Consider the following 57,671-nt stretch of genomic DNA (forward strand, 5'->3'; position numbering starts at 1 on the left):
ATCCGTCGGCTGCTGGTCAGGGTTCGGGGCTGATCTGGTCTGATGCTGGTGCCGTGTCCTCTGGTGGGTGTGGCACCTCCTTTGGGTGTTCTTTGCAGACGCCGGTGGTGGCGTCGGGCAAGTTGAAGGATGGGTGGCTGATCCGCTGGCGGGTACGAGTGTCCACCGCTGGCGGGGTGGCGGGTTCGTGGTCGGAGTGGCAGGCCGGTCGGGTGGACACCTCCAAGCCGGTGGTGTCGGGGCTGTCGGCGTATCCGGGTCAGCAGGTGTCGGGGTTGTGGACGTTACCGTCGACACAGCCGATGTTCACGGGTCAGGGGGCGGATCCGGAGTCGCGGGCGTTGCGGTTGGAGGCGCAGGTCGAGCATGATCCGTCGGCTGCTGGTCAGGGTTCGGGGCTGATCTGGTCTGATGCTGGTGCCGTGTCCTCTGGTGGGTGTGGCACCTCCTTTGGGTGTTCTTTGCAGACGCCGGTGGTGGCGTCGGGCAAGTTGAAGGACGGCTGGCTGATCCGCTGGCGGGTACGAGTGTCCACCGCTGGCGGGGTGGCGGGGTCGTGGTCGGAGTGGCAGGCGGCCACGGTTGCGGTGAGCGGAACGGCGGGCAATGGCCTGGGCGCGGTACCGGCCACGCGTGGCACCGACGCGTGGACGTTGGCCTCGACCACGCCATGGCTGTATGCGAAGGTGACCGACGCCGGCGGATCGAAGCTGGTGCTGGGCGCGGAGATCGAGCACGATCCGGCCGCGACAGTGCAGGGCTCGGGGCTGATCTGGTCCGGCAAGGGCACCACCGCGTACGCCTCCGGTGGCAACGCCTGGGTGCAGGTGCCGACCGGGAAGCTGACCGACGGGATGAAGGTCCGCTGGCGAGTGCGCGGCGTCACCACCGCGGGCGCGGAAGGCGAATGGTCACCCTGGCAAAACGCCACCGTAGACCTCCGCAAGCCCAGCATTGACGGCTTGGCGATGAGTCCCGCGATTCGGGGCACGACGTCGTGGACCGCAGAGTCGTTGACGCCGTGGATGTACGCCAAGGTGACCGACCCGGAAAACCGGCCCAGCAAGCTCAATGTCGAGATGGAGCACGACCCGGCCACCGGTGACGAGGGCACAGGCCTGATCTGGTCGGGCACCTCTGACAAGGAATACGCGTCCGGGACCAACGCGTGGGCGGTCATACCGGCCGACAAGCTGACCGACGGCTGGCACATCCGCTGGCGGGCACGGGCCACGACCACCTCCGGCGTGTCGGGGCCGTGGTCGGACTGGGTGTACGCGACCGTGGCGGCGCTGCCGTTCGAGTCGTTCTCCCCGGCGCACAACAGCCAGGTCGGCACCCTGGCGCCAGTGCTGTCGGCGAACGCGCGGCCCTACAACAAGGGCGAGGTCAAGTACTGGTTCCAGATCTGCGCGGGCAGCGCACCGAACTGGCGCTGGTGCAAGGACTCCGCGGCGGAGACCAAGGATTGGACCACGCAAGGCGCTTGGCAGGTTGTCGACGAGCGGTTGAAGTGGGGCGAGACGTACTCGTGGATGGCCAAGGCGGCCACGACCTACACCACGGTGACCTCCTCGTGGCGGACCTTCACCCCGGTGCCGGAGCAGGGCAACATCAACGGGTTGCTGGCCGCCGGCACGCAGGGCCGCGAGTTCAACCACACCTCGGGTAACTTCGCGCACACCGCGACCGACGCCGCAGTGGCGGCGGTAGGGCCGCCGCTGTCGGTGAGCCGTACCTATAACAGCCTGGACCCGCGCACCGACGGGATCTTCGGCGCCGGATGGACGACCCGTTATGACATGCGGATCGAGGTGGAGCCGACTGGCAGCCTGCTGGTGACCTACCCGGGCGGCGAGCAGTTGCGGTTCGCGTCCCTAGGTAATGGCACCTACGCTCCGCCGCAGGGGACATTCGCGACGCTGGCCGCCGAGCAAGCGGGCGGCTGGCGATTGATGGACAAGTCGGCCACCTCCTACTGGTTCAACGCGTCCGGCCTCCTCACCAAGATCACTGATCATCGGGGACGGGCGCAGGAGCTGACCCGCGGCACCGATGGCAAGCTGACCAAGGTGACCGCGACGGGCGGGAGGTCGCTGACGTTCACCTGGGCGGGGAACCACGTTGCGAGCGTGTCCACCGACCCAGTGGACGGCAACCCGCTGACCTGGACTTACACCTACGAGGGTGATCAGTTGGTCAAGGTGTGCCCGCCGACCTCGGCGACCGCCTGCAACAGCTACACCTACGGAGAGGGCTCGCGGTACAAGAGCGTGATCACCGACTCGCGGCCGGAGTACTACTACCGGCTGAACGAGGCCGAGAGCCGCACCGGCACCACCATCGCGAGCGCGGCAGGCTGGAACGCCACCGAGGAGCAGGCCAAGCTGAACGGGCAGACGCCGGCCGACCTCGGCACCCAGGTACCGGGTGCGCTGGCCGGTTCGCCGGACACCGCGATGCGCTTCAAGGGGGCGGCGACTTCGACCTTCGTGCAGCTGCCGCGGAACACCGTAAGCGGCCAGGGCGGGGAACTGGCAGTCGAAGCGTGGTTCAAGACCACCGCCTCCGGCACGATCATCGGCATGCAGAACACCGCGGACAACACGCCGTCGGCGTCCATGCCGGTGGTGTATGTAGGCACCGACGGTAAGTTGCGCGGCCAGTTCTTCACCGGTCTCTCCACCATCGCGCACACCCCGATCACCTCCTCCAGAGTGGTGAACGACGCATCCTGGCACCATGTGGTGCTGTCGGCGACGGAGACCAAGTCGGCCACGAGCTCGACACCGGCGGAGCACACACAGACCCTTTACCTGGATGGCGTGGCCGTGGGCACGCTGGCTGGGGAAATCCAGCACGGCGACATGTGGGAGACCCGGATCGGGTCCGGTCATGCCTCTTCGGCCTGGCCGTTCACGGTCAGTACGGCCGCGGTCTTCCCGTTCAACGGCGACATCGATGAGGTGGCGGTGTACGGCAAGCCGCTCGGCATCGCAGCGGTGGCCCGGCACTTCGCGGCCGGGAAGCCGCAGCCGCAGTTGACGCAGGTGACGTTGCCGTCCGGCCGAGCCTGGGTGGTCAACACCTACAACCCCGACGGGGGCCGATTGGTCACGCAGATCGATGCCAACGGCGGCCAGTGGACCCTTGCGGAGCCGGTGTATCAGAAGCAGACGACGCTGTCGACGTTCATGACGGTAAAGGTGACCGACCCGAACAGCGGCGTGGTCACCTATGTGGCGGACGCGCAGCGCGGGTACCGGCCGGTGTTAGAGACCGATCAGGTCGGCGCGACCACCAGGTGGGCGTATGACGTGGGAGGGTTCCCGGCCAAGGTGATCGACGCCAACGGCAACGCGGTGGAGGTTGCGTTCAACGAGCGCGGGAACCTGCTGTCGAAGAAGACGTGCCGGACCACGGACAAGTGCCACACGGAGTACTACGACTATTTCGTGAACGTGGACAAGCCGTTCGACCCGCGTAACGACGCGAAGGTCGGCCAGCGCGACGCCCGGTCGGGCTCGGCCACGGACGAGACATACAAGACCTCGTGGACGTACAGCGCCTTCGGTGAGGAGAACAAGGCCACCACTCCGGCGACGGATGGCTTCCCGGCCGGCCGTAGCATGAGCAAGACCTACACCGACGGCACCGAGTCGGCGGTCGGCGGTGGTATGACGCCGGCGGGCCTGGTGAAGTCGGCCAAGGATTTCAAGGGCAACGAGACCACATACGCCCACTCCGCCGCCGGTGACCTGGTCAGCGAGACGTTGCCGTCCGGGCTGGTGAAGAAGTACAGGTATGACGCACTGGGCCGGGTGACCGCCACGACGGAGATCTCCAAGGCATTTCCCGAGGGAGTCACGACCACGGTCACCTACGACGGGCTGGGACGGGTGCTGACCAAGACCGGGCCTGGCGTCAAGAACGGCATCGACGGCAAAACGCACACGTTGCGTTTGTCGACTGCCTACAACGAGGACGGGCTACCGGTCACGGAGACCAGCGAGGACATGACCGGCGGGGATGCGCCGCGCAAGACGGTCTACACCTACGACGCGTACGGCAGACAGGCGACGATCACCGGGCCCGAGGGTGGCGTGGAGAAGTACACCTACGACCAAAGGGGGCAGAAGACCTCCTCCACCGATGCACGGGGCACCACGCTGGCCTACACCTACACCCCGCGTGGCGAGTCAGCCACGACGGTGCTGAAGGGGTGGACCAGCAGCCCGCTGGATCCGAAGCCGGCCACGGACGTGGTGTTGGAGTCCATCGCCTACGACCCGGCGGGGCGGATGGCCTCCAAGACGGATGCGATGGGCCGCACCACGACCTACACCTATTACGCGGACAGCCTGCCGCTGGAGCAGATTGCCAAGGGTGCGAAGCTGAACGGCTCTCCCACAGGCCGGGACGTCGTGCTGGACTCGAGGGTGTACGACGCGGCAGGGCAGCTGGTACGGCAGACCACCGGGGGCGGCACTCTTCGCATCGACGCGACGTTTGACGAGGCCGGGCGGAACACCTCGCAGGTGGTAGACCCGGAGAAGCTGGCGCGCAAGACTGTTTTCACCTACGACGCGAACAACAACGTGGTGAAGGTGACGCGGACTGCGGCGGGCACTGACCGGGCGGAGACGACAGAGTACGCCTACGACGTGCTCAACCAGCCGGTCCGGCAGACAGTTCGCAACGAGGGCGCTGATCTCGTCACCACGCTGACCGTGGACGACCGCGGCCTGGTAACCGAAACGACCGACCCGCGGGGTAACGCCTCGGGCGCCACGGCAGCGGACTTCACCTCGACGTTGACCTACAACGAGCTCGGCCTGGCGACGCTGCTGCAGATGCCCGCCGTCCAGGTGGAGCGGAACGGCGGGGCTGCGGCCAGCCAGCGGCCCACCTCGAAGCTGGGCTACAACACCTTCGGTGAGCGAACCCACCAGCTGGACGCGGAGGGCCGCGCCATGACGACGGCCTATGACCGGGCCGGGCGGGTGATCACGCAGACCGCCCCCACATACACGCCGCCGGGTGGGCAGCCGATCACACCTACCACGACGAGCGAGTACGACGCCGCCGGGCAGTTGGTCAAGGCAACGGACCCGCGTGGACAGGTCACCACCGCTGTCTATGACGGGCTGGGCCGCAAGGTTCAGATGAACCAGTCCCAGGCGGGCACCTCCTGGAGCTACGGCTTCGACCTGCTCGGCGAGGCGTTGTGGACGACCGACCCGACGGGGGCGCGGTCGGAGTCGACATACGACGATCTGGGGCGGCAGATCACGCTGACCACGATCGAGCGCAAGCCGGCACCGGGTATCTATGTCACCAAGCAGGAGTACGACGACGCGGGACGCTTGGTGAAGACCACCCGGCCCACCGGGGATGTGTCGACTCGTGCTTACGACGCAACCGATGCGATGGTCAAGCACACTGACGCGCTCGGGAACACGACCACGTTCGGTTTCGACTTGGCCGGCAGGCCCGTGTCGACGACCAACCCGCTCGGGCTGACGTCACAGGTCGTCTATGACCTGGCCGGGCGGAAGACCGAGACACGGGAACTGGACGCGGGTGAAACTCTGTTACGTACTCGGAAGATCGGCTACGACCTGGCCGGAAACCCGGTCACCTCGACCTCCGCGTCCGGGCACACGGTGACCAGGACCTTCGACGCGGCCAACCGTGTCACGTCGCTGGTGGAGCCGGTCTCGGAAACTGGGACGATCACCAGTTCGTTCGGCTATGACGCCGCAGGAGCGCAGACCCGCGCAACCAACGGCCGCGGCCACTCCACCTACACCAGCTACAACAGCCTGGGCCTGGTGGAATCGATGATCGAACCGCCCACTGCCCAGTACCCGGACGCCAAGGACCGCACCTGGACCACGACCTACGACGCGAGCGGAAACCCCGTCGCCACCCTCGCGCCCGGCGGGGTGAAGGCGGAGCGGACCTTTGACGAGCTGAACAGGCTCATCAAACAGACCGGATCCGGTGCGGAGGCGGAGACCGAGACCAAGACGTTCGGGTATGACCTGGCCGGACGCGTGATCGCCGCCAACGACCTGACCTTCACGTTGAACGACCGCGGTTTACTGCTGAAGACCAGCAGTGCGGTCAGCGGCGACCTGAGCACCTACGCCTACGACGCCAACAAGCGGCTGGTCGAGCGCGTCGATGCCACTGGCACTTCCGCCTTCACCTGGGATGACGCTGACCGGCTCACTCAGTCGGTGGACCCGGTGTCGGCCGTGACCATCGGCTACAGCTACGACAAGGCGAGCCGCCTGGTCGGGATGTCATACGGAGCCAATGGTGCTCGCCGTACGTATGACTATGACGGGTTGAACCGGCTCACCAAGGACACGCTCACCACCTCGGCCGCGACGCCGATTGCGTCCATCGAGTACGGCTACGACGTGGACGACAACATGACATCCAAGACCACCACAGGTACGGCAGGCGCGGGCAAGAACACCTACGCCTACGACTGGGCCAACCGGCTCACCTCCTGGACCGGCCCGGACGGGACGAAGACCGACTACGGCTGGGACGCTGCCGGCAACCGCGTCAAGGTCGGCGACAAGACCTACACCTACGACGAACGCAACCGCCTCACCTCCGGTGACGGGCGGACCTACACCTACACCGCCCGCGGCACTCTGGCCGAAGAAGGCGGCGGCATGGTGCGCATCACCAAGTTCGACGCCTTCGACCGCATGGTCAGCGATGACGGCGTGCAGTATGACTACGACGCCCTCGACCGGGTCGAAACTCGCACCTACAGCGGCAAGACCCAGCGCATGGCCTACGACGGCGTCGGCAACAACCTCGTCACCGTCACCGACACCGCCACGGGCAACAAGACCGCGATGTTCGGCCGGGACGCTCTTGGCCGCACCCTCGGCCTGTCGGATGGTGCCGGCGCCCAGCTCGCGTTCTGTGACCTGCGCGGCGACCTCATCGGGGCCTTTTCCGCCACCGGAACCTCACTGATCGACTCGGTCGCCTACAACCCGTTCGGGGAGGTCACAACTCGCACCGGAGCCGCCCACACCCTCGGCTATCAGGGCGGCTACACCGACCCCAGCACCGGCAAGATCAACATGGCTGCCCGCTGGTACCAGCCCACCACAGGCAGCTTCATCAGCCGCGACACCCTCACCCAGAACCCCGACCCCAGCGTCCAGCTCAACCGCTACACCTACACCAACGACAACCCCCTCACCAACACCGACCCGACTGGTCTCGCGAAGAAGCCCCAGAATAAGAAGACCAGCGCGAAGAAGACGAGCAGCAAGAAGGATCTGACGCCTAAGCAGGAATACGCCGCCTGCAAGAAGCAGAAATTCGCGAACAAGAACGGAATCAACTGCGAGGACGAGGCGGATCTCGCTACTTTCAATAGGGATTGCAAAAATGGGTATTCGGGATACGGTGATGCAGTTGATGCCTGTAAATCAGCGTCCGACCAGCTCAGCAGTTGCTATTTCAAGAGCGGGAAATATAAGGCGTGTGAGAACAAGGCGGTTGAGACGGCCTGCGGCGAACGCCCGCTCAAGGGGGAAAGAGCCTGTCATGAAGCCATGCCCGGCTATAAAGCATGCCGGAACACGGACATAGATCGGACGATCTGCATAGAAGGCACGCATGAGTATGGAGTCTGCAGAGGGACAACTGATGACACCGGCCCCAACAAGGGAGTCTGTGCTGAGGCGACCCGCGAGTACCAGGATTGCCGGCAGCAAGGAGAGGACGCCGAACCCATCTGCCACAAACTTCGGGACACCTATGTGCGCTGCAGATCGACGGGCGGAATCGGAAACGCGAAGAAGAAGGAGAAGAGGTTCGGGCAAACCGCCGATGAGTGCGGAAGCGTCGCCGACCAGTACATGGACTGTGTAAAAGATGGCCACGCGGCACCTGACTGCGCGTATATCGGCCTGATCCAGTCCGAGTGCCTCGCAAAAGAAAAGGGGACCGAGAAGCAATGCAACGGCCTCGCCGAAAAGTTCGCCTGGTGTCTGGCGAATCCAGCGCACAAGTACTGTGATGGCAAGCCGGACAGCAAGTGTGAGTCGCAGAAGCTGACTGGCATAATGAGCTGCAAGGATTACTACTATGCGCCCGAAATGTGGCTGATGCAGAACAAGCTGAATGACTGGGAGGGAGGATTGGGTTCTCCTTGTGAATTCAGTAGCATTGTCACTCAGAATGAGAAGGCAGAATCCATCTGTGCCATCGTCGGACTGGTTGGAGACGCTATCGTTCAGAAGGGCATAGAATGGTACAATAATAAATGGACCGATTTCCGTGAAAAATTCCCGGGCTGTGGCGGCTGGGTTCACTACACGTTTGTTCCTCGGCAAGAGGATACGGGGTTGGTGAATCCGATCTTCAAGCCGGATTGTCATTGATTCCGGTGCGATCAACAAGTGAACCCAGGAATGGTATGCGACCGCTCTTGGCCGCGCTGAGTGTCGCCATCCTGTTGATGGCGGCGCTGGCCGGATCTGAGGCGGCCAAGCGGCCAGTGTTCGAGAGGTGTGGAGGCGTGCAGGCTGCATCCCTCGAATGCAGGCAAGCAAGCGCGACAGTTTCCGAATGCCGGCAGGGATCTGAATATTGGGGAGATGTCGTCTGTGAAGGCGCTCTCCGCGTCGTCGACCGGTGTGTGCGCCTGGATGTCAAGGGTGCGGGAGCGTCAACCTGTGCGGCCCTCAGCTCTGATTACCTGAGCTGCGTCGAGCGAGACTTGTCCCCCGTGTCGTGTCAAGAGGTGGGCATAGTTTTTCTTGAATGCATGCGGCAACTTGGGCAGACGGAAAGAAGTTGTCGGGAGGAGTGGGGCGAACTGGTCAAATGCAAAATACAGGGCCTCGACCCTGAACTCTGTCCGGTAACCGGAAATCCCAGACCGTGGCGTGTTCGCCCAGCGTTATGAGCTCGGCGTCCTGAGCGCGCCCAGGTAAGAGCTGCGCCTGCCGAAGAAGATCAAGCTGACCGATGTCCGAGGCAAGGGCCGCGGACATCGCCCGTGCGTTGTCCCGGCCGCCCATGCTCGCTTGCCGGCGCGGCAGGGTATCGGCAGGTGTTACAGCAGGGATCCGGCGAGTGGGATGTTCTGTGTCCGCAGGGCGCCGGTGACCAGCCGGGCGATCCGACGGGCGCCGTACGCCTCGAAATGGGTGTGGTCGTTGCAGAAGAACTGTCCGACCGGCCCGGAGGTGTAGTCGCCGTTGTTGGGGCACAGGCCCAGCGAGTTGTAGTAGTCGACGCTGAGGGTCTGCAGGTCGATGATCGGTGAGCCGGTGGCGGCGCCGGCGGCGGTGGTCTGGGAGACGAAGCCGCGGTTCTTGACCGCGGTGCTGCCCGAGCAGGTGATGGCCGCGACGGCGGTGAGCAGGATCGGGTGGGCGCCGCGGTCCTTCGCCGCCTGCGCCATCATCGTCATCAGCGCCTGGTACCGCGCGGTGCCGACGTGGCGCGGGCAGGTCGTCGAGCTGTCGTTGATGCCGAACTGGATGAACAGGTAGTCGCCGGCCTTCATGCCGGTGAGCATCTGCTGCCACCGGGAGGAGTAGGTGGTGGAGCTGAGGACGCACTCGCCGTTCGAGCCGATCGTGGAGGTCACGTTCCCCTCGTAGAGCCAGGTCTGGATGCTGCGCCCGGCGACGGCGAGGTTGTCGACCACGATGTTGGTGTGGAACAGCGAGTCGAATTCGGTGGCCCAGCCCACGGGGCAGGTGGAGCTGGGGTTGGCCATGGTCGAGTCGCCGGCCATCCAGACGGTGGTCGTCGCCGCGGCGGCGGTCGCGGCCGCGTTGGCGACCCGGGCGTCGCACCCGGTCGCGCTGGTCACCGTGGCCGAGGCGGGGCTCGGGGCGGCCAGCGACAGGGAAGCAACCAGGGCAGAGGCGATGGATAAGAGGACCTTACGCATGGTTTCTCCTGTCACCCAAATGGCGAAAGGACCGCGTCAGCTATTGTGAGCGCTAACATTCAACTTCGTGCGCGCCATTGAGGGATAGCGGTGATGGCACAGAGCAAATATGACGCCGCCGAGGCATGTCAATGGCGGTGTCAGCTCTCCGGCCACTGTCGAGCGCGAAGGTCTTCTTACCGGGCATTGCCTCGCCCACGCGGGGCGTACCCGATGAAAATTTCAGTGGTCGTGGCAGCAGGCGACTCGGGCTCCCTCGAGCTCGGCGGGGTCGTTCCACCAGTGGCTCGCCGCGCTCTGGTGGACGGGGACGCGGTCCTTGACCTTGCCGGAAGGCGCCGAGGCCGCGGGTGTCGCCTGGTCGGTGGTGGAGGAGGACGGGTAAGGCGCGAGGAGCTGCTCGACGGTGTGGTGTCTCCCGCCGACGACGACGGCGGTGACGTTGGCGGCGTCCTCGATGCGGGACAGCGGATCGCCGTCGATGATGGCCAGGTCGGCGTACATGCCCTTGGCGATCCTGCCCAGCGGGAGGCCGAGGTAGGCCCCGGACGTGCTGGTCGCGGAGGTGAGCGTTTCCCGCGGGGTCAGGCCGTACTTGACCATGGCGCGCAGGTTCATGTGCAGGCTGATCCCGAGGTGATCGATCGGCGCGTCGGTGCCTGCGGTGACCACGCCGCCGCCGCGGATCATCGCCGTGAGCTGCGCGACCTGGTTGGCGAGGTTCGTCCGGATCACCTGGACCGCCGTCGGGTCGGCGGTCTGGGCCGTGGTGACCGTCGCCCGCAGCGCGGCCATCCGCCAGTTCGGGTAGAGCCGGCGGACTCGTTCGTCGGTGACCAGCGAGGTGTCGTCCCGGTAGAGGGTCGAGGAGTTGAACAGGGTGGGGGTTCTGGCCATCTTCGAGGCGTTGAACATGGAGATGACGTCCGAGTAGGCGGAGCCGACGTTCGTGACGGTGCGTGAGTAGCCGAACCGGTTGGTGGCGCCGACGTGCTCGGTCTGGTCGCCGCCCATGGCGATCGCCGGATAGTGGTAGTGCGAGCTGACCGGCTTGCCCTGGCGGTGGGCCCAGTCGATGACCTCCCTGTGCCAGACGACGGGTAGCCGTACGTAGCACTTCATCATGTCGTAGTCGAGGGCGGCGGCCCGCCGCAGTTCGAGCAGCAGTTGGTCGTGGGAGTACGTCGGGCGCATGAAGTTGTAGTAGATGCGCGGCCCGTCGATGGCCTCGCCCGTGCCCAGGTAGCGCGGTGCCAGCCGGGCGCCGGACTGCACCGACTCGCGCTCCTCGACCATGTGGTACGCCGGTGAGCCAGGTGAGCGTGTCGTGGTGACGCCCAGGGCGAGCCACAGCGGACCCTGGCGCGATCCGTACGCGTAGCCCTGCATCTCGCGGTGATGGTGGATGTCGATCAGGCCGGGCATGACGAACCTGTCGCGGGCGTCGATCCGGGTGCCGGGCCTGCCGTCCCGGTGCGGCTCGATCGCGGCGATGCGCTGGCCTCGTACGATGATGTCGACGTCGCGGACGACGCTCTTGGAGACGCCGTCCCACATGCGCCCGGCGTGAATGACGACCTGATCGGGGCCGGTGTCGTTGCGCCAGGTCAGCTTCATCGGAATCGACCGGGCGGGCTTGCCGTCGAGGCGCACGCTCTTGAGACGTCCCTCGTTCAGGTAGAGGAGGGTGGCCGAGCCGCCTGCCCAGACAGGGGCGTCGGAGACCTCCCGGGTGACCTGACGGGCGCTGCCGGTGGGCCGTCCGGTCTTGTCGACGGGCAGGACCCACAGGAGCGATTCCATGGCGAAGGCGAGCATGGTGCCGTCAGGTGACCAGACGGGTCCGTCGTCGCCACGGGTCTGCAAGGACCGGTGTGGCGCGGGGTCGATGTACGTGCCGGCACCCGTGGCCCGGTCGACGAGCAGGATCTTGGACAGTCCCTCACGGTAGCGTCGTGAGTACGGCACCACCGCGGCCAGCGCGAGAGTCTTGCCATCGGGTGACCAGGTCGGGCGGCCTGGTTCGAAGGTGGCGTCGAAGATCTTCTGGATGTCGCCGGTGGAGACGTCCACCACCCACAGGGCGCCGTCCTGGTCCAGGTAGGCGATCTCCCTCCCGCCGGGTGACCACCGGACCGACAGGGCGGCCGAGTCGGTCAGATGGGTGATCTGCCGGTCGGCGCCGGTGCTCAGGTCGCGGACCCAGATGTTGAGGGTGCCGGTGCGGTCGGTGACGAATGCCAGTTGCCGCCCGTCCGGGGAGAAATCCGGGTCGGCTTTCCACCAGTGGTCGCGGAAAAGCGGTTCCGGCGTGCCACCGCCGCGCATCAGATAGATGTCGTTGAGCGCGCGGAAGGCGATGGCGGACCCGTCCGGGGACACGGCCGGGCTGCCGATTCCGACGACGGGGAATGACCCGGGCTCGTCGAATACGCGGACCTTCTTCTTGTACTTCGGAGTCGTCGTCGTCAGCGCGGCGGTGAAGCCGATGGTGCCGACGGACGCGGAGTTGAGGCGGCGGACCTTGATGGTGCCCGCTGAGGTGTAGTAATAGCGTCCGTCCGGGGCGAACCGGGCACGGAACGGGAAGACCTCCTCGCCGGTGACGAGGGTGCCCGCGGTGCCGGCCAGATCATTGGCGCCCGAGTGGAAGAGGTGGTAGGCGAGGTCGGTGCCGTTCGGCAGCCAGGACGGCTGGTGAATGACCTGACCGGCCGGGACCGTGACCGCGGTGCTGCGCGTGCCGGTGGCGACCTCGATGACGTCGATCCTGGTGTCGGCGACGACGAACGCGACCTTGCTGCCGTCGGGTGACCAGGCCGGCTCGTACTCCTCGGCGGAGGTGTCGGTCAGGACGCGGGTCGCTCCGGTGGCGACGTCGAGCAGGTGGATCCCGTAGCTGCCCCCGGCGTCGGAGGAGTAGGCGACGGTGCGCCCGTCCGGGCTGTAGCGGGGCTCGCGGTGATCGTACGGGCCGGTGGTCAACTGCGTGATCGCGGACCCGTCGGGCCGAATCGTCCACAGGTTGAAGACGCCGTCGCGGTACGACTGGAACACGATGGTGCCGCCGTCCGGGGACCAGTCGGGCTGGGCGATGTCGTACAGATCGCTGGTGAGCCTGCGGGCGGTGCCCCCGGAGACGGAGCAGACCCACAGGACGCCGAGCAGGTCGAGAGCGAGCAGGCGGCCGTCGGGGGAGGGCGCGACGGCGTAGTCGGTGCCGGAGACGACGGCTGTCTTACCGGCGTTCGCCGCTACGCCTGCCCTCGCCGGTGCGGCCGGGGTGAGGACGGTGGCGAGGGCGGCACCGGCGCCCGCCAAGACGGCCCGGCGGGACGGGCGTGACATCGATCCGGAGGCGGAGGTGAACGCGTCGGGAGAAACCGGCGAGTGAGACATGGGGGGATTTCCACTCCACTATTCACGCATGGTCAGGTGGCCGTCGAGCAGAGGCGGGCTGACGCGTTCAGTGAGGGCAGTGGGACCTGGTTGACCAGAGTGCGTGCATAGGAATGTACATACGTCGGTCAACAGAATTGGTCAAGAGGAGCCGGTGAGACGGGATCGCGCGCCGGCGAGTTCCCACAAGCGGCGCGCCGGGTCCGGGGTGTCGCCGAGCGCGCGGCGCAGCGCGGCCACGGCCTGTGGCGCGCCCGGCTGGTTGTAGGCGAGAACGTGGGGGAGGACGACCGAGTGCGTGGGGGCGTGGGGAAGGTCCAGCGTCCCGCCGAGGCTGTGGCACAGCTTGTGATGCAGCGACATCGTGGTGGCGCCGAGGCAGGCGCCGCTCAGCCAGGCTTCGTACTGGGCCTGCTCGCGGGCTTCGAGGTCACCGGTGTCGCGTACGAGGGCGGGCAGGGCAGTGGTGAGGGCGCGGACGCCCGCTCCTCAGGACGGAGCACCACGTCGAAGTGGACGGTGCGGAACGGGTTGGGCAGGCCGGCCTCGGCCGCCCGGACGGGGTCGTCGATGGTGGGAAACTCGCGTACGAGGCTGTCCTTCACACCGAAGACCGCGTCGGAGTCGACGTAAGGCGTGTCCGCGACGAACAGGTGGGTGACCAGGGGCCGGAAACCGGTGGCCCGGACGTCGAAGTGCACATGGGCGGGCCGGTTCGGGTGGCGCCCGGTCGCCTGGAGCAGCCGGCCGACGGGCCCGTCGGAAGGGATCGGGTAGTACCGGGGCACGATCGACCGGAACCAGAAGCGTCCCTCGTCGTCGGTGGTGAACAGCCCGCGCAGGTTGCGCTCGGGTTGCCGCTCGGGCTGCTGTACGTCGTAGAAACCGTCCGCGTTGGCCTGCCACACGTCCACGGCGGCGCCGGGCACGGGAGTGCCATCAGTTGCCCTGACCGTGCCGGTGACCAGGCACGGCTCGCCCTTCCCGTCCAGCGCGATGTCGGCGCCGAGCTCACGTGGTGGCGACTCGACCACGTGGAACGGCCCCTCCACGGTCGACTCCGTGGCCTCGCCCGCACGGTTGTTCATGGTCTCCACCAGCATGGACACGCCGAGAACGTCGGACAGCAGGATGAACTCCTGCCGGAGCGGCGTACAGGTCGCGCCCACCTCGGTGAGGAAGCCGATCGCGGCCGTCCACTCCTCGATCGTGGGCTCGACGTTCTTGACGAACGCGTGCAGGTGCCGTACGAGCGAGGTCATGATGGCGCGCAGGCGCGGGTCCGGGGTGTCGGCGAAGGTCGCGGCGACGATCTCGGCGGAGTGCTCCTCGCTGAAGTGCGCCGCAAGTGCGGTCATGTCGGTTTGATCCTCACATGATGATGTGAACTGCTATTCCGGTTAGACGCTTGAGGTTGTCAACCATCTCGCTACACTTTCGCGGTGAGTAGTATCGACGCGTACGCCTCCCGACGCGGTGATCGCCGCGGCGGTGGAGGGCGCGGCCGGGTCGCTGCACTCCCATGCCACCTTGATGCGGGTGTTCATGCTGCTGGGCACCCAGAACCCGGCGGTCTTCGAACACGGTTCGGCCGTCAGTGTCCGGGGCAATCAGGTCTTTCGCGACACGATCCTGCTGGCGGCGCCGGCCCTGCGGCATCACCTGGACGTCGAGGCGGCGATCGACTTCGCCTATCGGATGATCTACGCGACCTGCGCCCACCGGATCATCCACGGTGAATACCTGGAGTCGCGCCGCCCCCTGCCCTGGCCGGAGCTGGTCGACCAGTTGCGGCGAGCCGTCACGGCCTACCTGCTGAGCTCCCGCTGAGTCGTTGACGACTGTGAACCTGCATTCACACTCAATGCGAATATGGGTTTACATTACCGCCGACAAAGTACAGAATGACGCACGCCATGGCCGAGAGCACGGTGAGGAACAACCATCCGGGCGGCTTGGTGATCATGCGTCACCATAGCGTCCGCAGCTCGGGGGGAGCGGCCCGGGTGCGGGTGTCAGGTCGTGCCGAGGGCCTTGCGCAGGACCTGGATGGCCTGTTCGACGGCGCCGGTGGTGGCGGCGGTCTGCCGGAGCGGGTTGAGCATCATGAAGTCGTGCAGGATGCCGTTGTAGCGCAAGCTCGTCGTACGCACTCCGGCCGCCAGGAGCTTGCGCGCGTACGCCTCGCCCTCATCCCGCAGCACGTCGTTCTCGTCCACGATCACGAACGCCTCGGGCAACCCGGTGAGGTCCTCCAGGCTCGCCCGCAGCGGCGAGGCGGTGATCTCCGCGCGCCGGTCGTGGTCCGGCAGGTACGCGTCCCAGAACCAGGCCATGGCCTTCGCGGTCAGGAAGGGCCCGTTGGCGAACTCCCGGTAGCTGCCGGTGTCCTGGGCGGCGTCCGTGACCGGGTAGTAGAGCGACTGGTGGACGAACCTCACGTCGCCGCGCTGCTTGGCCAGGATGGCCAGGGCGGCCGTCATGTTGCCGCCGACGGAGTCGCCCGCGACCGCGAGGCGGGCGGCGTCGAGCCCCTCGGCGGCACCGTCCCGGGTGATCCAGCGGGCCGTGGCGTACGCCTGCTCGATCGCCACCGGGTACCGCGCCTCCGGCGAGCGGTCGTACTCGACGAAGACCACGGCGGCCTTCGCCCCGACGGCCAGCTCGCGGACGAGCCGGTCGTGCGTGCCGGCGTTGCCGAGGATCCAGCCGCCGCCGTGGACGTACAGGATGACGGGCAGCGCGCGGGTGGCGCCCGGGGGCTTGATGATGCGGACCCGTACGTCCCCGACCTCGGCCGGTACGGTGATCCACTTCTCCTCGACGTCGAGCTTGTCGATCGGGGCGGCCTGGATGTCGTCCAGGACCTTCCGGGCGCCCTCGGGGCCCAGTTCGTACAGGAACGGGGGCTTCGAGGTCGCGTCCGCGATCTCCTGCGCCGCCGGCTCCAGAATGTGCTCAGTCATGAGACGTCCCCCTGGTCGTCATGGATGCTCGAGCCCCCCCGGGCTCACGTACCCGCAATCCGGGGGGCGAACGCACGGTCATCGTGACCCGCGCCGAGGAGGGAGGCAGGCAACGCGAACGCCTCGCCACGGTCCAAGCGATTAGCCGGGCAGTCGCGAGGAGCTCGAGTTCGGCGTGGCCGCACTGCTGGACGCCATCGCGGCCCGGATCGCGCCCCGGCTGAGAGATGGTTTCTTCCTCAGCCGCCGGTGAAGACCTCGATCCAGAAGCGCTGGCGCTCGCCGTCCACTCCCACCAGATAGGTGGCCTTGAGCTTGGGCGGAAGCAGCGGAGCCAGGCGAGCGGCCGTGCTCCGATGGGTGCGAAGCTGCGGGAGCTCGGCGTTGGCCAGGATGCGGTGCACGACGTCGCTCGCGTCCGTGCCCTCCGTGCCCTCGTCCGCCGCCCGGCGCAGCCGCTCCGCCCAGCCGTCCAGGTCGGCGGCCAGCTCGCGGAGCCCGGTCACCTGACGGTCGGCGAGCCTGGCCTCCAGGTCGGCGAGGGGGACCGGTGCGTACTCCCCGTCGCCCAGGTAGATCTTCGCCATCTCCAGCGGCAGTCCGCGCCCGTGCAGCCTGATCAGCCGCTCCAGGGTGCGCTTGGTGATCCAGGCGCGCCCTTCGTCGTCGATGTCGTGCTTCCACCACTCCAGCACGGTCTCCGCGACCGCGCCGTACCGCTCGATCAGCCACTCGTTCGCCGGGATGTCGTCCGGGCCGATGTCCAGGGAGACCGTGAAGCGGGAGGCCTGCGCGATCGTGTTGCGCGCGACCAGCAGCTTCCGGCCCAGATGGTACGGCGGGTTCTGCAGCGCTACCTGGCCCTTGAGCCCTTCGATGCGCCGCCCGGCCAGCGACCACTCCTGGGTGATCTCCATGAGCCTGGCGAAGGCCGACCTGTCCTTGGGCCGGTTGTACTCGTCCCACACGATCGCCTTCGGCTCTGGACCGATGAAGATCCCGGCGAGCAGGTTGTCGAGCGTGCCGTCGGCGGTGGGGAGGGGCACGCAGAGATCCTCGACGTTGGTGACGGGCAGCGAGAAGTAGATCGGGTCGCGGCCCAGTTCGTCCCGGACCACCTCCTTGACCACCTCGGTCTTGCCGCAGCCTGGCGGACCCTGGATCAGCACGGCCCAACGCCGCCGCAGCGCCTCGCGGACCACCCTCCGCACCGCGTCGGGCAGGTGTCCGGGCGCGGGCACGTCCGCGCCCGCGCGGCGCAACTCCGCGACGATCTGCTCCAGGATCCGCGGCGCCTCGTCCTGGCCCGGCGTGCCGTCGGCACGGGGTACGGCCAGGCACAGCCGCTCGCCGTTGACCAGGGGCAGCCCCCACCGCGGCGGCAGCCCGGCCAGCGCGCAGTCGAGGACGTGCTCCAGCGTGCGCGGTGACAACAGGCGGCGTAGCTCGGTCGGCAGCGCGGCCCAGACGCGGAAGACCCCGGACAAGTCCATGTCGCGGAACTTGTGCGAGAGCGCCCGCCGCCACGCCGTGTCGGCGGCCGTGATGCGCAGGGTGGCCATACGGTCCAGGATCGCGAGGTCGGAGCGGCGTGCGGCTGTCTCGGCGAGCGACTCGTTGTCGGTGAGGAAGACGCCCGCGCAGCCGAGCGCGCGCAGGTCGTGCTCGCCCAGCGTCCACGAGCAGGCGATCTGCATGAGCTGCGACTGGACGGTATCTCCGGCCTGCAGCGAGTCGTCGATGAGCAGGACGAAGGGGCGGCCGGGCTTGAGCTGGCGCGTGATGAGCTGGCGCAGGACGAACTCGCCGTCCTGTCGTACCGGGGCGTTGACGAGGAGGTCGTCAGGGGCCAGGTTGGCGGCGGGCACGTACACCAGTCGGTACCTGTCCCTGAGGTGGGAGAAGAACGTCGAGGTCTTGCCGATGCCGTGCCCGCCGAAGATCTGGCCGGTGATGCCCAGGTCGATCATCGCGTCGATGAAGTCAGCCAGCTTGGACGTCACCTGTGTTCCTCCCATGGATCCCAGTAGAGCGGGGTAGAGCCAGCAATATCATCTGATTTGTGCGCGAGGATGATCTGCAGGTGTGCCTGAGGGTGCTCTCTGAGCTGGCCGAGGCGCCTGACGGCGATCCCGATCTCGTACGTGTCCAGCACGCGGTCAGCGCCTTCATCAAGAGGACGCGCCGGAACGAGCTGGCCAGGAAACGGCGGCAGCGCGCGGAGGAGGACGCGGCCGCGCTGGCCGCCGGGGCCGCTCCGGTCATCACGACCGGCGCTCCTGGCCCGGTCGAAAAGGTCGGCGCCTGGCCGCCTGCCCCGCGGGCCGCCCTGTCGCGCCGCATCGACAGACTGACCAGGTGTTACGCCTGTAAGGCCCACTTTCGTGAGGTCGATGAGCTCTACGACCGGCTCTGTCCGGTGTGTGCCGAGGAGAACAGGCGGCGGCGCACGGCCCGCACCGACCTCACCGGCAGACGTGCCATCGTCACCGGCGGCCGGGTGAAGGCCGGCTTCGAGCTGGTGCTGAAGATGGTGCGGGACGGAGCCGCGGTGACCGCGCTGACCCGGTTCCCGCAGGATGCGCGCCGCCGCTTCGCCGCCGTGCCCGACTTCGGTGAGTGGTGCGACCGGCTCACCGTCACGGGCATGGATCTGCGTGACATCCCCTCGGTGGTGCGGTGGTGCGACGAGCAGGTGGCCGCGGGCGAGCCGCTGGACATCCTGGTGAATCTGGCCGCCCAGACCGTGCGCCCGCCCGCCTCCTCCTACGAGGCGCTGCTCGCGGGTGAGAACACGGCCGAGCTGACCACGGGGCAGGTGTCCCTGCCGGAGGGCACGGTGGACGTCGCGGGCCTGCTCCCCGACCCCTCGCCGGACAACTCCTGGACCCGGCTGGTGCACGAGATCGACCCGCTGGAGCTGCTTGAGGTGCAGCTCATCAACGTGACCGCGCCGTTCCTGCTGATCGGCAGGCTGCGCCCGCTGCTCGTGCGCTCGCCGCGCCCGCGCAGGTACGTGGTGAACGTCTCGGCCGCCGAAGGCCAGTTCGGCCGGGCGTACAAGGGGGCCGAGCACCCGCACACCAACATGGCCAAGGCCGCGCTCAACATGCTGACCCTCACCAGCGCCGCCGAACTGACCGCCGCAGGGGTCTATCTCACCAGCGTGGACCCGGGATGGTTCTCCGACCAGCAGCCGGACCCGGATCGGCGGCGCAGGGCCGCCGCCGGGTTCCAGCCGCCGCTGGACGTGGTGGACGCCGCCGCCCGCGTGTATGACCCGATTGTGCGTGGTGAGGCCGGCGATCCGCTGTACGGATGCCTGCTGAAGGACTACCGCGTCGCCCCCTGGTGAGGTTCAGACGGCGACCGCGCCCGCCGTGGCGAGCAGCTCGGGCAGGGTCCCGACGAAGCCCTCCTGGAGCAGCCGCAGTGCCACCATCCACGCCTCGGGACGCCCGCTGAGATGCCGGTGGACCAGTTCGGCCAGCCGGCGCAGCACTCGGAGATCCGGCAGGGCGCCGGTCGGGGGCGCGAGCACGGTGTCGGGCGAGACCATGGACAGTACTTCGTCAGTGGTGAGTTCGCCGCGCTGCCGCAGCGCGGATGCCACAACCGGGTTGTAGAGCGCTTCGGCGTCCCAATGGGACCGCTCGCCTGGAGCCCGTAGGCGGCGGCGCGGTCCAAGACCGGTCTCGTCGGTGACGAACGGGCGCAGAGGCACGTCGCCGTCCCGGCCGAGCAGCGTGCGTACCGCAGCCGTGCCACGCAGGCCCGGCAGCCACAGTGACTCCGTGTACAGGTCGAGCGCCTCAGGCGGCAGAGCAGCGACTATCTGCTCGGCGGTGAGCGTGGCCGCGACATAACCGTTTCCCGCGACCTTCACCAACGCACCCGCGCCGATGATCGGAAGGCGGTCGCGGACCAGCGCGAGCAGCGCGGGCGACGGGCTGGGAACGAGTGGCGCGAGCTCGGGATGATCGGCGATGGCCAGGAGGAGTAGCTCGTCGGGGATGTCCGTGCGCTGGGCCATCAGCCTGGCCGCCCGGTAGGGCAACGGTCCTTCGCGCCGTCGTCGCTCCGGCTCGCCATCCAGCAAGGCGCGCCAGTCCACCCGGGGAATCGACGGGTGCCGCCGGTGGACGAGCGAGCGGGCCAGCATACCGTTGCCGAACGGCGCGCAGCCGGCGACGTCTGCCAGCTCAGCGGCCGAGCGCAGCCATTCGGGGCGTCGTACGCGCTTGCTGAGCTCACGCAGCCGCGCCGCGCCTTCCTCACCGGTCAGGGCCGCCCGCACGTACGCGCTCACGCTCGGCTCCGACTCGTCAGGACCCCAGCGGACCTCGGGCAGCACGCCGTGCCCCACCAGTTCGGCGAGCTCAGCGGCACGCCCTGCGTCCAGCAGCGTCCGGCATGCCCGGACCGCACCGTGCGGATCCGCGCCCCTGCCGAGACTCCGGAGGGCTTGGGCCGCCGTGCCGGGGTCGGCCGCGTAGAGCAGCAGGGACTGGTGCCGCTGCGTGACCGCCTTGTTCCGCACGTCCCAGGGAAGGAGCACTGGTGTGACGCCGTCGTGGCGGGAGGTCTGGTGCGCGAGCTGCCTGAGCAGGTTGCGCGGCATCTCGCCAGAGAGGAACAACTGGCCGTTGACCTGGGGGTCGTCCAGATCGAGTAACTGGCCGAGCAGGGACGTCTCAGGATCGAGGAGCGCCTTCGCGTGTGGGAGGCGCTTCTTGCCCGGACGGCGCAGCAGGGCCTCGGCGACGGTCCGGTTGAGCATGCCGTAGCTGATGGAAGCGCCTTGGGTGAGCGGATCACCGAGGAGCATGTCCACCTCGCCCGGGGCGGCGAAGCGCAGCAGACCAGCGGTGCACGCGTGGATGTCGCGAGCCCTGACGAAGGTGGCGGTTGGGGCATTCACGGTTCGACACCGTAAGGGCTGAGATCATCCGGCGCCACCGGGTGTACGCGGTGGCAGGCCATCTGCGGTCGGTGCCGGTCCGGCCAGTCGTCGCCGGTCGGCGTGATCAGCCAGATCCACTTGTCGGGCTCGGCCGGCGTGATCGGAGGGGCATGGCCGTCGGTGAGCACGATCACCGCGTCCGGATGCTCTTCGAACCGCTCACCGTTCACCGGGTGCCGACCTTCGACATAGTCGCGGACCAGGCCGAAGTTCGTCCCTCCGCCGCCGTGCACGCGCTCACCCGGACGGAACGGCATGACCGCGCCGTCGAAGCTCAGCCAGTGCGCCTCTACCCCGTCCACCTGCCCGACCAGCTCGGTCACCCATCGCACCACCGAGTCCGGCATCGATCCCGAGGTGTCCAGGGCGATCACCAGCCTCTTCACTCGCTCCGGACCGCGCCGGGCCAGCACGGGGTCGTGCCCGAGCGCGGCCAGCAGCGCTCCGCGCTTCTTCGGATAGATCAGCCGCTCGCCGGGACGGAGCTTGGCGGCCAGCACGTCCACCAGCCACTGCTGCCACCAGTGCACCCGGCGGATGGCGACGGTACGACCGCGCAGGGCGTGCGCGCCGAGATCGTCCCAGAGCCGGTCCACGCGTTCGCCGGCGCCATGGGTGCGGTCGAGCAGGTCGAGCAGTTCCCCGTGGGCGAGCGCGCTGCCGCGCCTGGCCGCGATCAGCACGCTGCGCAGCACGTCGGAGCCGATCCTGTCCACGGTCTCCTGGTCGAGTCCGTCGCCGTCCAGGAGGAGGTGCACGCACAGCGGTCCGGGCACGGGCGGGTTCCGCATGCGGCGCAGCTCCCGGTAGACATCCATGTCCGTGGCCACGAACTGGTCGTAGTCGAGCCAGTCGAGGCCCTGCGCCTCCAGGTCCTCGCGGTAGGCGCGGTGGATCACGCCGGGATCGACGCCGACAGGCTCGCCGCCGATCTCCGGCAACCCCGCCTGGCGCAGCCGCACCATGGCGACGTGATTGATCGTCACCTCGCAGGCCAGCGTGAAGACCTGGTCGTCGCGCAGATCGGGATCGGCGAAGAGGTGCCGCTGCACCAGGTGTCGGGCCTCATGGAACAGGACGAAGCGCACGCCCTCCAGCCCCAGGGCGACGAAGAAGTCAGGGTTGTAGAGGAGCAGGCAGGCCCCGTCGCCGGAGGCGAGCACGGCCGCGGTGTCGACGGCCCTGGTCGGGATCTGGTGTGCGCACTTGCTGTAGATCCAGGACGCGATCGTGCTGTGCGTCATGCCGAGATCGAGCAGTGCCTGCTCCTTCAGCCGCCGCGCCCGTGCCACCGTCTCCTCGTCGGCCGGCCGCCAGCGCTCCAGGGCACGGCGGTCGGTCAGCTCCACCACGGGAAGCCTGAGCCTGCCCCTCTTTCCGTACACCATCCGCCAAGCGTGGCGGAATCAGACGCGGGTCACCAACTGACATACGCCGGCGCTCGTGCCGCAGTCCACGCAGATCGGGGGGAGGCGGCGGGTTTGTCCCCCGTGCGAGCTACTCGCGAGTGTCCACTGCGCGGTGACGATTCCCGGTCGTCGGATCCCTAGCGTTCTCGACGTAGCCGCGGCGCTCCGGTCGCGGAACTCAGGGAACCTTTCAGAGGAGTCGTCATGCGGCTGTTGAAGCAGCTCGTGGCCGTCGCGGCGGTCGCCTTCGTCGGCAGCCTGGGTGTGGGCGCGGTTCAGGGGAACGCGTTTCTCACCCTGGTTCTCGGTGTCGCGACGGCCGTGCTCGCGGTGTTCGTGTACGCCCGGGTGGTGCGGTGGTCCGAACGCCGCGAACCGGTGGAGGTGGCCGCGAAAGGTGCCGCCACCGCCGTCGGTCGAGGGATTCTGGTCGGTATCGGGTTGTTCACGGCTGTCATCGTGAACATCGCCTTCATGGGCGGCTACCGGGTCGACGGCGGCGGCTCGCTGGCGGGCGCTATCGGGCTGGTCGGATTCATGGCCGCCGCCGCTGTGACGGAGGAGCTGCTCTTTCGCGGTGTTCTGTTCAGGATCGTCGAGGAACGCACCGGTACGTGGATAGCGCTGACGCTTACGGGTCTGGTGTTCGGCATGGCGCACCTGTTCAACCAGCACGCCAGCCTGTGGGGCGCGCTCGCCATCGCGATCGAGGGTGGTGGCATGCTCGCCGCGGCGTACGTCGCCACCCGCACCCTGTGGGTGCCGATCGGCCTGCACTTCGGCTGGAACTTCGCCGCGGCCGGCATCTTCAGCACCGAGGTCTCCGGCAACGGCGCGACGGAAGGGCTGCTGCACGGGGTGACGTCAGGTCCGGCCCTGCTCACCGGTGGCGACTTCGGGCCGGAGGGAAGCCCGTACTCGGTCGTCTTCTGCGTGCTGGCGACGATCGCGTTCATGTGGCTGGCCCGCCGTCGCGGCAACCTGGTTCCTCGCCGGCGCGGCGCCCGGCCCGGCACGACCGCTACGCTCTCCCAGTGATCGGTCTCCATCGGGTCCCGGATCTGTGGCGGCGGTGTGACGTCACGGTCCGGGATTCTCCGCTCGCGCTGTTGTTGGCCGTCGCGTCGTTCCTGCCGGGGTTGCAGAGTGCCGGGACGCAGGTGGGCGACATGCCGCTCCGCCCCTACGACGCGCTGGCCGTCGTGGCGGTCGCCCTCCAGAGCCTCCCGCTCGCCGTGCGCCGGCGGTGGCCGGCCGTCTGTCTCGTCCTGGTGTCGCTCGGCTTCGCGCTCGACCAGCTGCGCGGCTACCACGCGTTGGCGGGCACCGGGCTGCCCATCGCGCTGATGAGCGCGGGCGCCCATCTGGAGCGTCACCGTCGCGTCATCGTGGTCCTCCTCTCCGTGGCGTACGTGCCGCTGGCGGTCGCGCTGGACCGGCCCGGCGGGCCCGAGAGGCCGGAAGGATTCGTGCTGTTCTACCTGGCGCTGGTGCTCGCTTGGGGCATGGGGGCTTGGCTGCGCTCCACCCGGGCCGCCGAGGCCGAACTCCGCCGCCACGTAGCCGAGGCCACTCGCACCGCCGAGCGCACCCGCATCGCCCGCGAGCTCCACGACGTCGTTACTCACCACGTGACGGCGATGGTCGTACAGGCCGAGGCGGCCCGCTACCTGACCGCCGTACCCGATCGCCTCGACGAGACGCTGAGCGCCGTCACCGACACCGGCCGGCGGGCCATCGCCGACCTGCGGCACCTGCTCGACCTGCTCAACCCCGGCCACGACACCGACGTCAGAACGCCGTCCGTTGGCGAGCTGCACACGCTCGTGGAGCAGACGCGTCAGGCCGGGCAGCCGGTGGAGTTCACCGAGGAGGGCCGGCCGGCGGAGTCGGCCGGCAGCGCCGAGTTCGTGACCTACCGGGTCGTGCAGGAGGCTCTGACGAACGCCCTCAAGTACGCCCACGGGAGCCGCACCGTGGTCCGTGTGCGCTATGGCCGGAAGGAGATCAGCGTGGAGGTCAGCACCGATGGTTCCGGCTCACGGAGGGGCTCCCCTGGTGGAAGCGGGCGGGGCCTCGCCGGGCTCCAGGAACGGGTCGACGCCCTGGGCGGCGAGTTCAGCGCGGACCGGCCCACGGGCGGCGGCTTCGTCGTGCGGGCACGCGTCCCCGCGGGGAGCCCGTCGTGAGCGCTCCGGTTGTCCGGGTCCTGATCTGCGACGACCAAGCGCTGATCCGTACCGGGTTCGCGACGATCATCGGTGCGCAGCCCGACCTCGAGGTGGTGGGGGAGTGCGGGGACGGGCGCGCCGCGGTCGACCTCGCCCGCCGGCTGAAGCCGGACATGGTGGTGATGGATGTGCGGATGCCGGTGCTCGACGGGATCGAGGCGACCCGCCTGCTGGCCGGTGCCGGGGTGGCGGATCCGATCAAGGTGCTCGTGGTGACGACGTTCAACCTGGACGAGTACGTGTACGAGGCGCTGCGCGCGGGCGCGAGCGGGTTCCTGCTGAAGGACGCCCCACCGGCGCAGCTGCTGAACGGCATCCGCACCGTCGCGACGGGTGCCGCGCTACTGGCACCCGAGGTGACGCGGCGGCTCGTCGGCAGGTACGCGTCGAGGATCCGTCCCGCCGAGGACACCCCTGACGGCATCGCGCTGACCCCGCGCGAACTGGAGGTACTGCGCCTCATCGCCGATGGCCTGTCCAACAGCGAGATCGCCGCGACCTTGGTGATCAGCCAGGAGACCGTCAAGACGTACGTGTCGCGTATCCTCACCAAGCTCGACCTGCGTGACCGCGTGCAGGCCGTGGTCTACGCCTACCGCAGGGGCTTGGTGACCTGAGACGCACCACACGTGTCCAGAGGCCGTTCAGACTGCCTTCACCCGGACCGGCGGCACCCTCAATCGGCGACGAGCCGGGCTTCGCCGGCCTGCTCGCGCTGGCGCCGCAGCTCGTAAGTGCCCGGTGCGATGCCGGTGAAGGCGTGTTCGGGATGCGCGAGGTAGGCGGACGCCCCCTCTGCGACGGTCAGCACACCGAGCACCAGTCCGCCGCCGAAGCGCTCCGGGCTGAAGAACGCCTTGCCGGTGGCGAGCAGGAGGTGGGTGTTGGCCTCGGCCTGGCCGCGGACGATCGGGACGCCGATCTCGGGGACGGGGGTGCGAGCCGGATCCCGGTCGGCCGGTACGACGGCGACATCGCCCTGGAACTGCAGGCCGGACAGGACGGGGATCTCGGCGTGCCGGTCGAGGTGCTCGTCGATGGTGACGCCGAAGGTGGCGATGGCCTGTTCGATGGTGGGCATCTTCTCGGGCTCCTTTGCCGGTGGGCGGAGGGTCAGGATCGTCGTTGCGCCGTGATGTACTGCGCGGAGGTGAGGCCGTAGGTCCAGGCGGCGGCTTGGAGGGGGTCGGTGCAGTCCGCGGGGACGGTGAGGCCGAAGCGGCGGCGGGTGCCGTCCCGTTCGACGGTGCCGTTGGTGCACAGCAGGACCCGCACGCGTGTGGGGTAGATGTCCGCGGGGACCTCGTGCAGGGTGAGGGTCTGCCCTGGGTTGCCGGGGTCGGGTACGGCGGGGCCGACCTGGGCAAGGCGGGCCTCGGTGATGAAGCGGTCCCAGCCGCGACGTTCGATGGCACAGCGGCGGATCTCGACGTTGGTTTCGCGGAGGATCTCGTCGGCGGTGAGGGTGTCGTCGATGACGGCTCGGGTGACGTGGGTACCGTGCCAGAAGTACAGCCCGAACCCGTCGGGCCAGACGGCCGTGGGGCCGTCGGCGCGGTGCGGCCGGTGCGTGACTCCGGCGCCTTCGCCGACTTGCTCGAGGTACAGCTCGGCCGGGCGCGGACAGAGCATGACAAAGTCCCGGAAAGGCCACCACCACCAGCCGGCGGGTGCGGATTGCGCCGCGGCCTGCTCCGCGACGGTTGGCCACGACCGGTGCTCGTCGAGCGGCGGGACCGCATCCTGCCCGAAGAGGCCGACCAGGGTCAGCCAGGTGTCGGACCGCTGGCCCGCCAGATGGGCCCGCCACAGCCGGCGCACCTCGCCGCGGATCGTATCCTGCCGCGGGCCGCCCACCGCCGCGTCCACCGCCGCCCCCACGGCCGCTTGCGACGCCGTGGCAAGCGTGGCCAATGCGCCGGTGGGCACATTCCGGCTCGTCGGTGGTGCCGGCTCCTTGCGGGCAGGTGTGACGCGCGCCCTTTCCCGCACCGCCGAGGCCATCGCGGAGCCCATCGTCTCGGCGATCTCGGCGTGCAGGGCGGTGGCCGCCGCGCCGTGCACCGGATCGCTCACCGCGCCGTCGGCCGCGACCCGGACCGCGGCGCGCACCGCGTGACCGACGGCCTCACCGGCGGTATCGTCCACCGCGCGGTAGACGGAGTCCAGGACGCGGTTGTTGCGGTGGCCGGTGCTCAGACAGGCGGCGATCGGTGCGGCGAACGCGCCGACGAGCGGTGAGGACACCCACACGACCCGTTCGGGGAACGGGAGCCCGATCTTCTGGTAGCAGGCACGGGCCGCGGACTCCCACGCCCGCCTCTCGGCGGCGGTGTCGTCGCGGCCGCACTCGGCCCGGGGCATGCGCTCCGCATCCCGATCATCGGCTGCCGAAGGGGCTGAACCCGGTGGATTCACGGTGGAGACCTCCAACTGAGGCGAGCCTCTGACCCCGTCCGAGGACGCCAGAATGTACTCGTGCCGGTTGGGGCCGCCCACCCCAGCGATCATGTACTCGGCGCAGCAGAATACCTGCCCGCGAGGTCACTCGGGGTCCGTTTGCCGACGGCGTGGGTCGCCTTGACACATCCGCCGATCTCCGTACATTCGGACGAATGCAAGTGACCGCCGTCGAAGACGCGTTACGGGCTCATCCCGATGACCTGGCCTCGTGGCGTGCCTACAGCGACTGGCTGCTGGAGCACGGCGACGCCAGAGGCACGCTGATCCGCCTCGAGCAGCGCCTGGCGCGCACCCGCCCCGCTGATCGCCCGGCCGTGGAGCGCGAGATCGCCGACCTCGTCGCGGAGCACGAGGACGGATGGGACGACGGGTTGCCGGCGACGGCGCGTGTGCTGGCGCGCCGGTACGGGTTCGCCGCGGAAGTGGCCGTCCAGTGGTCGGACGACGTCCGCGAGGCCGTGGAGCAGGTGCTGCACGGGCGGTTCGTCACCACGCTGAGGATCGCGCCGAACGCGGCGGCCGGCGAGGACGACGACTGGGACGACGACGACTGGGACGACGACGAGGGGGACGACGACGAGGGGGAAGGCGGCCCGGCGGCCGAGCTGCGCCCTGGCACCTTGGACATGCGGCTTCTCGACGGACTGGATGTCGGGCGACTCGTCGAGCTTGACCTCTCCTATCTGGATCTCGGCCCCGACGGCGCCGAGATTCTCGCCGCCTCGCTCCGCACCGACCGGTTACGGGCGCTGGAACTGCGGTATTGCCGTATCGGCGACGCCGGTCTGGCGGCCCTCGGGGCGTCCCCGCACCTGGGCGGACTGCGCCGCCTGCGCCTGCAGCGCAACAGGGTGACCGCCGAGGGCGTGCGTTCCCTGCATCGGTTTCCGGAGCTGACCGAGCTCGACCTGCGGTACAACGACATCGGCGAGGCGGGCGCGGAAGCCCTGCTCGCCGCCCCGTTCGTCGGGTCCCTCGCGCGGCTGTGGCTGTACGGCTCCGATGTGGGCCAGGCCGGCGTGCGGAAACTGGCGCACGCCGCGAACCTTCCGTCGGGGCTGCGCAGCTTGTGGAGGTGCGTGTGAGCATCGAACTTCGGGATCGGTTCTTCGTCCTGTCGACCAGGGATGTGGCCCCCGATGAGGCCGCTCGATATCGGGCGGAGGTGGACGCGACCGATGCCGAGCCGGCCGCGACGGTCGATGGATTGGACATCTCGTGGCATCCGTCGGCGCGGTTCAAGGCGGTGCGGTTCATTGATGCCGAGCGAATCGACGAGCGGGTGCGGGATCTGTTCGCCCGTCCCAGCGCGGACGCGCCGTACCTGGCGGCGGTGTTCGTGGATCCGCACGAGTTGTCGTTTCGCACGTTCGAAAACATCATCCCGCTGGACCGCCTGTTCGAGGACGTGCCGTTGGAGGCGGAACTGGCCGGGCGGGTGGAGCACACGGAGGGGGTGTTCTCGTTCTCGCTGCGGTTGCCGGCGCAGGCCCAGGCCCGGCTGGCACAGCTGGATGAGTTGAACCTGTACGTGCCGCCGCTGAATGCCGCCTCCCGGGGCGGTGAACGGTTCATCTTCCACTCGGCGCTGCTGGCCGAGGCGTTGACCGCGGCGGTGGCCGACGCGTTGCCTCCGGCGACGGCGGAGGGGTTCTCGCACGTGAACCCGGTGTTCAGGTGCAACCGGTTCGAGCCGGGTGACGCGAACTTCCACCGGCATCGGGACACGCCGTACTTCGACGCGGCGCGGCGGCACATCTCCCGGCACACGGTGCTGCTGTACCTGACCGGCGGTACGGGATCGCCGGCGCTTGACCTGGTCGGCGGTGCCGCGCTCAGCGAGATCGGCGACTTCACGTGTGTGATCTTCGATCAGCGGTACGAGCACGAAGGCGCCCCCTACCGCGACGGCCGCAAGGTGTTCCTGCGTACCGAACTCATCTTCACCGCCGACGAGGTCACCGAGGCGCCGGAGATCGGTGAGCTGTTCAGCAAGGCGTGCTACCTGACCGGTGAGAGTGTGTTCGCGCCAGAGTTGGCCCGGTCCGCCGACGCGTACTACAACCAGGTGGCGGCCGCCCACTGGAGCGGCTTGGGGGAAGGCCGCAGCCGCGAGACCTTCGTGCACAAGGAATTCCGTGGCGTGCACTTCGTGGCCAACGGCTACGACTTCTGGTTCCCCAAGACCGAGGCATTGTCGCTGGCGGAGTGCGCCGCGCTCACCCTTCTCGACTACTTCAACTGCAAGCTCGGCGACACCGCGTTCCGGGCGCTCTGCCGGACAGAGGTGATCGAGTCCGACAATGCCGGCTGGATCCCGGAGTTCCTGCGGGCCCGGCATAGCGGGTCGGCCATGACACGGGTCGACAAATCCGCGTTCTTCCCCGAGCCGGAGCGGCCCAACGGCCAGATCTGCTGCCCGTTCCACTCCTCCGGAGGCTACGACCCCACGCGCCACGACGAGATCATCGAGCTCTACACCGACGCGCAGTCCTTCGCCAAAGCGCACATCCTGCCCGCGCCGATCCTCATGCTCGGCGAGGACGTGGCCCTTGACCCAGACCGGTTCGTCATCCAGGACACCCTCATCCACGTGCTCGGCGAGGGCGCGCTCAAGCCGGTGAACTTCGCCGCCTGCTGGAACGACGAATCCATTCCTGAGGACTACGTGATCGTCGCGGCCAAGGTCGGGGTAGCGAAGTTCCTCGTCCCGCCCATCATGTACACCGAGTCCGCCGGCTGCTACCACCTCAAGTTCGACTTCTTCCGAAACTCCTGGATGGTCGACCACCGGCGGGCCACCATCCCCATCCCGAGGATCACCGACGAGGATTGGGCCGACCCAGACGAGAGGGGCGCCTGGCGCCGCTCGGTGGACAGTTCCCTCATCGATGACGAGCACCCGCTGTCGGCGAGCGACCTGTGGGACGACGAGGAGGACGACTGGGACGATGAGGACGACGCCGAGGACGACTGGGACGACGAGGACGGCACCGAGGACGATTCGGACGATGAGGATGACGCCGAGGACGATTCGGATGAGCAGGATGATGCGGACGAGGAGGACGACTGACGCGGCGAGGACCGTCGCGATGCCGCTTCTGCGCGGCTGTCAGTGGCCGGCGCTCATGCCTCCGTCTACGTGCATGATCTCCCCGGTGACGAACGGGGCCGTCTCGAGGTAGACCACCGCGTCGGCGATGTCGCTCACCTCGCCCATCCGCCCGACCGGGTGCAGCGCGGCGAGGGTCTGGTGGATCTCGTCCGGGTGCATCGGGGTCTTGATCGTGCCCGGTGAGACGGCGTTGACGCGGACGCCGCGAGTCGCGTACTCGATGGCCAGGGACTTGGTGGCGGACTGCAGGCCGCCCTTCGTCAGCGAGGCCAGCACGGAGGGGACGTTGGAGTCGGCGTTGTCGACCAGGCTGGTGGTGATGTTGACGATGTGGCCGCCGCCTTGGGCGAGCATGTGCGGGATGGCCAGCTGGGTGATCTGGAAGAACCCGGTCAGGTTCACACCGCTCACGGCGGCGTAGTCGGCGGCCGTGTAGTCGGTGAAGGGCTTGGCGATGAAGATCCCCGCGTTGTTGACCAGCGTGTCGATACGGCCGAAGCGCTCGATGCCGGCGGCGATGACGCGCTCGGCGGTGGCGGGGTCGGCGATGTCGCCCTGGACGGTCACGACGTCGGCGTCGTCGGCGGGGGCGATCGTACGCGAGGTGGCGACGACGCCGTAGCCTTCTTCGCCAAGCTCTACAACAACACCCAACGCCTCGACGCTCTGTGGACGAACTGCCTGGCCCTTCTCGGCGCCACCGCTCCCGCTCGGTGATGAACGGACATAAAACATTTGTGTATTTCACTTAACGAATGAGCTCGGCGAATATGAACAGATGATTTCCGGGGGTGCGGTCATATCGTCCTAACCTGCGGGTTTTAAATAACAGCCGACGTGGTTATCAACGCGGCCGAAAACCCCTATATGGTGGGGTCTCGCATGATCGGGCGGGCATGGCGGCCTGTCGCGATAACTGATAATTGATAGGTCGGGGAGTTATTGGTGAGCGGCGACACCCTCCGCGAGGAACAGGCGATTCGCCGGACCACCGACCACCTGGTGCAGGTCTTCGCCGGCACCCATTCCGCCGAGCACGTCGAGAGTGTGATGCAGGCGGCCTATCGCCGCTTCGACGGCCTTCCCGTCCGTGACTTCGTCCCCGTCATGGTCGAACGTATCGCTCGCGGTGAGCTGACGGCACGGGTGGCGGCGCCCGCGCCCGCCGAGCCCGCGCCCGCCGAGCCCGCGCCCACCCAAACCGCGCCCACCCAAACTGCGGCGCCGTCAGACAAGCCTGCGGACGTTCGGCCTGAGACGACCACCGCAGTCGCCCAACTGGCCGCGGTGCCGGCGAGAATGCCCAGCCGCAAGGTGCTGCTGCCGATCGGCCTGGGCGTCGCGGTCGTCGTGGTCGCCGCCGTGGTGGTCGTGAACCTCGGTAAGACGGAAGCCCCGCCCCCGGCTCCGCCGCTCACGATCGTGCGGGGCGTGATCGGCTCCGAGAAGAAGGCGTTCTTCGAGGATCTGCAGGTGGTGCGGGCCTTCGCCGACAAGGGCGTGAAGGTCGAGATCGAATCGGCCGGTTCCCGTCAGATCGCCACCTCGGTAGATCTCAGCCGCTTCGACTTCGCGTTCCCGTCGAGTGCGCCGGCGGGTGAGTTCATCCAGCGAAAGCGCAAGGTCAGTACGAAGTACACGCCGTTCTCCTCGCCCATGGCGATCGCGACGTTCCAGCCGATCGCGGACCTGCTCACCAAGGCGGGCGTCGTGAAGCAGGGCCCCGTGCCGACCTTCAACATCGGCCGCTACCTCGAACTGGTCACCACGGACACGAAGTGGGACCAGCTCACGGGCAACTCCGACTACCGCGTCGACAAGAACATCCTGATCTCCACGACGGACCCTCGCACCTCGAACTCTGCGGCCATGTACCTGGCGATCACCAGCTACGTCGCGAACGGCGGCAAGGTCGTGCACGGCGCCACCGCCGAGAAGAACGTGCTGCCCCTGGTGACCCAGCTCTTCACCAGCCAGGGCTACACCGACAACACCTCCGAGGGTCCGTTCAACGAATACCTCACGGTGGGCATGGGTCCGTCGCCGATGGTCTGGATCTACGAGGCGCAGTTCGTCGACGCGGCCACGCGAGGGCAGATCAAGCCGGGGATGGTGCTGATGTACCCATCGCCGACGGTGATGTCCAAGCACACGCTGGTGCCGCTCAACGCGTCCGGTGACCGTGTCGGACGCCTGCTCAGCACCGACGCGCAGTTGCAGCGGCTCGCCGCCGAGCACGGGTTCCGGTCGGCGGACGTCGACGACTTCGCCAAGGTCGCCGCGGATCACCAGGTACGCGTCGCGACCGACCTCATCGACGTCGTGGACATCCCCTCTTACGACACCCTTGAGCACCTGCTCGACAGCGTCGGCAAGTCATACGGCTAGCCGCGTCACTGGCCGCCGTTGCTTCCGGGCATGGACCCCGGCGCGGAAGATCCGGCCGGGGTCACGCCTTCTCGCCAGAGATCACCCGAGGTCACCCGAGATCACCCGAGAGAGATGCGGTCCAGGTCCGGGGCCGGGGTCGTGTCGTTGTGGAGCTTGATGGTGTTCGGGCCGGCCTTCAGCGTGACGGGGACGCTGACGGTGTAGAGGGTGTTGTTGGTCGTCCCGTTCACCTTCACCTCGATCGGCGTGCCGCCGTTGACCGTCACGAAGTACGACTTGGGGCCGTTCACCGTGAAGTCGATGTACAGCGTGTACGCCCGTGCCTCGGGGACCGTGACGTCCTCGAACAGCACATAGGCGTTCGGCTCGCTGCCCTGGTCCGGTCCGCCGCCGATGTTGCGTACCTTCTGGCCGCCCGAGCACGCCGCGCAGGCGGTGATCCCGGCTTCGCCGATCTTGTTGCGTGAGTCCTCGGCCTCCCGCATGAACACCCGGTCGGCGGGACGCGGACGCACTCCGACCTGGCTCGTGACCGTGTAGGGGCGGCCGAGCGACTGGAAGGTGGCGGTGATCGGGATGTCCGTCGCGGTCACGTCCTTTCCGGGGGGTGAGGTGAGCGTCCACGAGCCCGCCAGCGTCTGCCCGAGCCGTAGGGCCGACGCCTTGATCGTCTCGCCCTCGACGGTCCAGCCCGCCGGGACGGCCGGGGCGAACGCGACCTGGTCGAGCACGTCCTCGCTGTCCAGGCGCAGCGTGGCCGAGACGCGCAGCGTCTGCCGGCCGGGGCTGACCCATTGCAGCCCGGCCGGGTCGACGGTCAGGGTGGTCTTGGGGGTGTACGAGGCGGGCGGCATCGGGGCGACGGCCAGGCGATCCACCCCCGCGTCCCCGGACAGGGTGATCGTGTTGGTGCCCGCCTTCAGGGTGACGGGCAGGGCACTGGAGGCGGGGACGCCCTTGTTGTCGCCCGGCACCCGCACCTGGACCGGCGCCGCGCCGTTGACGGCGACCGACAGCGTCGCGGGCGTGGCGGAGGTGTGGTCGATCTGCAGGCGGTACTCGCCCGCCGCCGGGACGCTCACGTCGCCGTAGATGAGCGTGCCGTCCCGCAGCCCGACCACCTGGGCCCCGCCCGAGCAGGCGGCGCAGGACTCGACGCGGGCCCGACCCGTCCGCTGCTGCCGCTCCGCCTCTAGCGGCAGGCTGTCGCGCGAGACCGGGTATGAGTCCGCGACCTGGATCTCGTCGATCCGGAGCTTGCGGTGGAAGCGTGGCGCCTGCGCGCCCGCCCAGGTGTTGAGCACCTCCAGCTTCACGTAGCGGCCGTGCTGCTCGCCCAGGTCGAGGACCTGCATGCCGCGGGCGCTGCGCATCGCGCCGGCGCGCACCGGCTTGTCCCAGCGGCGGCCGTCGTCGCTGACATAGACGCGGTAGTCCTTGATCCGGGCGGAGTCCTCGGGCCGCCCGAAGGTCACCCTGGCCAGGACAGGCGACCATTCGCGCTGGTTGACCGCCAGATAGGCCACCTTCTTCCGCTTGCCGAGATCCAGCGTCACCGACACCGGAAGGTTGCCGTCTGAGTCCCAATATTTCGTGAAATCGTCGTCTACCAGCGCGGCGGCGGGATGCTCGGCCTGCTCGGCAGACGCGGTGGCCTTGACCACGGTGAGGAAGCCCTGGCGGCCGGCCGTCTCGACCTTGAACACCGTGTCGTAGTCATCCCACCGCGTGATGCCGAGGATCGTCAGGGAGCCGCCGGACTGCGTGAACCGCATCCGCTCGCCCGTACGCAGGTCGCTCACCCCAGTGACGCGATAGCCGTTGTCGCGCAGCCGTACGCTGTCGGTGCTGGGCTTGGTGAGCACGTGGACGTACTGGACCTTCCCGCCGTCGTCGCGCCGGACGGTGATCACGCCGTGCGCGCCGTCGTTCCAGAAGCCGGGCTGCAGGCCGCCGTACATGTAGCCGCCGCCCTCGGTGGCGTGCAGCGACTCCTTGATCGGCGGGACCCACGTGGACATGAAGGAGTTGAAGGCCTCCTGCTGCGGTGGGAACTTGCCGTTCACCATCGCGGTCTCCGCCATCAGCGACTTCATCGACGAGCCGGCGTTGGTGATGTACCGGCCGGTGGACAGGCGGGCGTCAACGGGGTGGTCGGCGCCGTCGTACCACCAGTCGCCGACCGTGGGCAGCTTGTAGTCCGCCTCGACCAGGCGCGGCATCGGGGTCCACGCCGCCTGCGGGTAGTCGTAGGCGGGGGTCATGCCGGTCTTCTGCTCGTTGCTGACCGTGTCCATGATCGGGGTGTCGGTGTTGTTGTTGCTCAGCAGCCAGTCCGGGCGCCGTTCACGGACCTTGTCGTACAGGCCGTTCTGCTGCCAGTACTCGTTCTCGTTGTCGATCCAGAACCCCGCCAGGTCCGGATATTTCTCCATGACCTCCAGGAAAAGATCCTGGCTGAACATCCCGAAGCCGGGTCGCGTGGTGATGTCGACCTGCCGGCCCTTGTAGGCGGAGTAGGCGGCCGAGTCGAGCATCTCGACGCCCGTGTTGTTGTGCCATTGCGGGTCGTCGGTCATGTAGAGCATGACCCGCACACCCTTCGCCTTCCCGGCGTTCACCAGTTCGCCGAGGAAGTCGCGGCGGGTGGCGCAGCTGCCCGGGATCGCGGACGGCCAGGGGCGGGCGTAGCCCAGCGCGCTGTGGAAGGTGGCCAGGACGATGTACGAGGCGCCGAGGTCGCGGGCCTGGTCGATCCAATAGTCAGGGGTCCAGCCGCCGTCGGTGACGTCGCGTTCCCACGCGGCGCAGTCCAGGTGCCGGGGCGCGGTGAACATGCCCCAGTGCAGGAACAGGCCCGCGGTGGAGTCGCGTAACCACTGCTGGCGAGGATGGACGGCTTCGGCGTGGGCCGGTACGGCGGTGAGCAGACCGACCAGCATCGCGAGGGCGAGGATGGCGCGCAGGCGCATACGGATCTCTTCCTACTTGACGCTACTTGGCGCTAATTGGCGACGCGCTATTTGGCGACGCGCTGGATGGCGGCGACCGCGGTGGTGGCGGCCTCGCCCGGGGAGGACTGTCCGGCGAGCACGGCGCTCCACGCCTCGGCCACCGGCTTGCGCATCTGCGTCAGCTCGGTGCCGAACCCGGGCAGCAGGTACGGCACGCCGTTCTCCAGTGCCTTGTTGAACTGGGTGTAGATCGGGTCCTTCATGCCCTCGGTGCCGGCCAGGTCCTTGCGCACCGGCATGCTGCCCGCGTCCAGAGCGGCGAGCTCGCCCTCCTTGCTGAGGAACATGGCGGCGATGGCGTCGAAGGCGGCGTCCTTGTCCTTGGTGAACGCGCTGACGTGCACGTTGTCGCCGAACTGGTAGACCTTGGCCGGGGCGCTCCCGTTGGGCACGGGCACGACCCCGTACTTGAAGGAGGCGGCCTTCTTGGCGTTGCCGTACTGCCAGTTGCCGCCGAGCACGAAGGCCATGCCGCCGGCGGTGAACTTCTGGAAGGCGACATCGGGGGTCCAGGTGGCGGCGTCCCTGGGCACGTAGCCCTTCTCGGCCCAGCCGCCGACCAGCTTGAGCGAGGTCTCCAGGGCGGCGGCGTCGGGCTTGGCGTAGTCGAAGCCGTACGCGGTGATGAAGGAGAAGGCGTTGACATCCTGGTCGCCCTGGCCGGGCAGGCCGATGCCGACGTACTTCTTGCCGATCTTCTCCAGGGCGGCGGTCAGCTCGTCCATCGTGGTGGGCGGTGTGATGCCCAGCTCGTCGAGGATCGTCTTGTTGTACCAGAGGGCGGTCGTGTTGTTGAAGCCCTGGACGCCGTAGACCTTGCCGTCCTTCTTGATGACGTTCGCGTCGGGGATCTGCGCCTTGTCCGGGAATTTGTCGAACTGGGCGGTGATGTCGGCGATCGCGCCGGCCTTGATGAGCTGGAGCAGGTCGGCGCCGCCCTGGACGAAGACGTCGGGGCCCTGCTTGGTGGCCGCCGTGGCGATCACCTTCTGGGTGAGCTGCTCGCCGGGCACGTACACGCTGTTCAGCGGCTTGGCCGGCTTGGCCTTGGCGTAGACGTCGCCCAGGTCCTTGGTGAACTTCGCGGTGGCGGGGATGCCCTGGGCGTAGTAGTGCCAGAACGTGACCTTGTTGGCGTCGCCCGAGCCGCCGGAGCCGGAGGTGCCGCACGCGGCGAGGGCGCACAGGGCCGCCGCGGCGGCGACGACGCGGAGTCTTGCAGAGATCAACGGACGCTTCCCATCGTGATACCGCCGACCAGCAGGCGCTGCCCGAACAGATAGATCAATACAGTCGGGACCGAGACCAGGACGGAGACCGCCATGAGACCCGGCCAGTTCACCCCGTAGGAGGACATTTGCTGCGCCAGCAGCGCGCTCACCGGGTACTGGCCCGGGTCGTTGAGAAAGGTGATCGCGTACAGGAACTCGCCCCACGCGCCGATGAAGGTGAGGGTGGCCACGGTGGCGATGCCGTTGCGGGTGATCGGCAGCACGATCTTGACGAACCGCTGCCACCTGCTCGCGCCGTCGCTGGCGGCGGCCTCCTCGATGGCGATCGGCACGCCGGTGAAGAACGGCCGCAGCAGCAGCATGCTGAAGGGCAGGTTGGTCGCGGCGATGGCGAGCGCGACGCCGTACAGGTTGCCGGTCAGACCCCACTGGGCCAGCAGCCGGTTCAGGGGGATGAGGGTGGAGGTGGCCGGCACCATCTGCAGGATGATCAGCGCGGCCAGCCCGCCGGTCACGATGGCGCCGTTGAGCCGGGCCAGTCCGTACGAGGTGGGCACGGCGACGACGAGCACGATGACCGTGGTGGACACGGCGATGATCACGGAGTTGACGGCGGAGGTGGCGAAGCCGCCGTTCCACACGTCGATGTAGGCCTGGAGCGTGGGCTTGAAGATGACCGCCGCCGATCCGGCGAACACGTCCTTGAGGCTCTTGAACGAGGTGGCCAGCAGCCAGTACAGCGGCAGCGCGTAGATCGCCAGCAGGACGACGCAGCCGAGCACGGTGACCGGCGTGTTGCGCTTGGCGTCGGTCATGCCTGCTCCCGCCGGTTCATCCGCAGGTAGACGGCGCTCAGGAAGAGCACGATGACCAGCGACAACGTCGCGGTGAACGACCCCTGGCCGAACTCGTAGAACTTGAACGCCTGCTGATAGCCCAGGTACGGCAGCGTGGTCGTGGAGGTGCCGGGCCCGCCGCTGGTCATCACGAAGATGAGGTCGAACGAGCGGAAGGCGTTGATCACGACGAGCACGCCGAGGATGGAGATGACCGGGCGCAGCAGCGGCAGCACGATGTGCCTGGTCACCTTCCAGCCGGCCGCGCCGTCGAGCGCGGCGGCCTCCAGCAACTCCTGGGAGACGTCGAGCAGCGCCGCGCGCAGCACGAGCGCGCAGAACGGCACCACCATCCAGGCGTTGACCAGCCCGAGCACGACGATCGCCAGCGTGCCGTTGGCCAGCCAGGGGACCGGCTGCTGGATCAGGTGCAGCCAGAGCAGCACTGAGTTGACCGGCCCGCCCGACTCAAGCAGAAATTTCCACAGATTTCCGGCGACCACCGCGGGCAGCGTCCACACGAACACCATCGCGCCCAGGGTCACGCCGCTCAGCCGGGTACGCGGACGCAGGATCAGCGCGGCGGCGAACCCGCCGGCCAGCCCGACGACCAGCACGATCACGACGATGGCCAGCGTCTGGAGCACCACATGACCGAACGACGGGTCCTCGATCACCCGCCACATGTTGTCCAGTCCGTTGAACGGCCGCTCGCCCAGCAGGTTCTCGGCGGTCACGTCGGAGAACGCCGTACGGAACAGGTCGATGAGCGGGTAGACCGACAGCACCGCGAGATAGATCGCGCCCGGCAGCAGGAACAGCATCGTCTTGGGGCCGAACAGCGTGCTGCCCGCCCGCTGCCGCGCTCGGCGCGTCGCGACCCGGTCGGCGGCGGCCGTCACCATCGCCCGGTCCTCGTCCGCTGTCCAACACGAGCGGAGGTCACCATCGCTCGACCCTCGTCCGCTCCCCGGTACGGGCGGAGGTCAGCGCGGCCTCCAGCATCGCGACGCTGTGCGCGTTGTCGGCGGCGGGCGAGGTCGGCTCACCGGTGCCCGCCACGGCGTCGACGAACGCCCGCAGCACCCCGGCCCGCTCGAACAGCGGCAGCTCGGGCACCTCGACCGCGCGCACGTTCCCGGCCGCGTCGGTGATCGACACGGCCCGGTGGTCGTCCGGCGCTGCCCCCCACGTCAGCAGCCCTTCGTCACCGGAGATCCGCCACACGCCGGGCCACGGCGTCTGCGGGCCGACTCCCTGGCTGGACAGGACGTAGTCGATCGTTAGCCCGCCGTCCAGCTCGACGATGAGGCTGGCTCCGGGGGTGTGATCCTGGGCCGAGCGTATGGGCGTGACCGGTACGCAGGTGATCGCCATCCCCTCCCGCCCGAACAGGTACCGCATCAGGTCGAAGTGGTGAATGGCCAGCTCGATCAGTGAGTTGGCGTCCCGGACCCCGGCGTGGTCGCGGTGCCATTCCAGCGAGACCCGGCGGACGGCGCCGACGGCTCGCCGCTCGAGCAGGTCGCGGACGACCGGGGCGCCGGGGAAGATCCGGTAGTTCTGGTCGATGCCGAAGACCAGGCCCTTCCGTTCCGCGAGGCCGGCGAGCTCCCTGGCGGTCGCGGCGTCCAGGGTGAACGGCTTCTCCAGCAGCAGATGCGCGCCGGCCTCCAGGACCTGCCGGGCGACGGCCGCGTGCGCGCCGATCGCGACCGGCGCGATGGCGGCCACGGCACCGGTGGCCGCCAGCGCCTCCTCAACGGTGGCGAACACGTTGTCGTCGCCGGTCTTGGCGGTGAACGCGGCCCGTGCCTCGGGGGAGGCGTCCACCCAGCCGGTCACCCGGACGTCGGGGAGCCGCGGGAGGATGTTCGCGGCCCAGTCGAGCCCCCAGGGGCCGAGGCCGATCTGGATCAGGTCGGTCATGCCTCGGCCCACCAGTTCCGCGGCCATTCGCCCTTCCTGGTGATTTTCGGCTGGGGCTGGGCGGGCGGCGTCGCCCACTGGACCGCGTTGGCCAGCACGCGCCTGATCTCGGGCTGGAAGTAGATCGGGGACTCCTCGTGGCCGGGTGCGAAGAAGAAGATCCGGCCCTTGCCCCGCTGCCACGCGCAGCCGCTGCGCAGCACCTCGCCGCCCTCGTACGAGCTGATGAAGACGAGCTCGTCCGGCTCGGGGATGTCGAGCGGCTCGCCGTACATCTCGCCCTTGGGGATGACGACCGGGTTGGGGACGCCGCGAACGATGTCGTGGCCGGGCAGGATCGTCCAGAGCAGCTCACTGTCGTCGTGCCGCCAGCTGGCGATCTTGCAGGAGGTGCCCAGCAGGGCCTGGGCGACCTTCGACTCGATGGCGGAGTGCAGGATGAGCAGGCCCATGCCGTCGAGCACCCGCCGCCTGACCCGCTCGACGACCTCGTCACCGACCTCGTCGTGCTTGAGGTGGCCCCACCAGAGCAGGACGTCGGTCTCGTCCAGTACGGCCTGGGTCAGACCGTGCTCGGGCTCCTCCTGGAGCGCGACGCGTACATGTGCCTCGGGGCCGAGGTGTTCGGCCAGCGCCTGCCCGAGCACGACGTGCAGCCCGTCGGGATACACCGACGAGACGCTGGGATACGTCCGCTCCTCATAGAACTCGTTCCACACGGTCACGTTCATTCGTTCGCGCACCCATCCGATGTTTCTGTGAGCCTGCCTCTATTTATGCAAGGCTTCTGCATATTAAGATGGGGTGACTCTAGGCACAATGCCTGGACTCCAGCAAGGTGAAAGGTCTCACATCCTGAGACTGGTGCCAGTGAGTTCGCTCCTCGCGAGTGCGATGATCTTCACCTGAGACATCCGATGACATAACGAAGAAAGGTCAGGATGACGAAGACCTCCGACGTCGCACGGCACGTTGTTCAGCTCCGAGCCGCCGGCGTGGCCCTGATCCTCGACCTCCGGTCCGCCGGGCTGCCCACCGTCGTTCACTGGGGTGCCGATCCGGGCCCGTGCGACCAGGCCGAGCTGGACGCGATGGCCGAGGCCGCCGTCCCGCCGCACGTCATCAACCTCATCGACGGACCCGTCTCGCACTCGGTACTGCCCGAAGGCCACACCGGGTGGTTCGGCATTCCCGGTCTGTCCGGCTCCCGCTCGGGTGCGGCGTGGGCGTCCCGCTTCACCGTGAGCAAGGCCGTCCAGGAGGAGGGGCGGCTCACCGTCGAGGCGGCCGATCCGGGCACCGCGCTCGGGCTGTGCCTCGTCATCGAGCTGACCGGCAGCGGACTGGTCCGGTTGCGCACCTCCGTACGCAATGACGGCGATGACGACTACCGGGTGGACGCGGTCTCGGCCGTCCTGCCGGTGCCCGAGCGGGCGGCGGACCTGCTCGATCTGGCCGGGCGCTGGTCGCGGGAGCGGCAGCCGCAGCGGGGGGCGTTCAACGTGGGCGTGCACCTTCGGGAAGGGCGGCGCGGCCGGACCGGGGCCGACGCCGCGACCGTGCTGGTGGCCGGGGTGCCTGGGTTCGGGTTCCGGTCGGGGGAGGTATGGGCGGTGCACACGGCCTGGAGCGGCAACCACCGCACCTGGGCCGAGCGCACGGGCGAGGGCTTCAGGACGCTGGGCGGTGGCGAGTCACTGCTGCCCGGTGAGATCGTGCTGCGGCCGGGGGAGAGCTATGAGTCGCCCGAGCTGTTCTTCGGGTACGCCGACGGGCTCGACGAGCTGGCCGCCCGCTTCCACCGGCACCTCAGGGAACGGCCGCACCATCCCGGCTCTCCCCGGCCGGTCAATCTCAACGTGTGGGAGGCCGTGTACTTCGACCATGACCTCGGCAAACTCCTCGCCCTGGCCGAGCGGGGAGCCGGGATCGGGGTGGAGCGGTTCGTGCTGGACGACGGCTGGTTCCACCGCAGGAACGCCTCCGACCGGGGGCTGGGCGACTGGTTCGTGGACGACCAGACCTGGCCGGACGGGCTGCATCCGCTGGTCGACCGGGTCAAGGAGCTCGGCATGACGTTCGGGCTGTGGTTCGAGCCGGAGATGGTCAGCCCGCTCTCGGAGCTCGCCGTCAAACACCCGGAATGGATCATGCGGGCCCGTCCCCAGCTGCCGCCGGCCTCGCGCTGGCAGCAGGTGCTCGACCTGGCGCACCCGGAGGCGTACGAGCACGTGCTCACCCGCATGTCCGAGGTCATCGCGGAGTACGGCGTCGGCTACCTCAAATGGGACCACAACCGCGACCTGATCGAAGCGCCCCACGTTCATCGGCAGACGCTGGCCGCCTACCGGCTGATGGACGAGTTGCGCGCCACCTTCCCCGGCCTGGAGATCGAGTCGTGTTCGTCCGGGGGCGCCCGCGTCGACCTCGGCGTCCTGGAGCACACCGACCGGGTGTGGGCCTCCGACTGCATCGACCCGCTCGAACGGCAGACCATCCAGCGCTGGACCAGCCAGCTCATCCCGCTCGAACTCATCGGCGGCCACGTCGCCTCCACCGTCTCGCACACCACCGGCCGCCGGCACGACCTCGCCTTCCGGGCGATCACCTCGCTGTTCGCGCACTTCGGGCTGGAACTCGACCTGACCAGGCTGGACGACGCTGAGACCGCGGAGCTGGCCGAGTGGATCGGGATCTACAAGCGCTACCGGGCGCTGCTGCACTCCGGCACACTGGTCCGCGACGAGTACCCGAGCACGGGCCGCTGGCTGACCGGCGTGGTGACGCCGCGGCTGGCGCTGTACTCGGTGGCGGCGGTGCGCCGCTCCGACGAGGAGCCCGCGGGGCGGATGACCTTCCCCGGACTCGATCCGGCCCTGCGGTACGCGGTGCGACTCGTCGGCCCGAACCGGGACGACCTCGGCCCCCGGCCCGGCTGGCTGGACGCGCCGGGCCGGCTCAGCGGCGCGACGCTCGGCACGGTCGGGGTACGGCTGCCCACGCTACGGCCCGAGACCGCCATGCTCATCGAGATCGCGGCACAACCGGCGCTTGACGGGCAAGCTGTAGGCAACGCCGAGTGGGACACAGAGCAGAAAGCGAACGGATGACCTCCTCCAGGGTTCGGCCGAGCACGAGCACGCAGCTCGGCGGTGACACCTCCGCGCTGCGGACGCTCAACCTGCGCTCTGTGCTGCGCGTGCTCTACGGCGGCGGCAGCCACACGATCGCCTCGATCGCGGCGGCGGCCGGCATCTCGCGCCCGACCACGACCCAGGCGATCTCCGACCTGCTCGCCGCGGGCTGGATCCAGACCGCCGACCAGGTCATCGACAAGGTCGAGAAGAAGGACGGGCGGGGACGGCCGGCACAGCGCTTCGAGTTCCGTCCGGGCGCGGGCCACGTGCTCGGGGTCGACATCGGCGGCCACAAGGTGCTGGTGCTGGTCAGCGACCTGTCCGGGGAGATCGTCGCCGAACGCCGCGAGAGCCTGCGCCCGACCTCCCCACGGTCCAGGCGGCTGACGATCATGAACGAGGCGATCAACGAGGCCCTGGACGCGGCGGGCCTGTCCGCCGCCGACATCTCGTGCGCGGCGATCGCCACCCCCGGCGTCGTCGGCCCGGACGGCAAGGTCGCGCACGCCCCGGCCATCCCCGAATGGGCCGGCGTCGACCTGGGCGGGCACGTACAGAACCGGTTCGGCATTCCGACCCAGGTCTTCAACGACATGCGGATGGCCGCGCTGGCCGAACACTGGAAGGGCGTAGCCCGTGACGCCTCCGACGTGGTGTACGTCCACGTCGGCCGCCGCATGGGCACCGGCCTGCTGGTCGCCGGCAGGCCGCACGCCGGACGGCACGGCGCGGCGGCCGAGATCGGTATGTGGCGCGGGCTGCCGTGGGCGCACGCGTACGAACGGCTGCTGGATCTGGCACCGGGGCGAAGTACGGACCACGAGGACGCGATCCAGGCCATCTTCGAGGCGGCCAAGGCGGGCGACGCCGCCGCCCAGGCGGGCATAGACGGGTTCGCCGACCTGCTGGTGGAGGGTTTGGCGCCGGTGATGGTGACGATCGACCCCGAGCTGGTGATCATCGGGGGCGGCATCTCGGCCGCCGGCGAGGCCATTCGCGAGCCGGTACGCGTCCGCGTCGAACGCGAGACGGACTTCCCGCCCGAGGTGGTCTGCTCGGTGCTGGGCGACCATTCCTCCGCGATCGGCGCCGTGCGTTGCGCACTCGATGTCGCGGAGGAACGTCTCTTCGCCGAGCTCAAGCCGGGTCCGGGAACGCCGGCTCAGCAGGGGGCAGGGGTCGCGCTCAGCAGGGGGTGAAGTAGTACTTCGCCTGGCCGTCCGTCGTCCCCCACTGGCCGGGCGGCTGAGAGCATCCGGACCAGCGCTGTCCGACGATCTGGTCCCCCACGAAGTAGCTGATGACGAGGAGGAGGTCGCCCCCCGGCGGGGGAGGGGGAATCGCCTGGGCCGGGGTGGAGCCGAGGGCGAGGGCGCTGAGAGCCAGCGCCACCACTAAAACGCCGCGCTTCATTTTCATGCAGGTTCCTCCAGATCAGCCGAGTTTCGGGCCAGAGCGAACGCCGAAGCTATTTGCCTGAATGAGATCACGATAAGCGCTGTCGATCAAGGTGTCGGCAGCAGTCGCTTCTCCGCCGCCATTTTCGGGGACTCGATGAAAGTTTCACCATTTTTGGCGTGTTTCCCCAGCTCAGGCGCATCCCTGCTTGACCGGCCGCCGCTCTGCGAGGACGTTCGTGTCGAACCTTCTGAGTTGGGAGTCCGATGAGTCACCCCCGTCGCCGGTTGCTCGCCATTCTGCTCTCCGCTTTCCTGGTCGCGCTGGGCGCCTTGGCGCCCCTGACGGAACAGTCCGCCAGCGCGGTCAGCGACCCGCCCGGCCCGGTGACGGGCAACGCCACCTACTTCGATGGACTCGGCATGCCGTACGGCGGCTGCGGCCTGCCCCAGGCGAACATCGACTCACCGGACTTCGTCGCGCTCAACGTCTACAACACGCCTGGCGACTACTCCTTCTACCCCCGGCCGCTGACCGGGGCCAACCTCAGCAAGGCCGGGCTGTGGAACAACGGCCTGAACTGCGGCCGCTACATGCAGGTAGAGATCGGCGATTACTGTACGGGCACCAACGACGGCGCGCAGAACCAGGCGTTCTGCCGCAACGGCTCCTGGGTCGCCGACGCGTACAAGGGCGCGAAGCTGACCATGCTGGTCGCCGACAGCTGCGGCGACTCCAACGCCTGGTGCCGCGACGATCCGTACCATCTGGACCTGTCCAAGGACTCGCTCAACCGGTTCGTGAAGAACGGCGCCCCGATCGGCGACATGTATCCCAGCCATTGGAACAACCGCCACGTCACCTGGTCGTTCGTCCCCGCGCCCAACTACAGCGGCGACATCAACATCGGGTTCCTGCAGTCCGCCCAGGTCTGGTGGCCCGCCATCTCCGTCTCGCACCTGGCCAACGGCATTCACGGCGTCGAGTACTTCGCCAACGGCGCGTGGCAGACGGCCCAGATGAACGGCGACATGGGCCAGTCGTACATCATCGGCGGGACCACCTCGGGTGGTAACCAGTACCAGATCCGGGTGCGCGACGTCACGGACACGCTGATCAACGGCGGGCGCGTGTACAGTTTCACGCTTCCGTCCACCTGCAACCCGTGCGGCACGCCGTACACCAAGGTCAGCTACACCACCTCGACCGGCTCGACCTCCACACCCACCCCGACCCCCACCCCCACTCCCACTCCAACTCCCACGGGCGGCACCGGTGTCTCGTGCGGCGTGGACTACCAGGTCCCCAATGCCTGGCAGGGCGGCTTCACGGCCAACGTCACGGTGCGGAACACGGGCACCACGACCTGGAACAACTGGACGGTCACGTGGACCATGCCGTCCGGCGTGACCCTGACCAGCGCCTGGAACTCCACCATCACGCCGTCGGGTTCCACCTGGACGATCAAGGCCCCGAGCTGGGCCACGACCCTGGCGCCGGGCGCGTCGGCCACCTTCGGCTTCCAGGCCAACGGCCCATCGACACCCGGCCCGACCAACATCACCTGCTCCTAGGTCGGGGAGCTATCTGCGGAGCCTGGCCTTGGTGGCAGCGGAGACCACCGCGTTCTTCTCGGCGGTGGTCATCAGCCCGGCCCGGACCCAGTCGTCAGCGGTGCGGGCAACCGCAGCCACGAAGCGCCCCTGGTTGTCGAAGGGGGCCATGGCCCAGAGTGCGTCCAGGAACGTCACCGAATCCGCCCGCGCGTAGTTCGGCACGCCGGAGTCCACCTTGCCGAAGACGATCTTCGGCTCGACGCGGTGGAAGTAGGCGTGGTAGCGGTCGGTGTCGCCGCTGTAGAACGGCACCAGTGGCAGGCCGTGCGTAGTGAAGGTCATCGGGGCGGTGGACGTCATGGTCTGCGCGAGGTCGCCGGACAGCGTGAAGTCCTTGAAGAAGGAGAAGTCGCGGAAGGTGGTCTCGTCGCTCTTGGCGACCATCGGCACCGGGCCGTACGCGATGCTCTGGGTGGTCGGGACGTCCAGCGCCTTCTCCACCCGCAGGGAGAACGGCATCGACACCCTGATCTTGTCGCCGCGCCGCCAGTTCCGGTTGAGCGTCACGTATTCGCCGGGCTTGGCGTTGACCTTCTGGTCGGCACCGTTGATCCGGACCGTGAAGCCCTTCTCCACCCAATAGGGCACGCGTAGCTTCATGGCCAGGCGGCCCGTGCCCTCCACCATGAGTGTCGTCACCCCCGCCGGGTCGGTCGGGTAGTTCGTGGCCTGCTTGATCGTGAAGCCCTTCTCCGGCCAGCGCAGCTCCGAGGCCAGGTAGAGGTTCACGTAGAGCGCCGAGTCGTCCGCCGACCGGAAGTAGATCGAGTCCTGGAACTTGGTGTGGCTCTCCAGCCCGGTGCCGCCGCAGCAGGTGCCGAGGTTGCCGTAACTCCGGGAAGCGCCCGGACGCATGGGTATGAAGTAGGTCAGCAGCGGATCCGTGGTGCTGTCGATGTTCCGGCGCGAGGCGAGGATCTGGCCGTAGAGGGCCCGCTCGTAGTACTGCATGTACTTCGGGTTCGCCGTGTGGAAGAACAGGCCCCTGCTCAGCTTCAGCATGTTGTAGACGGGACAGGTCTCGGCGTTGTTGGTGCCCAGGGTGCCGACGATGACGTCGCGCGCGCCGAAGAGCTCGCCGTTGTCGGTCGGTCCGGCCGTGCCGCCGTCGGTGAAGGTGCGATGGGGTACGACCATGTCCCAGAAGTTCACGGCGGCGTCGAAGTAGTGGCGTTCCTGGTCGCGCTCGAAAATGGACAGGTAGCCGATGAACTGGGGGATGTGCTGGTTGGCGTGCTTCCTGTTCAGCGTGTCCTCGTTGTTGACCGTGGCCGTGAGGAGCGCGGTGTTGTCGAAGCACTTGGCCGTCGTCAGGTGCTCCTCCTTGCCGCCGAGGGCGTAGAGGTCGGCCATCACGGTGTTCATGCCGTTGTATTCGCCCGCGATGTAGATGCTCCACATGCGGTTGAGTTGCTCCCGGGGAAGCGGGCCCAGTCGGCTGTGCACCCAGTCGCCCATCTTCATCACGATGGTGCGCGCCTGCTCGTTGCCCGCGTACTGGTAGGCGTCGAGCAGCCCACGCATGATCATGTGGCAGGTGTAGTAGGGCGCCCAGATGGTCGGATAGGTGGCGTACTGCTCCAGCAGGATGAACTGCGTCTCGGGGTAGGCGGCCAGGAAGCCGGGATGGCTCGGCCCGGGACTCCCGGTGGGCTCGGCGACCAGCCGGGCGTCCTTCCCCTTGCCCGAGGAGTCGCCCGCGCTCTCGCCGCTCTCCTCGTCGAAGCGGTACCACGCGACGTCGCCGCCGCCCAGCCCGCCGTCCGCGCTGGTCGTCAAGGCCGCGATCTCCGCCTCGGTCAGCGCGCGGCCGTAGATCTGGAACTCGTCCACCGAGCCCTTCAGGTATGCGTCGCCGTACTGCGACTTTCCGATCCAGTTGTTTCCGGTCGGGCCGAGGCTGGATGGTTTGAGGGTCATGGCGGTGTTGGTGCCGACCGGTGCGCCGTTCACGTAGAGGGTCCCGGTGCCGCCGGACAGGGTTACCGCCAGGTGGGTCCATTGGCCGGTGGGTAACTGGGCGGTTCCGTTGATGCGCTGCTCGCCGCTGCCGCCGCTGGTGGTGATGGCGAATCTCGGCGCGGAGCCCGCGCTCACGGTCAGGAACATCGTGCGGCTCGTGCCGGTGCCGAAATCGAAGATCCGCGACCAGGTGGTGATCGCGGCCGGGTTCAGCCACAAGGCGATGGTGAAGTCGTCGAGGCCGCTCACGATGTCGGCGGGCAGCGACACGTACTGGGGGCCGTCGAGTTTCGCCGCCTTGCCGAACTTCCCCGCCACCCTGGCGACCGGGTCCGGAGCGGGCGCGGGTTGCCCGACCCGGGCGGCCAGCGCGTCCTGGCACTCGCCGAGCGCCTTGACCATGTAGTCGACCTTGTCCTTGTAGAAGGTGTCGCCGGAGCCCGCGTAGGCCAGGGCCAATGCGCTGAGGAAGTGCCCGCTGTAGTGGCCGCGCAGGTTGCCCGTGGCGTCGTCCCAGCCGCCGGGCGGCTGAGCGCCCAATGGGTCCAGCCCCGCGTTGGTCCGGAAGTTGGCCAGCATCCGGTCGGCGGGATAGGCCCTCAGGAAGTTCAGGATCCGGTCACGGTTGACGCTGAACAGGCTCTCACCCAAAGTGACCTGGCTGTTGGCGAACGGCCGCACGATCCAGGCGCCCGGCACCGGCGGGTCGTGTTGCGGCGGCGGGGCCGGCGCCGTACGAGCCGCCTGGGCCGTGCCGACCTGAAGCGAGGCGAGTGCGGAGGGGGTGACGGCGGCCAGCACCGCCAGCCGGAGGGCCTCTCGCCTGGGCATCATGTTCGACATCTCACTGTCCTGTCCATGCTCGGGGGCGGCGAATGGTAGCGCTAACATTTCTGGCCGAGCACCCTGGTGAATGCGTGCTCGGTGGGAGTGTTAGCGATCTCGTCGCACCCGTCAAGGCGCCGAGACGGCACTCTCACTCTGACAGTCGTTTTGACCCTTTGAGTACTGGGATTGACCTTATTGATCTATTCACTTCGACGAACGATCATCGAGGGCAGTAGCGCTTCCGCACCTCAGGAAGGATCTTCATGATTCGCCGCGCATCGCTGGCCGTCCTGGTCGCCCTCGGCGCCCTCACCGTCATCAGCTCGCCCGCGCACGCCCGCGCCTGCATGATCGACTACCACTGCGAGACGTACTACTACAGCGACTCCACCCGCACCACGCTGGTGGGGGTCAAGTACGAGAACTGCGTCGGGGATGAGGAGTGGGTGGGCAGGCGCGGGTCGTACCCGGTGTTCAACGAGACCCCCTGCTGAGGCCTTAAAAAGCCGCAGCCGGCCGCTCTCAGCCCAGGTTGAGGCGGTCGCGCTGGGCCGTGTACAGGTCGGTCACCCGGGGGCGGGTGCCGTGGTCGGCGAGCAGGTTCTCCAGGTCCCCGGTGAAGTCGGGAGCCAGCTCGCTGGCCGTCCCCGTGGTGCCCTGCACCCCGACGGTGAGGCTGCGCGGCGCGACGTCCGCGATCGTGATCGCGTACGGGCTGTCGCCGGTGATCCGGATGTTCCAGTGCGCGATCCGCGCCCCGAACAGCGGGCCCGAGGCCGCCGAGCCGCCGACCCGGCCGTTGTTGACCAGGGTGATGTTCGTCCGCGCGTTCTCGAACGGCAGCGCCCGGTGCGAGTCGAACGTACCCTCCGCCATCGCGCCCCGCCGCCAGACGTTCCCGGATGACAGTCCCTCCAGGTTGAGGCCGTGGTGGACGGCTCCAGCGGGGACGGGCACGGTGAACGCCTCGATCTCGAAGTCGTCCACGAGGTTGTCGTGCGACTGCATCCGGCAGGCGAAGCTGTGGTGCGCGGAACGGCCGCCGACCGTGACGCGGGTCAGAGTGTTGGACTTGGCGGTGGTGAAGCCGAAGCCGAGGTCGCAGTTCTCCACGCGTACGTCCCTGGCCCAGCAGTCGTGGACGGCCTGGAAGCACACGCCGTTCGAGCCGGGGTGCTTGTTGTGGGCGGTCATCGGGACCAGCTCGTTGCGGATCGTCAGGTCCTCGACGCCGCTGTCGTGCACGGTGGGGCCGAGGGCACGCAGCCGGGCGGGCCAGCCGGGGCGCAGGTCGTACCTGATCGGCTGGGCCAGCCTGACGAGGCGGGTGCCCAGAACGGCCTCGATCCGCACCGGCCATTGGAGGAGCGCGTACTGGATGTACTGACCGCCCGATCCGGTGACGAGCTGGGGCGCGCGGCTCGGCCAGTCGTACGACCGAGTGCCCGGAATGTCGCCCGCCAGGTGCTTCAGCAACGTCGCGTCCGGCGGGTTGTCGCATTCGAGCACGACCAGGTCGCCCGCGCGGAGCTTGCTCGTGTCGGACACCATCAAGGTCCGCTGGCCCCGCGAGGCCGCGCCGACCTCGGCGAGCGTGTCGCCGAGCAGCCAGCCCTCGGTGCCCGCGTAGTCCTCGGACTCGGAGCGGGCGCGCCGCTCGGCCGCGATGAACCAGACCTGGCCGCCGGTCCACGACCAGCGGCTGTTGCCGTTGGACTGCCTGGCCGGCCGGTAGCCGTCGTCCAGCGTACGGGTGAAGCGCAGGATGGTGGAGTCGCGCCCGGCGCCGCGCAGAACCACGTTCGACCAGTGCATGAACACCGGCGATGAGAGAAGGTAGGTCCCGCCCGGCACCAGCACCGCGCCGCCGCCCCGTTCACCGGCGGCGCGGACGGCCGCGTTGAAGGCGGCGGCGCAGTCGGTCGTCCCGTCCGCGCGGGCGCCGAAGTCGGTCACCTTCGCCACCACCCGGGGGCGCGGCGGCCGAGCCCCGTGCCGGTAGCCGGCCCGCGCGATGTCGGGCACCAGCGGGTGCCCGCCTTCCGTCGCCGCCCACTCCTCCAGCAGCGCCGCCGACGTGTCGCCCTGGCGGGCTCGGGTCTCCGCCTTGGCGGGGGACAGGGGGAGCGCCGGTACGGCGGCGACGCCGCCGATCAATGCTCGGCGGCTCAGCGTGAAAGGCTCAGGCACACATCGGAGGATTACATCAGCAATAGTCGCGGTCAAGCCGCAGTGGCCAATGGAACGCGGCAATCCATCGGATGACTTGGCGGTCAGGAAGTGGTCATGAGGGTCAGGCTTTCGTCCTCCACGGAAGCCGCGATGTCACGGGTGACGCGGTATCGGTCCAGGTCGGGGCCGTCGCCGTTGGTGATCTCCTGAGCCACGAGGCGGCCGAGCTCGGGCGCCAGGTTGACGCCGCTGTGAGTGACCAGGTGATAGAGACCGGGGGCGTCGGGGTGGGTGCCCGCCAGCGGGAGGCCGTCCGTCGGCACCGGCCGGACGCCGAGACGGACCCCGGCCAGGCGGGCGCCGCGCAGCGCGGGAAGGACGCGCTGGCCGCTGGCGTGCAGCCGTTCCGCCAGGGCGTCGTCGCCCTGGCCGGGCAGGAGCGCGTCGACAGGCCAGGAGATGGAGCAGATCCGGTCTCCGGGGGCGGGGCGCAGGTCCACCTGGGGCGTGGCCAGGATCGCGCCGAGTCGGAGACCGGGGATGGGAGTGCTCTCTCCCACCAGCCCGGGGATCCGGGTCATGGGGAGGTCGGTGCCGGCGAGCGCCGCGACGCGGTCGGCGTCCGGGCCGGTGCAGTTGACCACCCAGTCGGCCTCCCAGCGTCGCGTGCCGGTCTCGACGCCGGTGACGGTGTCGCCGCTGCGGATCAGCGCCTCTGCCCGCAGGCCGTACCTGATGTCGGCACCGAGCGTGGCGGCGCGATCCAGCAGGCGCTGGACGAAGAGCGGGGCGTCATACCAAGCGCTCTGGTCGTGCACGACGAGCTCACTCGCCGTGCACGCCGCGGGATCGACGTCGGGGGCGAGTTCGCGCAGCTCGGACGGGTCGGCGATGCGGCAGGCATGCCCCCAGGACTTGAGGCGGACGGCCCGCTCCCTGAGGCTCCGCCGGCTCTCCTCGCTGTCACCCCACTGGATGGCGGGCATGGGGTGCCGCCACGACGGGCCCCCGAGCTCCTCGGCCAGCGTGGTGTGCAGGACGGAGCTGGCGCGGTTCAGGTCGTAGTAGGTGCGCGGGGTCTTCAGATGGGTGACGTCCATGGAGAAGGTCGCGCTGGAGGTGCCCGCGGCTGGGCCGCCGGCCTCGATGACGACGACCTGGGCCCCTGCGACGGCCAGATGGTAGGCGACGGAGGCACCGAGCACTCCGGCACCGAGAACGATGACGCGGGACACGTGGATATCTTTCCTTCGGAGTCTTCGGGGGCTTCAGGGTCTCTTCGAGGTCTTCGGGGTCAGAGGACCTTGCTGAGGAATGCCCGGGTGCGCTCGTGCCGGGGCTCGCCGAGCACGGCGCCGGGTGGCCCGGATTCGACGACGACCCCGTCGTCCATGAAGACGATGGTGTCGCACACCTCGCGGGCGAATCCCATCTCGTGGGTGACGATGATCATCGTCATGCCGTCCTCTTTCACCAGGTCGCGCATGACGTCCAGGACCTCGCCCACGAGCTCGGGGTCGAGGGCCGAGGTCGGCTCGTCGAACAGCATGAGACCGGGCCGCATCGCCAGGGCGCGGGCGATGGCGACGCGCTGCTGCTGGCCGCCGGACAGCTGGTCGGGGCGGCTGTGCGCTTTGTCGGCCAGTCCCACCCTGGTCAGCAGGGCGTGGGCGCGCTCGCGTACCTCGGCTTTCGGCTCCTTCTTGACCATGATCGGCGCCGTCATGATGTTCTCCAGCGCGGTCATGTGCGGGAAGAGGTTGAAGCGCTGGAAGACCATCCCGATGTCCACCCGCTGGGCGGCGATCGCCTTGTCGGGCAGCTCGTAGACCTTGCCCTCGCGCTCCTCGTAGCCGATCAGGCGCTCGCGGAAGTAGAGGCGGCCGGCGTCGATGCGTTCGAGGTGGTTGACGCAGCGCAGGAAGGTGGACTTGCCGGACCCCGAGGGGCCGATCACGGCCAGCACCTCTCCCTCCGCGACCTCCAGGTCGATGCCTTTGAGCACGTCGACCGTTCCGTAACGCTTGTACACGCCTTCCGCGCGGACCAGGGTCTTCATCGGCTGAACCTGCGTTCGATGTAGTGCTGCCCGGCGTTCAGGACGGTCGTGGCCACGAGGTACCAGAAGCACGCCACCGTGAGCAGGGCCACCTGCTGGAAGTTCCTGGAGTAGATGCCCTGGATCGAGGTCAGGAGCTCTGGTACGGCGATGGCGAAGACGAGTGAGGTGGTCTTGAGCATGGAGACCACCTGGTTGCCCGTCGGCGGGATGATGACCCGCATGGCCTGCGGAAGAATGATCTTGCGCAGGGTCTGGAAGCGGGTCAGCCCCAGGGCGTGGGCCGCCTCCGTCTGACCGGGGTCGACGGAGGTGATGCCGGCTCGGACGATCTCGCCCATGTAGGCCGCCTCGTGCAGGCCGAGGCCCAGCACCGCCGCGGTGAGCTGGGTGATGATCATGTTGGTGTCGAACTCGACGAACGTCGGTCCCCAGGGCACGCCGAGCCCGATCGTCGGCACCACCGCGGACAGGAAGTACCAGAACAACAGCTGCACCAGCAGTGGCACGCCGCGGAAGATCCAGATGTAGAACCCGCTCAGCGCCGACAACAAGGGGTTGGGCGACATGCGCAGCACCGCGAGGACGATGCCGCCCGCGACGCCGACGACCATGGCGAGCACCGTGAGCAGCAGCGTGGTGCCGAGCCCGGTCAGTACCGCGGGGGAGAAGAGGTACTCCCCGACGACCTTCCATTCCATGCGCGGGTTGGCCACCCACCCCTGCAGCAGGAAGATCGCCAGGAAGCCGAGGACGCCCGCGCCCACCCAACGCCCCGGATGACGGAGCGGGACGGCCTGGATCCGCACTTGCGAATCCGGGCCCGCCGTCTGCCGGGTCGTGGTCACGACTCGCCGCCGTTGATCACCGCTTTGTCGAGGGCGCCCGACGCCATCTCCCACTTGGCGAGGATCTTGGCGTAGGAGCCGTTGTCCATCAGCTTCTGCAGCGCCTGCTGTACGGCCTTGGACAGGTTCTGGTCCTCTTTGTTGACGAGGATCCCGTACGGGAGGAAGCGGTAAGGCTGCCCCACCTGCTTCATCCGGCCACTGGACTGGGCGGCCTGGTAGGTGATGGTGGGGGTGCCGCCGATGAAGGCGTTGGCCCGGCCGGTGGAGACGGCCTGCAGACAGCCGGCCGTGTCGGGGAACACCAGCACCTTGACCGCGGGCTTGCCCGCTCCCGTGCACTTCGTGTTCTGCTGTTCGGCGTCGTCGGCCTGGGCGGTGCCCTGCTCGACGGCGGCCGTCTTCCCGCAGAGATCTTCGAGGGACTTGATCGCCTGAGCGTCCTTCTCCTGGACCAGGAGCGAACTGCTGGTCTTGAAGTAGTCGACGAAGGTGACCTTCTCGCGGCGTTCCGGCTTGTCGAGCATCGCCTGGACGGCCAGGTCATAGCGGCGGGCCTGCACGCCGGCGATGAGGCTGTCGAAGCTGGCCTGGTTGAAGGTGACCTCGACGCCGAGCACCTGGCCGATGGCCTTCATCAGCTCGGGTTCGAGGCCGATGACCGTCTTGTTGTCGGTGTCGAGGTAGACCAGGGGCGGGTAGTTGTGGCCCGCCGCGACGTTGAGCGTGCCACTCTTCTTGATCTTGTCGGGCAGAAGCTCGTGGAGCTCCTGATTCTTCTGCTGCGCTGGCGCGGCCGCCTGGGACGTGCCGCTTCCAGAACAAGCTGTCAGGGACAGGAGTCCCACCAGGCCGAATGCGGCGGCTGTTCGGGTGAACCGCATGGAGCAGGACACCCCCTCTCAGGCGTAGTACGACGTTCCGTAAACACCAATATTGGGGGTCCGTTTGGAAACGACAAGGTGAGCGAGCATTCGCATTGGTGCACAGGCTGTTCAGCCGTGCTTATCCTTTTACCCGGCTCCACCAGCCAGCCGACCCAGGCGGTCGGTCGCATCGCCTCTTGTCGGCTCGCGGTCTGGTGATGCTAGTCGCCGGACTGTTAAGTTGGCCCGATGCTTACCCCGGGCCAGTTGCAGGCGATCCGTGAAGTGGTCGCCACCGGTTCGCTCAGGACTGCCGCCAAACGCCTCGGATTCACCCCGTCGGCCATCTCACAGCAGGTCTCCTCGCTGGAGCGGAGCCTGGGGGTCCAGCTGTTCGAGCGCCTGCCGCGCAGCATCCGGCCCACAGCGGCGGGGGCCGAGCTGGCCCGCAAGGCCGCCAGGCTGCTGGCCGATCTTGAAGCTGCGGAGGAGGAGATGCGGTCCTTCGCCGCCGCCCACCGGGGCAGACTGCGGCTCGGCAGCTTCTGGTCCGCCGGGTTCCGGCTGGCGCCCGCCGTACTGGCCGAGTTCCTCCGCGACCACCCCAACGTGGACATCCGCTACGAGGAAGGCGATCCGCACCGGACCATCCCCGCCGTGAACGAGGGGCGGCTCGACCTGGCCGTGGTCTTCGAGTACGGCATGGTGCCGCACAGCTGGCCGAAGGACCTGAACATGACATTGATCATGGAGGAGCCGCTCTACGTGCTCGTGCCGACCGGTCATCGGCTGGCCGCCCGCAAGCGCATCCAGTTCGGCGAGCTGTCAGCCGAACGATGGATCTCCTACACCGAGGGGATGGACGCCTCGCTCAACCTGTCGCACATCTGCGCGGCCAGCGGCTTCGACCCCGACGTGCTGTTCCGGACCAACGACTACAACCTGCCCTTCGAGCTCGTACGCAAAGGGCTGGGGGTGGCGATCGTGCCGGAGTTGGCGATGATCGAGTCGCACGACGTGTGCGTGTTCCGGCTCGGCGACACCTCCCACATTCGCCGGGTCTTCACCGTGTGCCGCGCCACCGACCCGAACCCGCTGCTCAGCCACGCGACGAGCATGCTGATCAGCGCCGCCGAATCCCTGCACCGGCGGACCGATCTGCCCGTCGCCGTATGAGCCCGGCCGCTTGGTCAACCGCCCTCACGTGTCGCTTCAGCCGGCGAACCTCTGCGCGACGTCCCGCGCCCATTGCGCGGCCTCGGCCGCCTGGTCGCCGGTGAAGGGCGCGCCGGGCATCCGGCCCAGGCGCTCCACCTGCTCGGCGTAGCGCAGGTGCTCCTGATGAGCGTGCTCGCGGCAGGTGAGGCAGGTGACGCTCTCCGGACGCGGCGAGGTCATCGCATAGGGCACCTGGAGTCCGCAACCGGTGGTGACGACGCTCGGTGCGTCGGGCACGCGGCCCAGCATCGACACGATCGCATTGCGGTAGGCGGCACCGGCCTGCATCACCTTCTGCTCGACGTGGATGTGCGGATCGGCCTCGCTCATCTGCGTTCGCGCCTCCGTCCGAGTCGTCCGGGAATCAGCCTAACGCGCGGACTCACGTGGGGCGCCTGACCAGTTCGGCAGCGGTTCGCAGCTGCTTCTCCACTGCGGCGGCAGTTGAGTGTTCCCGGCGGCCGCGATGATCCCGCCGACGATGGCGCACGTGGTGTCGACATCCCCGCCGGCCGCCGCCGTGGTCCACATGGCCGTTGCGAAGTCATGGCGTTCGCGAGCCGCCACCCAGAGGGTGAACGGGACCGTGTCGTGCGCGCTGACCTGCCGGCCGTTGCCGAGCATCCGGGCGGCCAGCGTGGGGTCGCTGATGGTGAGGAGCTGCCGAGCCTCGGCGATGCCGTCGTGGACCATGCTCGCGGGCACGTGTCCTCTGACCCGATCGAGGAAATGCCCGGCGGACAAGTCGGGCTCTTTTACGGTGACGGCGGTGGCCACGGCGACGGCTATGGCGCCGGCCACCGCTTCGGGATGGGTGTGGGTCACCTGTGCCGACAGGGCGGCCTGTCGTACGACGTCGGTCAGGTCGTCGGCGAGCCAGGCGCCGAGCGGAGCCACGCGCATCGCGGCACCGTTGCCCCACGAGCCCATGCCGTCGAAAAGCTCCGTCGAAAGCGTCCGCCAGTCGCCGCCCTCACGCACCAACCGGAGCATCCGGTTCGTCGCGGGGCCGTAGCCGCGGTCGAAGTCATGACGGGCGGCGAAACTCGCGGCGAGCTCGTCCTGGTCGATGGTGCCGTGGTCGGCCAGGACGCGATAGATGGAGCAGGCCATCTCGGTGTCATCCGTCCACTGCCAAGGGCCGGGTGGAAGGAGGCGGGAGGAGAGGGCGTGCCGATTGTCTGGAACGAAGAATTGGGAGCCGAAGGCGTCGCCGAGAGCCAAGCCAAGGAGAGAGGCGGTGCTCCGCGCGAAGAGATGAGCTGACATCACTCCCATTGTGAAGCACGCGGCCGGACGGGCCGCGCTCCAAGGGCCGGAGCGCGGCGCCGACCGGGACCAGCGGGCGGTCATCACGCGAGCCCCTGCCCGATGCGGCCCGCCAGGAGCATGCTGGGTGACTGGGCGAGACCGCCGACCAGCGACGCCACGCCGAGGACGAGGATGCCCACAGGAAGAGGTTGCGCCGGCGAAGAGATCGGCGATGCGGCCGAACAGCAGCGTGAAGCCCGCCGCCGGCAGCATGAATCCGGTGACGATCCACTGCAGGTCGCTCAGCTCGAAGCCGAGGTCGGATCCGATGGTGGGTACGGCGATGTTGAGTACCGAGAAGTCGACCGCCAGCATGAACTGGGCGCGCGCGGCTGGAGTTTGCCGACCCGAAC

At 68.5% G+C, this 57,671-nt stretch carries 42 protein-coding genes (1 of these 42 running past the window's edge); 15 read left to right on the forward strand and 27 right to left on the reverse strand.

Features of this window, described 5'->3' with window-relative positions; all coding sequences use genetic code 11:
* Positions 1–385 precede the first annotated feature (385 nt).
* Positions 386–1,339: a hypothetical protein gene (locus AB0L53_RS31965; protein ID WP_364001723.1), complete on the reverse strand. Its 954-nt coding sequence runs from the start codon at positions 1,337–1,339 to the stop codon at positions 386–388.
* A gap of 256 nt (positions 1,340–1,595) precedes the next feature.
* Between AB0L53_RS31965 and AB0L53_RS31970 the strand changes: the two genes are divergently transcribed.
* A complete protein-coding gene (locus tag AB0L53_RS31970; protein WP_364001726.1) occupies positions 1,596–8,429 on the forward strand; it encodes an RHS repeat-associated core domain-containing protein in 6,834 nt (2,277 codons plus the stop codon).
* Positions 8,430–9,106: 677 nt separating this feature from the next.
* Here the strand turns inward: AB0L53_RS31970 and AB0L53_RS31975 are convergent.
* The 4 genes from AB0L53_RS31975 to AB0L53_RS31990 form a co-directional block, all read right to left on the reverse strand.
* Positions 9,107–9,955: an SGNH/GDSL hydrolase family protein gene (locus tag AB0L53_RS31975; RefSeq protein ID WP_364001729.1), complete on the reverse strand. Its 849-nt coding sequence runs from the start codon at positions 9,953–9,955 to the stop codon at positions 9,107–9,109.
* Positions 9,956–10,177: 222 nt separating this feature from the next.
* Positions 10,178–13,303: an amidohydrolase family protein gene (locus AB0L53_RS31980; RefSeq protein ID WP_364001732.1), complete on the reverse strand. Its 3,126-nt coding sequence runs from the start codon at positions 13,301–13,303 to the stop codon at positions 10,178–10,180.
* 192 nt (positions 13,304–13,495) lie between these two features.
* Positions 13,496–13,813, reverse strand: a complete 318-nt coding sequence (locus AB0L53_RS31985) for an iron-containing alcohol dehydrogenase (RefSeq protein WP_364002234.1) — start codon at positions 13,811–13,813, stop codon at positions 13,496–13,498.
* Positions 13,744–14,712: an intradiol ring-cleavage dioxygenase gene (locus AB0L53_RS31990; RefSeq protein WP_364001735.1), complete on the reverse strand. Its 969-nt coding sequence runs from the start codon at positions 14,710–14,712 to the stop codon at positions 13,744–13,746. The genes AB0L53_RS31985 and AB0L53_RS31990 overlap by 70 nt, the downstream gene beginning before the upstream one ends.
* 118 nt (positions 14,713–14,830) lie before the next feature.
* On the opposite strand from AB0L53_RS31990, the gene AB0L53_RS31995 reads away from it, so the two are divergent.
* Entirely contained in the window at positions 14,831–15,184 is a 354-nt protein-coding gene (locus tag AB0L53_RS31995) for a hypothetical protein (RefSeq protein ID WP_364001738.1), read from the forward strand.
* 185 nt (positions 15,185–15,369) lie between these two features.
* On the opposite strand, the gene AB0L53_RS32000 is transcribed toward AB0L53_RS31995, so the two are convergent.
* Together AB0L53_RS32000 and AB0L53_RS32005 are read right to left on the reverse strand one after the other, a co-directional pair.
* Positions 15,370–16,320 carry an alpha/beta hydrolase gene (locus tag AB0L53_RS32000; RefSeq protein ID WP_364001741.1) on the reverse strand — a complete coding sequence of 317 codons (951 nt, stop codon included), beginning with the start codon at positions 16,318–16,320 and terminating at the stop codon, positions 15,370–15,372.
* Between the two features lie 239 nt (positions 16,321–16,559).
* The gene (locus tag AB0L53_RS32005) at positions 16,560–18,323 is read right to left on the reverse strand and encodes an AAA family ATPase (protein WP_364001744.1); all 1,764 of its coding nucleotides are present in this window, start codon (positions 18,321–18,323) and stop codon (positions 16,560–16,562) included.
* A 59-nt stretch (positions 18,324–18,382) separates the two neighbouring features.
* Here AB0L53_RS32005 and AB0L53_RS32010 point away from each other — a divergent pair, with 59 nt between their 5' ends.
* On the forward strand, positions 18,383–19,675 hold the full coding sequence (locus AB0L53_RS32010; protein ID WP_364001747.1) for an SDR family oxidoreductase: 1,293 nt from the start codon (positions 18,383–18,385) through the stop codon (positions 19,673–19,675).
* A gap of 3 nt (positions 19,676–19,678) precedes the next feature.
* Here AB0L53_RS32010 and AB0L53_RS32015 read toward each other — a convergent pair whose 3' ends face one another.
* A complete protein-coding gene (locus tag AB0L53_RS32015) occupies positions 19,679–21,241 on the reverse strand; it encodes a hypothetical protein (protein WP_364001750.1) in 1,563 nt (520 codons plus the stop codon).
* Positions 21,238–22,671 carry a hypothetical protein gene (locus AB0L53_RS32020; RefSeq protein WP_364001753.1) on the reverse strand — a complete coding sequence of 478 codons (1,434 nt, stop codon included), beginning with the start codon at positions 22,669–22,671 and terminating at the stop codon, positions 21,238–21,240. Before AB0L53_RS32020 ends, AB0L53_RS32015 begins: the two co-directional genes overlap by 4 nt.
* A gap of 225 nt (positions 22,672–22,896) precedes the next feature.
* On the opposite strand from AB0L53_RS32020, the gene AB0L53_RS32025 reads away from it, so the two are divergent.
* Genes AB0L53_RS32025 through AB0L53_RS32035 form a run of 3 tightly spaced genes read left to right on the forward strand, consistent with a single transcriptional unit; the run spans position 22,897 to position 25,540 of the window.
* Entirely contained in the window at positions 22,897–23,730 is an 834-nt protein-coding gene (locus tag AB0L53_RS32025) for a type II CAAX endopeptidase family protein (RefSeq protein WP_364001756.1), read from the forward strand.
* Entirely contained in the window at positions 23,727–24,881 is a 1,155-nt protein-coding gene (locus tag AB0L53_RS32030) for a histidine kinase (RefSeq protein ID WP_364001759.1), read from the forward strand. The genes AB0L53_RS32025 and AB0L53_RS32030 overlap by 4 nt, the downstream gene beginning before the upstream one ends.
* Complete coding sequence (locus AB0L53_RS32035; protein WP_357953785.1) at positions 24,878–25,540, forward strand: response regulator transcription factor; 663 nt, start codon at positions 24,878–24,880, stop codon at positions 25,538–25,540. The genes AB0L53_RS32030 and AB0L53_RS32035 overlap by 4 nt, the downstream gene beginning before the upstream one ends.
* 59 nt (positions 25,541–25,599) lie before the next feature.
* On the opposite strand, the gene AB0L53_RS32040 is transcribed toward AB0L53_RS32035, so the two are convergent.
* Together AB0L53_RS32040 and AB0L53_RS32045 are read right to left on the reverse strand one after the other, a co-directional pair.
* Positions 25,600–26,004: a hypothetical protein gene (locus AB0L53_RS32040; protein WP_364001762.1), complete on the reverse strand. Its 405-nt coding sequence runs from the start codon at positions 26,002–26,004 to the stop codon at positions 25,600–25,602.
* Positions 26,005–26,036: 32 nt separating this feature from the next.
* Positions 26,037–27,287 carry a DUF6745 domain-containing protein gene (locus tag AB0L53_RS32045; RefSeq protein WP_364001765.1) on the reverse strand — a complete coding sequence of 417 codons (1,251 nt, stop codon included), beginning with the start codon at positions 27,285–27,287 and terminating at the stop codon, positions 26,037–26,039.
* Between the two features lie 251 nt (positions 27,288–27,538).
* On the opposite strand from AB0L53_RS32045, the gene AB0L53_RS32050 reads away from it, so the two are divergent.
* Together AB0L53_RS32050 and AB0L53_RS32055 are read left to right on the forward strand one after the other, a co-directional pair.
* Positions 27,539–28,471, forward strand: coding sequence for a TIGR02996 domain-containing protein (locus AB0L53_RS32050; protein WP_364001768.1), 933 nt, complete (start codon positions 27,539–27,541; stop codon positions 28,469–28,471).
* Positions 28,468–30,459 carry a hypothetical protein gene (locus AB0L53_RS32055; RefSeq protein ID WP_364001771.1) on the forward strand — a complete coding sequence of 664 codons (1,992 nt, stop codon included), beginning with the start codon at positions 28,468–28,470 and terminating at the stop codon, positions 30,457–30,459. Before AB0L53_RS32050 ends, AB0L53_RS32055 begins: the two co-directional genes overlap by 4 nt.
* A gap of 39 nt (positions 30,460–30,498) precedes the next feature.
* Here the strand turns inward: AB0L53_RS32055 and AB0L53_RS32060 are convergent, their stop codons facing one another.
* Positions 30,499–31,155 carry an SDR family oxidoreductase gene (locus AB0L53_RS32060; RefSeq protein WP_364001774.1) on the reverse strand — a complete coding sequence of 219 codons (657 nt, stop codon included), beginning with the start codon at positions 31,153–31,155 and terminating at the stop codon, positions 30,499–30,501.
* 291 nt (positions 31,156–31,446) lie between these two features.
* Here AB0L53_RS32060 and AB0L53_RS32065 point away from each other — a divergent pair, with 291 nt between their 5' ends.
* Positions 31,447–32,889: a three-helix bundle dimerization domain-containing protein gene (locus AB0L53_RS32065; protein WP_364001777.1), complete on the forward strand. Its 1,443-nt coding sequence runs from the start codon at positions 31,447–31,449 to the stop codon at positions 32,887–32,889.
* A gap of 101 nt (positions 32,890–32,990) precedes the next feature.
* Here the strand turns inward: AB0L53_RS32065 and AB0L53_RS32070 are convergent, their stop codons facing one another.
* Genes AB0L53_RS32070 through AB0L53_RS32095 form a run of 6 tightly spaced genes read right to left on the reverse strand, consistent with a single transcriptional unit; the run spans position 32,991 to position 40,646 of the window.
* Positions 32,991–35,864 (reverse strand): CBM35 domain-containing protein, encoded by a 2,874-nt coding sequence (locus AB0L53_RS32070; RefSeq protein WP_364001780.1) that lies wholly within the window; start codon positions 35,862–35,864, stop codon positions 32,991–32,993.
* 47 nt (positions 35,865–35,911) lie between these two features.
* A complete protein-coding gene (locus AB0L53_RS32075) occupies positions 35,912–37,135 on the reverse strand; it encodes an extracellular solute-binding protein (RefSeq protein WP_364001783.1) in 1,224 nt (407 codons plus the stop codon).
* Positions 37,132–37,953, reverse strand: coding sequence for a carbohydrate ABC transporter permease (locus tag AB0L53_RS32080; RefSeq protein ID WP_357953773.1), 822 nt, complete (start codon positions 37,951–37,953; stop codon positions 37,132–37,134). Before AB0L53_RS32080 ends, AB0L53_RS32075 begins: the two co-directional genes overlap by 4 nt.
* Positions 37,950–38,879: a sugar ABC transporter permease gene (locus AB0L53_RS32085; protein ID WP_364001787.1), complete on the reverse strand. Its 930-nt coding sequence runs from the start codon at positions 38,877–38,879 to the stop codon at positions 37,950–37,952. The genes AB0L53_RS32080 and AB0L53_RS32085 overlap by 4 nt, the downstream gene beginning before the upstream one ends.
* A 37-nt stretch (positions 38,880–38,916) precedes the next feature.
* A complete protein-coding gene (locus AB0L53_RS32090; protein ID WP_364001790.1) occupies positions 38,917–39,930 on the reverse strand; it encodes a Gfo/Idh/MocA family oxidoreductase in 1,014 nt (337 codons plus the stop codon).
* On the reverse strand, positions 39,900–40,646 hold the full coding sequence (locus AB0L53_RS32095; RefSeq protein WP_364001793.1) for a ThuA domain-containing protein: 747 nt from the start codon (positions 40,644–40,646) through the stop codon (positions 39,900–39,902). The genes AB0L53_RS32090 and AB0L53_RS32095 overlap by 31 nt, the downstream gene beginning before the upstream one ends.
* Before the next feature lie 198 nt (positions 40,647–40,844).
* Between AB0L53_RS32095 and AB0L53_RS32100 the strand changes: the two genes are divergently transcribed.
* Both AB0L53_RS32100 and AB0L53_RS32105 read left to right on the forward strand, forming a co-directional pair.
* Entirely contained in the window at positions 40,845–43,013 is a 2,169-nt protein-coding gene (locus AB0L53_RS32100; RefSeq protein ID WP_364001796.1) for an alpha-galactosidase, read from the forward strand.
* Complete coding sequence (locus tag AB0L53_RS32105) at positions 43,010–44,239, forward strand: ROK family protein (protein ID WP_364001799.1); 1,230 nt, start codon at positions 43,010–43,012, stop codon at positions 44,237–44,239. The genes AB0L53_RS32100 and AB0L53_RS32105 overlap by 4 nt, the downstream gene beginning before the upstream one ends.
* On the opposite strand, the gene AB0L53_RS32110 is transcribed toward AB0L53_RS32105, so the two are convergent.
* A complete protein-coding gene (locus AB0L53_RS32110) occupies positions 44,226–44,459 on the reverse strand; it encodes a hypothetical protein (protein WP_357953761.1) in 234 nt (77 codons plus the stop codon). The two genes, AB0L53_RS32105 and AB0L53_RS32110, sit on opposite strands and share 14 nt — an antisense overlap.
* Positions 44,460–44,704: 245 nt before the next feature.
* On the opposite strand from AB0L53_RS32110, the gene AB0L53_RS32115 reads away from it, so the two are divergent.
* Positions 44,705–46,012: a cellulose binding domain-containing protein gene (locus AB0L53_RS32115; RefSeq protein WP_364001802.1), complete on the forward strand. Its 1,308-nt coding sequence runs from the start codon at positions 44,705–44,707 to the stop codon at positions 46,010–46,012.
* Positions 46,013–46,021: 9 nt separating this feature from the next.
* Here AB0L53_RS32115 and AB0L53_RS32120 read toward each other — a convergent pair whose 3' ends face one another.
* Entirely contained in the window at positions 46,022–48,850 is a 2,829-nt protein-coding gene (locus tag AB0L53_RS32120) for a beta-L-arabinofuranosidase domain-containing protein (protein ID WP_364001805.1), read from the reverse strand.
* A gap of 257 nt (positions 48,851–49,107) precedes the next feature.
* On the opposite strand from AB0L53_RS32120, the gene AB0L53_RS32125 reads away from it, so the two are divergent.
* Positions 49,108–49,338, forward strand: a complete 231-nt coding sequence (locus tag AB0L53_RS32125) for a DUF6289 family protein (protein WP_358544677.1) — start codon at positions 49,108–49,110, stop codon at positions 49,336–49,338.
* A gap of 28 nt (positions 49,339–49,366) precedes the next feature.
* Here the strand turns inward: AB0L53_RS32125 and AB0L53_RS32130 are convergent, their stop codons facing one another.
* The 5 genes from AB0L53_RS32130 to AB0L53_RS32150 all read right to left on the reverse strand — a co-directional run bounded on the left by AB0L53_RS32130 (position 49,367) and on the right by AB0L53_RS32150 (position 54,807).
* Complete coding sequence (locus AB0L53_RS32130) at positions 49,367–51,034, reverse strand: glycosyl hydrolase family 28-related protein (protein ID WP_364001808.1); 1,668 nt, start codon at positions 51,032–51,034, stop codon at positions 49,367–49,369.
* Between the two features lie 83 nt (positions 51,035–51,117).
* A complete protein-coding gene (locus AB0L53_RS32135; RefSeq protein ID WP_364001811.1) occupies positions 51,118–52,251 on the reverse strand; it encodes an FAD-binding oxidoreductase in 1,134 nt (377 codons plus the stop codon).
* Positions 52,252–52,310: 59 nt separating this feature from the next.
* Positions 52,311–53,075: an amino acid ABC transporter ATP-binding protein gene (locus AB0L53_RS32140; RefSeq protein ID WP_364001814.1), complete on the reverse strand. Its 765-nt coding sequence runs from the start codon at positions 53,073–53,075 to the stop codon at positions 52,311–52,313.
* Positions 53,072–53,923, reverse strand: a complete 852-nt coding sequence (locus tag AB0L53_RS32145) for an amino acid ABC transporter permease (RefSeq protein WP_364001817.1) — start codon at positions 53,921–53,923, stop codon at positions 53,072–53,074. Before AB0L53_RS32145 ends, AB0L53_RS32140 begins: the two co-directional genes overlap by 4 nt.
* On the reverse strand, positions 53,920–54,807 hold the full coding sequence (locus AB0L53_RS32150) for an ABC transporter substrate-binding protein (RefSeq protein ID WP_357953745.1): 888 nt from the start codon (positions 54,805–54,807) through the stop codon (positions 53,920–53,922). Before AB0L53_RS32150 ends, AB0L53_RS32145 begins: the two co-directional genes overlap by 4 nt.
* A gap of 231 nt (positions 54,808–55,038) precedes the next feature.
* Between AB0L53_RS32150 and AB0L53_RS32155 the strand changes: the two genes are divergently transcribed.
* On the forward strand, positions 55,039–55,965 hold the full coding sequence (locus AB0L53_RS32155; protein ID WP_358427787.1) for a LysR family transcriptional regulator: 927 nt from the start codon (positions 55,039–55,041) through the stop codon (positions 55,963–55,965).
* A 36-nt stretch (positions 55,966–56,001) separates the two neighbouring features.
* Here the strand turns inward: AB0L53_RS32155 and AB0L53_RS32160 are convergent, their stop codons facing one another.
* Both AB0L53_RS32160 and AB0L53_RS32165 read right to left on the reverse strand, forming a co-directional pair.
* Positions 56,002–56,337: a hypothetical protein gene (locus AB0L53_RS32160; protein WP_364001821.1), complete on the reverse strand. Its 336-nt coding sequence runs from the start codon at positions 56,335–56,337 to the stop codon at positions 56,002–56,004.
* A 39-nt stretch (positions 56,338–56,376) separates the two neighbouring features.
* Entirely contained in the window at positions 56,377–57,276 is a 900-nt protein-coding gene (locus tag AB0L53_RS32165) for an ADP-ribosylglycohydrolase family protein (protein ID WP_364001823.1), read from the reverse strand.
* Between the two features lie 174 nt (positions 57,277–57,450).
* Between AB0L53_RS32165 and AB0L53_RS32170 the strand changes: the two genes are divergently transcribed.
* On the forward strand, positions 57,451–57,671 hold the 5' portion of the coding sequence (locus tag AB0L53_RS32170; protein ID WP_364001825.1) for a hypothetical protein. The gene runs 82 nt beyond the window's last position; 221 of the gene's 303 nt are visible here — the first part of the coding sequence; the start codon lies at positions 57,451–57,453; its stop codon lies beyond the right edge, outside the window.

The sequence above is a fragment of the Nonomuraea sp. NPDC052129 genome (assembly GCF_040680095.1).
Lineage (GTDB): Bacteria > Actinomycetota > Actinomycetes > Streptosporangiales > Streptosporangiaceae > Nonomuraea.

Coding starts and splice junctions, on each gene's coding strand:
- AB0L53_RS32090 (WP_364001790.1), bottom strand. CDS start 39,930: ATGGCCGCGGAACTGGTGGGCCGAGGCATGACCGACCTGATCCAGATC.
- AB0L53_RS32080 (WP_357953773.1), bottom strand. CDS start 37,953: ATGACCGACGCCAAGCGCAACACGCCGGTCACCGTGCTCGGCTGCGTC.
- AB0L53_RS32115 (WP_364001802.1), top strand. CDS start 44,705: ATGAGTCACCCCCGTCGCCGGTTGCTCGCCATTCTGCTCTCCGCTTTC.
- AB0L53_RS32120 (WP_364001805.1), bottom strand. CDS start 48,850: ATGATGCCCAGGCGAGAGGCCCTCCGGCTGGCGGTGCTGGCCGCCGTC.
- AB0L53_RS32110 (WP_357953761.1), bottom strand. CDS start 44,459: ATGAAAATGAAGCGCGGCGTTTTAGTGGTGGCGCTGGCTCTCAGCGCC.
- AB0L53_RS32150 (WP_357953745.1), bottom strand. CDS start 54,807: ATGCGGTTCACCCGAACAGCCGCCGCATTCGGCCTGGTGGGACTCCTG.
- AB0L53_RS32070 (WP_364001780.1), bottom strand. CDS start 35,864: ATGCGCCTGCGCGCCATCCTCGCCCTCGCGATGCTGGTCGGTCTGCTC.
- AB0L53_RS32025 (WP_364001756.1), top strand. CDS start 22,897: ATGCGGCTGTTGAAGCAGCTCGTGGCCGTCGCGGCGGTCGCCTTCGTC.
- AB0L53_RS32100 (WP_364001796.1), top strand. CDS start 40,845: ATGACGAAGACCTCCGACGTCGCACGGCACGTTGTTCAGCTCCGAGCC.
- AB0L53_RS31980 (WP_364001732.1), bottom strand. CDS start 13,303: ATGTCACGCCCGTCCCGCCGGGCCGTCTTGGCGGGCGCCGGTGCCGCC.
- AB0L53_RS32045 (WP_364001765.1), bottom strand. CDS start 27,287: ATGCCCCGGGCCGAGTGCGGCCGCGACGACACCGCCGCCGAGAGGCGG.
- AB0L53_RS32085 (WP_364001787.1), bottom strand. CDS start 38,879: ATGGTGACGGCCGCCGCCGACCGGGTCGCGACGCGCCGAGCGCGGCAG.
- AB0L53_RS32050 (WP_364001768.1), top strand. CDS start 27,539: ATGCAAGTGACCGCCGTCGAAGACGCGTTACGGGCTCATCCCGATGAC.
- AB0L53_RS31990 (WP_364001735.1), bottom strand. CDS start 14,712: ATGACCGCACTTGCGGCGCACTTCAGCGAGGAGCACTCCGCCGAGATC.
- AB0L53_RS31975 (WP_364001729.1), bottom strand. CDS start 9,955: ATGCGTAAGGTCCTCTTATCCATCGCCTCTGCCCTGGTTGCTTCCCTG.
- AB0L53_RS32040 (WP_364001762.1), bottom strand. CDS start 26,004: ATGCCCACCATCGAACAGGCCATCGCCACCTTCGGCGTCACCATCGAC.
- AB0L53_RS32125 (WP_358544677.1), top strand. CDS start 49,108: ATGATTCGCCGCGCATCGCTGGCCGTCCTGGTCGCCCTCGGCGCCCTC.
- AB0L53_RS32020 (WP_364001753.1), bottom strand. CDS start 22,671: ATGGTGTACGGAAAGAGGGGCAGGCTCAGGCTTCCCGTGGTGGAGCTG.
- AB0L53_RS32155 (WP_358427787.1), top strand. CDS start 55,039: ATGCTTACCCCGGGCCAGTTGCAGGCGATCCGTGAAGTGGTCGCCACC.
- AB0L53_RS32165 (WP_364001823.1), bottom strand. CDS start 57,276: ATGTCAGCTCATCTCTTCGCGCGGAGCACCGCCTCTCTCCTTGGCTTG.
- AB0L53_RS32105 (WP_364001799.1), top strand. CDS start 43,010: ATGACCTCCTCCAGGGTTCGGCCGAGCACGAGCACGCAGCTCGGCGGT.
- AB0L53_RS32160 (WP_364001821.1), bottom strand. CDS start 56,337: ATGAGCGAGGCCGATCCGCACATCCACGTCGAGCAGAAGGTGATGCAG.
- AB0L53_RS32000 (WP_364001741.1), bottom strand. CDS start 16,320: ATGACTGAGCACATTCTGGAGCCGGCGGCGCAGGAGATCGCGGACGCG.
- AB0L53_RS32140 (WP_364001814.1), bottom strand. CDS start 53,075: ATGAAGACCCTGGTCCGCGCGGAAGGCGTGTACAAGCGTTACGGAACG.